We start from the raw sequence: 44,757 nt of genomic DNA, 5'->3' as shown, positions 1-44,757 counted from the left end.
TAGAGTAACAAAAACGCGAGCTATTTCTGAAGTAGCTCGCCGTTTTTGTTACTCTATATCGATTAATCCAGAATTTTCCATTTACCTAAGCCCCATTTCGAGAAGCGGTACAGTAATGACGTTCTCAATACGCCTAAACCGTATTTGGAACTCCGCATGAAGTTAATGGAAGAAGCTTCGTCAAAGTATTTTGTTGGACAGGTTACTTCTGCAATTTCGAATCCTTTCCAGAAAATCTGAGCGATCATTTCATTATCGAAAACGAAATCGTCGTCGCATTTTTCAAAGGGCACTTTTTCCAGTACCTCGCGTGAAAAAGCCCGGTAACCTGTATGATATTCAGATAATTTCTGATTCAACAGCACATTCTGCGTAAAGGTCAGGAAACGGTTGGCAATGTATTTGTACATCGGCATACCACCTTTCAACGCTCCTTTTCCTAAAATCCTTGAGCCAAACACTACCGGATATAAATCGTTACCAATGATGGAAATCATGGCCGTCAATAGGAGCGGCGTATATTGGTAATCGGGGTGTAGCATGATGACAATGTCACCACCTAATTCCAGGGCTTTTTTGTAACAGGTTTTCTGGTTACCGCCGTAGCCTTTGTTGATATCATGCCGAATGACATGCTTAATACCCAGTGCACGTGCCACTTCAACGGTATTATCAGGGCTATGGTCATCAACCAAAACCACTTCATCCACTAAATCAAAGGGAATTTCCCGATACGTACGTTCTACGGTAAGAGCGGCCCGGTAGGCGGGCATGACAACGATTACTTTTTTATTGTTGTACATAAGGTGAAAAAGACACTAACGACAGGTCTCAAATCAAGGCTGAATTTGGCAAACAGTGGGTCGCAAAGATGGTTTCAAACCTTGAAATTACATACCAATTTCGGAAGAGCCTAAGTTTGCATTATTTTATGAAAACCGAAAAAGAGCATTAGGGTTTTAGATAAGAATATAAATATCTGATTAATAGATAATTATTCTTGGTTTCTGTATTTTGTTACCAAATAATGAAAAAGCAGATAAACGAACCAGGATTTGGTTTTATTAAGGGAGGATGGTTCATTTACAGCCAGCCCATCAATTGCATATTTTACTCCTGAATTACTCTTTCATGAATTCGTTCTGGTCGAAAAATAGCTTACGAATTTTTCAGCGACGGCTGGTAAACTTGAGCCCAAGAAACCGTTCTTTAGTGCTTTTATCCCTGCCTAAAGAACAATTTCTGGATATTCATGAACTGGATTTCCTTTCTGGGTCTTCTTCGTTTCATCTTATCAAAGGGTGCATTGCCGGAAAGAGTAGTCTGCCGCTGTGCGAAGTGCTTGACCCGCGTGACCAGAAAGTCAACGACATCTCCCGCCGCCTGCGACTCATTGCCCGCACAGCCAGTTTCATTGAAGCTGAGCGAGGAACCGAAGATTTATACCTGGGCTGGCCCCTGGTTCAGGGGAAGTTCGCTGACGGAACCGTCGTTCGGGCTCCTCTGCTTTTCTGGCCAGTGGGCCTGCGAGTAAATCCTCAAAACCAGTGGGTGATGGATCGTCGGGATGAGCCGCTGGTGCTGAATCGCTCCCTAGCAATGGCTTACGCTCATTTCAATGGGCTGAAAGTACTGGAAGAAGTTTTTGAAAAAGACTTTGAAGATTTTCCCAAGGATTCACTGCATTTCCGTACGGAATTGTACGAATGGCTAAAAACAACACCACTTAAGCTTAATTACAACTCCGATTTATTTGAAGATCAACTGCAATTTTTTCCGAAACTACTGAAAAGTGATCTCGAAAGAACGGAACGATCTGGCGAGTTGCGGTTAGTACCGCATGCCATTATAGGCATTTTCCCACAGGCAGGTTCGTACCTCGTTCGTGATTATGAGAGCTTATTACAGCGGGTTGAGGCCGATAAATTTTCACCGTTTCAATCAGAAGTCACGGACCATCTTTCCAAAAAAATACGTGAGGCCGACATCTTAACGCCTTTCCCAATGGATGCTTCGCAGGAAGCGGCTTTTCGGCGGGTAAAAAAAGGGGAATCGCTGGTGGTACAGGGGCCGCCGGGCACGGGTAAATCCCAACTCATTTGTAACCTCATCGCAGATTTTACGGCCCAGGGAAAGCGAGTGCTGGTGGTGAGTCAGAAAAGAGCGGCTCTGGATACCGTCTATGACCGACTATCGCGAGCCCACTGGCAGGATTTTGCTGCAAACCTGCATGACTTTCAGCATGATCGAAAAAGTTTATATACCCAAATTACGGGCCAAATTGATCGCATTGACGAGTATAAACGATTGAATACCAGTTTGGATGCAATTTTATTGGATCGGGAATTTACTCAGCATTCCAATCAGATTGATCGCATTCAGGAAGAACTGGACGATTTCAAAAAAGCTCTCTTCGATACCAGTGCATGTGGCGTGTCAGCAAAAGAGCTTTACCTAACCTCCGATCCAGACAAACCCCGAATCGAGCTTCAGGATTTGTACCAGTCTTTTCCTTTACATTCGCTCGAAGAAACGACGCAAAAGTTAAAACGATACGAAAGTTATCAAAGTCGAATCGGTCAGAATCACCCCTGGCAGGATCGTCAGGATTTTAGCGTGTTTACGTTTCAGGACGTGCCAGCTATTAAGTCCACCGTGCTGGAAATCCCCGCGGCAATCGAACAGATTACGCAACAGATTCAGGCTTTTTTAGGAAGAAAAGTGAGTTGGGCAGAAGTACGAAGCCTGCAAAAAGAGGAAAGGGCGTTAGTACGGTTACTCAAAGAATTCACGCCAGAACGGGAAATTTGGGTTCGTCGGTTGCATTATCGCCAGATTTCTGACTGGAAAGAATGGCCCGTTCGTATGCAGATCGAACAATTGATTAACCAGGGAATAGCCAGCGAAAGTTTTAGAAGTTCAGAGTTACGCCCTTTTCTGGAAACCCTGGAAACCGCTATTCAGGCCCGTCCTTCTTTACTGAAATGGTTATTTTTCTCGGAAAAGGAAAGTTTACAAAAACAGGCTTCTCCGTATGGGTTGACGCTTGAACACACTGATCTACAAAAACTTAGACAAATAGTCCTGAATCGTTTGGAGGTAGAATGGTTAATGCAACAATGGGCAGAGCCGTTACACATTCGGGTTCAGCAGGAAGAATGGAGTCAGACCCGGCAGAACTGGGAGCGGGTAACTTCGCAGGTAGCGGAGGCTTCAACTCAGTATGAGCACATCCGAAAATCGCATTCACTAATTGGAGAGTTATACCGATTTCATTCCGAATCGAATCAGACCAATTTTGCTGATAAAGTGAGTCAGATTATTCAATTGCTTCAACAACTAGGGCAAAAACAGGAAAGCTGGAAAAGATACCTGACGGCTTCTCAAATGGATTGGATTACTCAGGCGACGCCTCAGCAAACCAGCCTTTTACTGGACTCATTAACCAACGATTTTGAACTATTGCAGGAATTTGATACCCTGCAAAACCAACTAAGTCCGGCGGAGAGCGAAGTGATTAAAAGAGGAGCAGGCCATGAGTTACTGGACACGTTTGTGAACTCCCTCAAACTCGCCTGGATTGAACATTTGGAATTGAAAATGCCCCTTTTGCGAAGTGTTTCCGGCCTGAAAATGCAGCAGATGGAGGAAGACTTGCAACAGGCTGTGCTGCGAAAACAGGAGCTGGCCGGAGAAATTGGCCGGAAACAGTTACGCGAGCAAACGTATCAATCGCTCGAAATGAACCGTCTGGGTAACGTGACAACTTACCGGGATTTACGGCATCAGGTTACTAAAAAACGTCTGATTTGGCCCGTTCGGCAGGTGTTAAGTCATTTCACGGATGAGGTATTAACGCTGGTACCCTGTTGGCTAGCTTCGCCCGAAACGGTTTCGGCCATATTTCCCTTAACGGAAGAGCCTTTTTTCGATCTGGTTATTTTTGATGAAGCTTCGCAATGCTTTGCTGAGCAGGGCTTACCCGCCATGTTTCGGGGAAAACAAGTGGTAATTGCAGGAGATAGCAAGCAATTGCAACCTTCTGATTTGTACCGCGTTCGACTAGACGAGGACACCGATGATATTCCTGAACTAGAAGTAACCAGCCTGCTGGATCTGATGGCTCGTTATTTGCCGCAGGTACTTTTACAAGGCCATTACCGCAGTCGTTCGCTGGATTTAATTGAATTTTCGAATCAGCATTTTTACGAAAATCGATTGAAGTTACTACCTGATTTCCAGGAAATGAACCGTAACTCAGGGGCTATTCACTATATAAAAGTAGAAGGCGAATGGAAAGATCAGCAAAATGAACCCGAAGCGGCGGCTGTGGTTATTCTGCTTCAGACCTTAACTCGCCAGGAGCCGGATTTATCAGTGGGGGTGGTTACGTTCAACTCACCCCAGCAGCGTTTACTGGAAGATAAACTGGACATTACTTCGGCTCAGGCAGAACCTTTATTTATCAAAAATCTGGAAAACGTACAGGGTGACGAACGAGATGTAATCATTTTCTCCATTGGTTATGCCCCTAATGAACAGGGTAAAGTGTCAGCCCACTTTGGGTCGCTGAACCAGATAGGAGGGGAAAACCGACTGAATGTAGCTATTACCAGGGCCCGTCAACGGATTTATGTGGTAACGAGTTTGTGGCCCGAGCAGTTGAAAGTAGAAGAGGCTATGAACGAAGGGCCCCGTTTGCTAAAAGCGTATTTAAACTTTGCCCGTAGCGTTTCTTCGGGAGAATACCTTCCCAAACCTTTAGCGGTGCAAGAGCTGAAGTCAAGCCAGTTGCTGAAAGATCAGCTTGAACGCATGCATCCTTCCTGGGTTAAAGAATTACCCTTCGCAGATTTAGTCAAGAAAGAGAAAACGGTTTATGAAGGATTGATTCTAACCGACGATGATCTGTATTATCAAAGTTTGAGTTCAAAAGAAGCACACGCTTATTTCCCAATGAGTCTGCAAAGAAAAGGCTGGCCTTACCGCCGCATCTGGAGTCGGCAATGGTGGAAAAACCGAGCTGCAGACTAACAAAAAAGAGCACGCTTCTAAACGTGCTCTTTTGGTTAGGCTTCGTATTTGACGGTAATGCCGTGATAACGTTCCTGTTCAGTGTAATCTTTCCGAAGCGGATGGCCTTCCCAGTCTTCGGGAAGTAAAATCCGACGTAAATCCGGGTGGCCTTCAAAGTGAATGCCCATCAGGTCATAGGCTTCGCGTTCGTGCCAGTTGGCCGTCCGCCAGATTTCACTGACGCTATTAACCGCAGGCGGTGTGCCTTCCTGACGAGGCAATTTTACTTTCAAACAAAGGGCGTGTTCGTAAGGAATGGAGAACAAATTATAAGCAACTTCAAAAGTATCCGTTCCGTTATCCAGTGCGGTAAGGCAGGATAACGAGTCGAAATACGTTCGTTCATCATTCCGTAGGAACTCACAAATAGGAACCAGTGATTCAGGGCGAACTGTTAAGTTAGGCATAAGTACCAACTCTTCTTCGCCAATCAAAGCTTCCGTCCCAAACTCATGCGTGAGCAGGGATTTAAGTTCTGAGAAAGTCATGCAAATGTTGGTTTTTCAAATTTTTCAACGAGGGATAACGCAGCAGTAGGTTCCTGCACACTTTCACCTCTGATTTTGTCCTGTAATTTCATAATGGCACCAATCAGAGCTTCGGGGCGGGGAGGGCATCCGGGCACGTACACATCCACGGGAATAATGCGATCAACGCCTTTTACCACATGGTAGCCGTGTTCCCAGTAAGGGCCACCGCAGTTCGAACAACTGCCCATCGAGATGACATAACGAGGTTCTGCCATTTGTTCGTATAAGCGGCGAATTCGGTCGGCCATTTTAAAGGTTACCGTTCCAGAAACGATCATTACGTCCGACTGACGGGGAGAAGGCCGGGGAAAAATTCCGAATCGTTCCAGGTCGTAGCTGGATGCGAAGGTTTGCATCATTTCAATAGCACAACAGGCTAGACCAAAACCCATAGGCCAGAGCGAGTTAAGACGAGCCCAGTTGAGCAAATCTTCCGCCGTGGTTAGAATCAGGCCGCCTTCGCCGGTTTTAAATCGGCTATCAAGAAAACTCTTCATTGATACTTCTTATTTACTTTTCCGTAAAGATCCATAGGTACTTTAGACTGAATGTAAGAAACTTTAGCTTGTGGACGTACCCAGTCAAGATGTCCTTTTCGCCAGGCATAAGCAAGACCTAAAGCGAGAATCCCTACGAAGAGAAACATCTCCAGTAAAGCAAACACACCCCAGCGACCATTCGTTTCCTGAATCAGAGATTCTTGTCCGAACACGGTAGCCCAGGGAAATAGAAAGACTAATTCAACGTCAAAAAGTAAAAAGATCAGAGCAACAATATAAAAACGGATATTAAACTGGACGTTAGCGTTTCCTTCCGGCTCTTCCCCTGACTCATAAGTACTGAGTTTCTCAGGATTCGGACGGTTTGGGCGAATCAGGCGAGCAATACCCAGCATAACGACCAGAAAAATTACTCCCGTTATAAAGAACAGAAGAATAGAACCAAAATCAGTAACCATAACCAAAAGGGATTATTGAACCTGTAACTTCGTACTGTCGGGGCGGGTTTGGGCGGATTTGCTGGAGTCGGCACGGGCCATTTTCTTCTCTCGCTCTTCCAGTACCGTTAAACTATCCACTACTGCTTTGTAGATATCTTTGAACTTATCGGGCTGAGCAATGTAGTAGCGGTAACTGGCCCGGTACGTTCCGGTATCAGCCTGATATTTTTCCAGAATATCTTTTTCCAAAACCTGAAAAGCGACCATAGAGGAGTCCTGCGAACCCAGACGTAACCGTATGATTCGTTGTTCTGCCAGGTGTACATCTTTAAGAATTTGTACCATTTTATCCTGCGGAATGAGGTTCTCTGGCGGAGACGGAGCATTCGAACAGGCCATGAGCAGAGCCAATAAAGGGAGAAGTAGACGCGTTTTCATGTTTAATAGTTGGGTAAAGTTAGGTAGTTTTGGCGGAAGGCAAGGGCTTTGGCGTTTGCAATCCAGTTTATTTACCAAAAAATCAAAATGAACGAGCTCCTTTCAAAACTTCGGAATTATGAAATCCGAATCCGAAAAGCGGTCGATTCGCAGATGCACGGCAACTTTAAGTCGGTGTTTAAAGGCTCGGGGCTGGAGTTTACGGATTTACGACAATACCAGTACGGCGATGACATCCGACTTATAGACTGGAACGCTTCATCGAAGGGGCATGGTCTGTTTTTAAAGATATTTAAGGAAGAAAAAGAACAGACGGTCTTTTTCATGGTGGACGTAAGTGCTTCGCAGGACATCGGTCGCGAAGAGCGTTCGAAGCTGGATACGACCAAAGAAATCTGTGGTGTGCTGGCTCTTTCGGCCATGCACGAAGCTAGCCACGTAGGCTTATACTGTTTTTCAGATCAGAAGGAAAAATACATTCGCCCGGCTAATAGTATGAAGCATGGGTATCAGATGATTTTGGAATTATTTCGACTCAAACCCGAATCACTCAAAACCAATGTATCGGATGCCATTCTTTTTGCTCTGAATATTCTTCACCGGAAAAGTGTAGTGATCCTGATTTCTGACTTTATCGATACCGATTACGAACAGAATTTAAAAGCTCTGGCTAAAAAGCACGATCTGGTGGTGATTCACTTGTATGATGACCGGGAAGTAAACATGCCCAGGCTGGGAATTATTCCGGTTTATGATAAAGAAAGTCGCCGCATGATGTGGGTAAATACGTCATCTGCCCAGTTTCGAAAAACGACGCGTATCGTTTTCGAAGAAAATCAACAACGGCTGGAGAAGCTTTGCAAGCAGTACAAAGCCAATTATTTATCCGTCGATACGCAGGAAGATTATACTCCTAAACTAATCAAACTATTTCGAGTCAAGTAACTCTATTACCACTGTGCGAAACGGATTGTTTCTTCTTATCATTTTCTCTCTCTCTCTAGTATCTCCGGTGCTTGCTCAACCAGAGGGAAAATTTCTGTCGAAAGAAATTAAGGTAGGTAAGCCCGTGCAGTACGCGTTAAGTTATCGGCATGATCCTAGACTGGATGTCTTTTTTCCTGATTCTACCTATGATTTTACGCCCTTTCAATTTCTAAAAAGAGACTACTATTCCACCAGAACCAATGCCTCGGGTAGTTTGGATAGTGTCGTATATACACTGGTATCGTTTGAAGTGGATTCCATGCAGTATTTGAAGCTGCCGGTGTATGTAATGAATCAAAAAGATTGTACAGCTCTGTACTCGGGCTTGCAATCCATTCCACTTCGATCTTTATTAAATCTGAAATCAAAAAAGGCGGGTTTGCAATCCAATACCGCTCTGGTTTTACTGGACGATCAGATTAACTATCCATTATATTTTATTATTCTCATTTTCGCAGGTATTCTTGGCGGATTAATCTATTGGCTTTTCGGAGCCAGAATTCGGCGACGCTGGCGGCAGTTTCAATTATGGCGTAGGCACCTGGAGTTTCGCGGAAATTTTCAAAGGCATCTGAGAGGTGCTACCGATTCCCGACAGGCGGTTATCAATGTAGAGCGAGCGGTGGTACTTTGGAAAAGATACCTGGAACGACTGGAAGGAAAGCCTTATACTACGTTTACGACCAAAGAAACGGTCGAACAATTTTCACAATCCCGGCAGTTAGAACAGGCTCTGAGGGAAACGGATGCCGTCGTATATGGGGGAGTGACCTCCCCCCAGACCCAGGAGTCCCTTCGGATCTTGCGGGATCTGGCGGTACGAACATATATTAAGCAGCGTGAGGTTATTCTGGAAAAAAAGTCATAAGTTATTAACCGTTTTGAATCGTCGGGATTAAGGATTTTATGGATAAGTGGTATTCGTTCAAATGGCTTTCATTCAATACGTTAACCAGTTTTCACTGGGCCGAACCTTATTTTTTGTATGGAATAATTGCCGTACCTCTTCTCTTCTTCTTAAGAAGAATTTTTCATGGAAAAGCCCGTCAGCGGCTTAATGTTGCTTTTCTACCCAAAGAAGTCAAGACAAGCTGGGTTCAATACCTAAGGCATCTGCCGGGGTTATTCATTGGGTTAGGTATTAGCTTTCTATTAGTCTCCCTGGCCCGACCACAGATCATTACTGAAACGGAAGAACGCCTCGCTGAAGGCATTGAAATCGTACTGGCTCTGGATGTGTCAGATTCCATGCTCATGAAGGATTTATTACCAAACCGCATGGAATCGGCTAAAAAAGTTGCTACTGAATTCGTTAATGGCCGATTTCGGGATAAAATCGGAGTGGTAGTATTTGCCGGACAATCCTTCTTTCTTTGCCCACTCACGACCGATTATGAATTAGTAAAACAGCAAATAGCTTCGATAAAACCCGATATCATTAGCACCGCAGGAACGGCCATCGGCTCAGCCTTGGCTAATAGTATAAATCTGATGCGGGATACTGAGTCGAAAAGTAAGGTCGCTATTTTACTCAGTGATGGAGATAATACCGCCGGAAACCTGGACCCGGTTACGGCAGCTCAATTAGCTAATGCTTACGGCATTCGGGTCTATACCATTGGCATTGGCCGTGAAAATGCTACCATTGAACAAGATACCACAGGCATGTCTATGGAAACACTGGACATTGGGGTGCTTAAAGAAATTGCAGCCCAGAGCAAGGGGAAATTTTTTCAGGTGGAGGATGCAGAGGCCCTTCGAAAAGTTTTTAAACAGATCAATCAGTTAGAAAAAGTAGACATCAAGTCTTCTTATTATCAGGATATTAAAGACTTTTATCATATTTATCTGAAGTGGGCAATAAGCTTCCTATTGCTGGGCCTACTGGCAAAATCTACCTTCATTGGAAATATCTTGGAAGATTAATATAGTAAAATTCAAATAATCCTGCTTTATTCGCTTTACGCTTTAGTTTTTTGAGAGCCAAAGACCCACTGAAAGTCAGTTTATTGGCAGAAAAAATAATTTTTTTAGTAAAAAAATGTATTATGATTACGAAGTTTATGATAGTATTGTTGAATATTTAGCTGTTTATACATTAGTTTTAGACCCACTTTTCGAACCAACGCATAGAATTCATGTTAAAGTCATTCTATCATTTGGGGAGCGTTGAGGCAGGACTTGATGAAGTAGGACGGGGGTGTTTAGCAGGGCCAGTGGTTGCCGCTGCGGTGATTCTACCGAAAGATTATAGTAATGAGTTTTTAAACGATTCCAAGCAGTTAAAACGGGCCCAGCGGGAACGGTTACGACTAGAAATTGAAAAAGAAGCAATAGCCTGGGTAATTGCGGAAGCAAGTGTCGCTGAAATTGACCAGTTTAACATTGCCAAGGCAAGTTATTTAGCCATGCATCGGGCCGTGGAGCAACTTAAAGCCCAGCCCGAGCATCTACTAGTCGACGGAAACCGATTTACGCCTTATCCCATGATTCCGCATACCTGTATCGTCAAAGGTGACGGAATTTATGCGTCAATTGCCGCCGCTTCGGTTCTGGCAAAGACCTATCGGGATGCGTTCATGGAAAAGCTATCTCTGGAGTATCCAATGTACGGCTGGGAGCAGAATGTAGGCTATCCTACAGCGAAGCATTTGAAGGGGTTATTAGAGTTTGGAGTAACCGATTGGCACCGAAAGACGTTTGGTCCAGTAAAAAATGTGTTAAACTCACAGAATTTGTCGTCTCAGAAAAATACTGATTTGGTCGATTTATCACTGTGATATTCTTTAATTAATACAATTTTATTAAAAACTCATAAAATTTTTCACAAAACCTTAACGTCGGGATTGAGAAAAAAAACAGTAGATTTGCTGAATCATTACTCGGTTTTGAGGAACAAAAACAAAATTATCTTTCGTAGTTGCGTAGAACATCAAATTTTATTTTTCTTTACACCAACAAACCAAAGTTTCACTAAACCCTAAAATTACCAAACTAATGAGTAACACTACCAAGACCCCTACTCCCGCTGCCAAGCCTGCTGCTGCTCCGAAGAAGAAGTCGGGGGGCATTTCGTCTGGTTTAATTATCCTGATTCTGTTTATTGTTGCTGAAGCTTTCTATCACCTGTACTTAGGCGATGGTAGCCACTTTGAAGGAGGAGATCATAACAATGAGCCACTGCCAGGCGATTTCTTCGGTATCGTTTACAAAGGGGGTTTTATCGTACCCATTCTGTTTACTTGTTTCTTAACTTCTTTAACTTTCACAATTGAGCGTCTTTTCACGCTTAGCAAAGCGAAAGGAACTAGCAGCATCGATGAGTTCGTTCGTAAAGTACAAGTTCTGTTGAACCAAAATGACATCAACGGAGCATTGAAAGAGTGTGACAAACAAAAAGGTTCTATTGGTAACGTAGTAAACGCTGCTCTGAAAAAATATCAGCAACTGACTACTGACACTGAATTAGACAAAGAACAAAAACTGGTTGCTCTGAGCAAAGAAATCGAAGAAGCTACAAGCTTAGAAATGCCTTCTTTAGAGAAAAACCTGACGATCATTGCAACGCTTGCTTCGGTAGCAACGCTGATCGGTCTGCTCGGAACGGTATTAGGTATGCTTCGTTCATTCGCTGCCATGGGTCAGTCAGGTAGTGCGGATTCAGCGGCTCTGGCTGCTGGTATCTCTGAGGCTCTTGTAAACACAGCTTTAGGTATCGGTACTTCTGCTATCTGCTTGATCGCTTATAACTACTTCACCAGCATCATCGACGGTATCACTTACAACATCGATGAAATTGGTCTGAGCATCACTAACAACTACGCTGCTCATTACTAGGCGTTGTTAAAGAAGTTTGAGCTTCTTTAAAATTTGTCAGAGTTATGAAGTTTTTCTCAGAAGAACCAATAATTTTGATCAACGAAACGTTTAGTTATAAAATAAAAACAGTGTAGCGATGGCAAAGGTTAAAGTAAAACGTCATGGAGTATCAATGGACATGACTGCCATGTGTGACGTAGCTTTCTTGCTGTTAACATTCTTCATCTTAACAGCGAAGATGCGTCCTCAGGAGGCTGTTCAGGTTACTACTCCTAACTCCGTAGCCCAGGAGCCCTTAGCCGCAATCGATGTGATTACGGTTCTGGTTTCGGCTGATGGAAAGATTTTCATGGGGGTTGATAACCACCAGGTACGTCTGGGTATGCTGGAACAAATGTCTAAGCGTTATAATGTGGCCTTCACGGATCCCGAAAAAGAAGCTTTCCGTTTATCAGAAAACTTCGGTGCTCCAATGGCTAACATGAAACAGATCTTGGATATGGATCCTGCTGAGCGTAACAAGCCCGGCGTACAGCCAGGTATTCCTAGTGATTCCGTTCGTAACGAACTTTTCTACTGGGTTGCAACCGCTCGTCAGTATTTCGGCAGCCAGGGTGCTAAGTATAAAGTGTTGATTAAAGCAGATCAGAATGCTCCCTATAAAGTTGTGAAGCAAGTAATTGCTACTATGCAGGAGCAGGATGTGAACAACTTTAATTTGATCACAGGTCAGGAAACTAAACCCACTTCCATGTAGAACTTGAAAGTTCGCTTTCAAATTCTTTAAACTAACAACGCAATGGCAGAGATAGCACAAGGTGGTGGGAATGACAAAGGTGGTAAAGTCCGCAGTAAAAAGGTATCTACTCGTGTAGATATGACCCCCATGGTAGACTTGGGCTTTTTATTAATTACTTTCTTCCTTCTGACTACTACCTTACAAAAACCGGTGACCATGTTCTTGGGTATGCCGGCTAAAGACAAGGAAAAAGAAAAAGTAGAAACATCTCCGATCAAGGAATCCGAAGCAATCACCGTATTGTTGGCGAAAAAAGATGGCGAAGATACAGTGTATTGGTATCAGGGAACGGGTAAAGATGTAGCAACAACCCAGGTTGAGAAGACATCTTTTGCTGCTAGCGGAGGTCTCCGTGACGTTCTTCGTCGTAAAAAGGCTGAAATTGGAGACAAATTTTTCGTAGTTATCAAATCTAAAGATGAGGCTTCGTACAAATCTTTAGTAGATGTACTCGACGAAATGGCGATCTCTGAAATCGACAAATACGGTATTACCGATATCAATTTGAACGATATTAAAATTATCGACAAAGCAGAAGCAGGTAAGTAATCAAATAAAACTAATAAAATAGTTGTAAAACTAAATTATTAGTTTTAACTTTGAGTCAATATCTTAGAACTTTAAACAATTTGCCTAATTATCATGGCAGGAATAATCAAAATAACCAACGATACCACCTTAGAGGATCTGATTTTTGCAGATCGTAATAAGGAGTATGGTGCATACGACCTCCGTCGCCGGACGTCTCGTAATGCCCTGATCGCCACTGGTATTGCTCTTTTGATTGTTGCGGCCTTCCTTGCTGCTCGTTTGCTTGCTGCAACGATTGCAGGTGAAGAAAAAGAGGTAGAAGTAAAGCTGGCTGAAATGTCAGAGCTTCCTCCTCCGCCAGAACAAGAAAATCAGCCACCACCACCACCACCGCCACCACCACCACCACCAGAAGTTCCGGTGATGAGTACAACGGCGTTCTTGCCTCCCGAAATTAAGGAGGATACCGAAGTTCCACCCGATGTTGAGCCTCCTAAGCAAACGGAGCTGGTTGATGCTCAGGCTGGTAAGGAAACAGTAGTAGGGGATCCTAACGCTGTGGAAATTGTAGCCATCGAGGAAGGAACTGGTAAGAAGAAAGAAGAAGTAATTGAGGTGAAGCCTGCTGCTAAAGAAGAAGTCTTTACAGTAGTAGAGCAACAAGCTCAATTCCCTGGTGGAGAATCTGAAATGTATAAGTTCTTAAGTAAAAACATCAAGTACCCCGCAGCCGCTCAGCGTGCTAACGTACAGGGAAAAGTGTTCTTAAGCTTCATCGTTTCTCCTGATGGAAGTATTTCTGATATCCAGGTACAAAAAGGCTTAGGCTTTGGTTGTGATGAGGAAGCTATGCGTGTAGTTAAGTCTATGCCACGCTGGAAGCCAGGTCGTCAATCAGGTCGTGCTGTGAAATCTCGCTTTAACCTGCCGATTTCATTCGTACTTGAGTAGTAGACAATAGTTACTTTATTATAATAATGGGTCAGCATCTTTTGGATCTGACCCATTTTTTCTAGAAAGCGATGCCTAGACCAGCTAATGAACAGATTAATGATTTGATTGGCTTTATTATTCCCCTAGGATACGGTGCAATGGGCTTCTATTTGATTGACTCAGCACCTACTTTTGCCGCTAGCGGAATTTTATCGGAACCAGTCGCCCAGCTTTTAGGAGGATTATTCATTGGGTATAGTCTTTTGAAGATTTATTGGGCTTATCGCCGATGGCTAAGAAATCAAAAAGAACAATAGTATACTTAATCGTCATGAAAACTGTGAAGTCTTATCTTGCTCAAAGCCTCTTATTAATGACTGTGGCTTTGACGGCCTGCCAGTCTGGAGATAAACAATCAGAAGAAACTGTTTCCAGAGGAGAAATTACGATTTCAGTTGATGAATCTTTGAAGCCTATCATTCAGGCGGAAAAAGAAGCCTTCGAGGCAAAGACCAAGTACGCAAAGGTTAATACAGTCTACGTACCTGAGCTAGCTGCCATTCAGTTAATGTTAAAGGATTCCACTCGATTGGCTGTGGTTACCCGCCATTTAAAGCCGGACGAAAAAGAAGTCTTTGAAAAAGCAAACCTGAAGTATAGAGCTTTGCACATGGCTACGGATGCCATTGCTTTCATTACCCATGGTTCATCCAAAGATACTCTAATTTCAGTCGAAGAGCTGAAAGAGGTAATGCATGGAAAGATTACGAAATGGAATCAGCTTAAATACGGTAAAAGCAATAGTAAAATTACGCTGGTGCTGGATAACGATAATTCTAGTAACCTTCAATATTTACTAGATACGTTACAAATTGCGGATAAAAAACAGTCTCCTTTGTTCGCAGTGAAATCCAATAAGGAAGTAATTGAGTATGTACAGAAAACACCCGGAGCCGTTGGCGTGATAGGAGTTAACTGGATCAGTGATATTGATGATCCCGAACACCCCACCTTTACCAAGGGAATTAAAGTAATGGGAGTTGCTCCAAAGTATTCGGCAAATCTGGAAGACTATATTCAGCCTTACCAGTATGCCATTGCATTGAAGAAGTACCCCCTAAGTAGAAATATTTATCTGATCACAAAAGAAGCCAAAAGAGGCTTGGGTACAGGTTTCATCAACTACGTACTCTCTGATCCCGGACAACGGATTGTACTAAAAAGTGGACTTTTACCTGCCACCCAAGTGATTAGACTCATTGAGACCCGTAATTTTAGCATTCAGGCTGAAGACCTAAATGCTAGGAGAATTAAAAATTAATCTTTTTTAATAAAAAATGTAACTATTTTTTTAGTTTATTCGTTAGAATAGTAATTACATTTGGCAACGTAAGTGTTGTAACTAAAGATTATTATTTAATTTTTTTCAGAATCACTGTATATTGCAGTAATTTCGAATTGTTTATTTTAAATTGTTTAACGTAAGGTATCACCTTCCCAAAACCCAATTTTCTTCTACGATGAGAGTGAAATTCAAATCGCTGTTACTGGTAGCCGGGATGCTGGCCTTGGGTGTAACGAGCTCTTTTGCCCAATCTCCCGAAGTTGCAGGAGCTCTAAAAGCACTAGAAGGAGACCGTCTTGGTTCAGCCCGCGAGGCTCTTGAAAAGGCGGCGACTTCTTCTCCCTCTGCTGAAAATCAGTTTTATTTAGGTTACTACTACTTAAGACTGGCTAGTGCCGAAGAGGAAGGCAGTCCAAAAATTGCTGAGTACCTAGACAAAGCTAAAGCTGCTTTTGACAAAGGAGTAGCCGATGATCCAAAGGGCAAGTTTGCACTTAACAAGGTAGGACAAGCTGGCGTTTTATTAGGTCAGGGTAAATTACCAGAAGCTACGGCTCTGATTGATCAGGCTCTGGCGGAGACAAAAAGTCGTGATGAGGACGTTCTGTGGCGTGCTGCTGAAATGTATACCTTGTTCACTAAAAAAGGACAAGCTAACGACCCTGGTAAGGCAATAACTTACATCGATCAGATTGCTGCTTTGAAGAAGCACAAAGATCGTCCTGAGTATCAATTGGTAAAAGGAGATGCGTTCCTGATTAAAAACGAAGGTGGTCCTGCTATCTCTGCTTTCGAAGAAGCTCTTCGTTTGCAAACAGATCCCCAAATGGCTGCTCTGGCCAATACTCGTATGGGACGTGTTTGGAAGCGTGGTAAAAACTACGCTAATACCCAAACCTCTTTTAACGATGCCATTAAAGCTGACGAAAAATTCGCTCCTGTCTATTGGGAGTTCGCTGAGCTTTGGTTATTTGCTGGTAATTACAAGAATGCGGCAGAAAACTTAGATAAGTATATTCAGTATTCAGAAGAGTCGCCAGACGTGACGCTTCGTTACGTGAAATTTGCTTTCCTTGCCCAGCAATATCAGAAAGTGGTAGACGCTTTGACTAAAATTGAAGGTAAAGTAAATGATCCCGATCTGCCTCGTATCAAAGGTTGGTCTTTGACGGAGCTTGGCCAATACCAGGATGGTGCTAACAACCTGGAGACGCTTCTGAAATCTAATCCTAAGAAGGTGTATCCAGATGATCACCGTTACTTAGGAATTGATTACCGTGAGCTGAAGCAAGATTCATTAGCCGTTTTAAATTTTGAAAAAGCTGCTGCTTTAGGTGATACTGTTTTCAATAACTACGAAGAGATTGCGAAGATTCGTCAAGCTCAGAAGCGTTATGGTGATGCAGTGAAAGCTTACGAGCAATCAATTGCTTGGAAAGAAAGTCGTCCTGATCGTAAGCCTACTTATGCGGATTACTACCGTGAAGGAATAGCTTACTACTACTACATTTCGACGTCGAAAGATTCAACTGTGATTCCTCAGGCAGTTGCTACCTTTGACAAAATGGGTAGATTAGCTGATAGTACGGTTAAGAGCAATACGCAGTTAACGGAAGATCAGAAAGAGGCTATTCAGGCCATTGCTAACTCTACACCGTTATGGCAAGCACGTGCCAATGTCATCTTAAGTGACAGAAGCATTGCGTTACCTTATTACGAAAAGTATCTTACGCAAGCTGATAGCGTGAAGAATAAGCGTGAGATGGTTGAAGCTAACCGTTATATCGCTCTTTATCACTTCCTTGTAACGAAGGATAATGACAAAGGAAAAGAGTACATGAGAAAGATTCTTGAACTTGATCCTGAGAACGCGGAAGCTAACCGTATCCTGAATCCTCCCGCTCCTGCGACGAAGCCTAAGGCTACGGCAAAACCAAAAGCTGGTGCTAAAGCATCTACAGCTCCTGCTAAGAACTAATACTTAGGCAGTTTTATAAATAGAAGCAGCTCATCGAAAGATGAGCTGCTTCTGTTTTAACGAGCTAATAAACGAATGACGCAAAGAAGAAACAAAAGCTGACCCTCAAAGATGACTTATAACCAGTATAGTACTGCATGAATATCAGTTACCAATTACGTCACGATAGTATTAACATCAATATTCACAGTTCCGCTATGAACCACTCGAATATGTAATTAGCAAGGTATATAGTTGGAGTAGGAGATGGATAGCATGAAAAATACACAAGGTCAAGAGTTAACGATAGGCAAAGACCAGTTTCTGTTCCGCTAGATTAATAGGCTGGGCATAAAAAAACCGGACGTTACTAGCGTCCGGTTTTTCGTAAAGTACTATTTCTAAGGTACTATTGTCAAACGCTTACTTCTTTCAAAGCCGTCGGCCTTTAATCGTATAATGTAAATACCTGGTAAGCGTCCTAGATCGATGAATTTACGTTCGTTGAACTCATTGATCCGGCCATTATAAATTACAGTTCCTGACATCGTTGTAACGCTTACCTCAGCCCCTTGCCAGTTTTCTTTCGTTTCGAGTGTGAATGCTCCAGTTGGGCTCGGGTTTGGATAAACCACAAATCCATCCTGATTAGCATCGTAAGCATAAGTAAATGCTGCTGAGGTGGCCGAAGTACATTCGAATTTACCGACGGGAGCAATGTTATATTCAATCACGCTTTTTACCCGGTAAGTTCCTTCTTTTAAAGGTTTGAAATACACGGAATTAAATGTACTGGTATCAGAACCAGTAATCCATGAATTTCGGGTTCCGGGCACATTAGCCTGAGCCTGTAAAGTGTAAGGACCTACCTGAGCAATTTTAGGAACGTCTGGGTTTGGACGAACCGATACCGTTACCTTATCAGAACGGTTTTTACAGCCATTGGCATCCGTAGCCTGAGCGTAATAGTCACCACTAATTTTAGCCGTAACCAAAGCCGTAGATGACACCGTTTGTTCCGCCAATATCCAGGAAGGAGTTTGAGTGGTATTTGCTCGGAGTGTTACGGTACCGCCTTCACAAAAAGCTAAAACGCCTGAAACTACAGTAGCTGTTGGTTTGGCTGGTAATGCGTTGACTTTTACCAACACAGGATCAGAGCTAGGCGAGGGGCAATTTGCCGTGCTAATGGTCTGAACCTGGTAAGAACGAGCGGTGTTGGTCGTAATACTGGAAGTAGTAGCATTATTGTAATTCCATAGATAAGTTCCTTCAGAAGTGCTGGAGGTTAACTCTACGGTTTCGTTAGCACAGATCGTTACTGTACGGGTGCCATCGATAGTTCTATTAGCCTGAATAGTAGGTTTCGCCGGAATGGGATTAACTGTAATCTGAATGCCGGCAGAGGCAACCGAGCGGCACTGATTCGCATCAATGATTTGTACGGAATAGGTACTGCTAGTCTGGGGTTTAATGCTCTTGGTATTGGCCCCATTACTCCAGATATAACCCGCCGCATCCTGCGTCGTTGTAAGCGTGCGATCTGTTCCCGCACAATAACTGAGAGCTCCATCAGCCGTGATGCTGGGTTGGGATGGTCTTGGGCGTTGTCCCAGGGTAATGGATTCAGAAGTATAAGTACAGCCTAGAACATCTTTATACGTAAGCGTATACGTTTCTCCAGTCGCTCCAGTGATGCTCTGAGTAGTTGCTCCAGTACTCCAGGTATTACCCATGTTATAGTTAGACGCCAGGGTTGGCGTTACTCCTTCGCAATAATAAACACTTGAGCCGTCTTGCAAGATATTACCTCCAATAGCCGGACGATCGGGCACCTTATAGGGGAAAGAAAAAATAGTAGTGTTACCGTTTTTGATCTTGGCCATATAAGCATTTCCGGAACCGACGGTAATACTAGCTCCTGCTTGTCCGTTACTCCAGCTATATGGATTTTGATTGGGGACGCTGAGCGTAAGCGAGTTATTAGAAGCACAGGTAGCCGTTATGTTCACCAGAGGGTTAGCCAGCTTGGGAGTAGAGTTGGTAAGTACGTTAGACGTTAGAAGGGAGTTAACCCAAACCTCTGCTGCTGATGGTAGACCATTGGTCGTAAAATGTACATCATTTGGAGGTCCCAGACGTGGAATATCAACATTATCCGTACTGGGACCTGCGTATACATTAGCTACTGAAGAAATAATCTGATTCTGGGCGTTAATGACAGGCTGCCAGGTTAATCCAGAGTTATAGCTTACCCTGGCTACTACCCAACTAAGCTGGTTGTAACCCATATCAGCTCTACTTTTCTGAATAACTGAAGTCAAATCACTGACGTATTGAGCAGTAGAAGTTTGGAGAGTTGCATCGTCAGCTTCACCCTGATGCCAGAGTACGGAACGTACACCCGTTAACGAAACGTAATAATTCAGCGTGTTTTTAAGATTGTTATAGGGATAGCCCGCCGGGAAATAACCAGCTTCACCGCAAGTGGTACAATAACGGTTTTGAGTACGATTTCCTTCAGAGGACTCTCGCCAGTTCTTAACAGTGGTAGAAGCGAAGGCTGCATTATAAAAAAGGATGGGTACATTCAGCCTTTGAGCTAACGCGTCTCCTACTTTTCCCCAGTACCAGGCCGTTAGTCCTACCGGAGCAACACGATCGTTGGCTGATAGCTTTTTATACCTAGGCATTTGGGGGTAACTTGAAGAAGCCGCAGTATTACTATTGTATAAATAAAAATTAGGTTCAGTACTGCTAGAGCCATTTGCGTAGTTGGAAGCATCGGCAATAGTAACCCGGTCATCGTTTGGTTCAGATGGGGTAACGCGGGAGTCAGTGATCCCCTGAGCATTGGATTGTCCAGCGATAACGAAAACTTCGCCTACGCCCACTCGCTCAACTGCCTGAGCATTCACAATTGTACTGCCGCTCACGCCCCTAACTTCAAGTTTATACCAGCCGCCTGTCACCGAAACGGAGCCTGAAAAAAAGCCATTGGAAACCTGTGACATGGTAGTCCAATCAATGGCAGTTCCCCCATTAACGGGTGTAAGCTTTGCCTCAATTCGATCAACAGATTGGTAATAGTTACCGGAAATCTGAACGGTAGCTTTGTTGGAATTATCTCGCTGAAAAACGATTCGTTCCATTGGGAAAGTAATAACTACCTGAGCTTCAGAAGCAAAGGGAATGAATAAGTAACCCAGAAGAAAAATAAAAGTATAGAGAAAAGACCTCATGAGTTAAAGGTTTTCAAAAAAAAGAGAGTAACCAGTTTTGGCAGCCCTCACTAACAAAATTATGAATAACCATTAGGAAATAGAATCCGCTTACTAGCTATTCAGTTTCCTGGCATTCCATGATTACCATTGAGTATAAACGAATAAAATTCATTCACAGATGGTCAACGTTCGAAATTCTTTACCTGAACCCACCCTAAATCTCTTTAACGCTGATTTGACTATTAATGTTTGAGATCTGGTATTTGGTGGGATGAACGAGCTTTTTATGACCTTCAATAGTGACAATATAGATATCATAGACCTGATCTGGTGAAAGATAAGCCGCTGAAAAACTACCTGTAAATCCGTTTGCGTAGTACTTATTACCCATTGAAAATAAGTAAGACTTCAAGGAGAAACGCTTCTGACGACCTGGAATAATATGATTCTGAGTTGCACTTTTTAGGACAATGTAAGCCCCATCGTTTTTTCCCGTGTTCCTCGTATAGGTCTCGTTATGGAAGGAAAGTATCGAATCATTGTAATCCACATTTAAAGGAAAACGACTTGAATCGACTTGATAGGGTTGATCGAAAAAATAAGGTTCTGGCAATTGATAAATTCCTGAAGCTATGGCTTGTTCAGTAATCGTATCAACGGCAGACTTTAGACTCACATAAATGGGCGAACTAGGCAATGCCCGATTGTGCTGCCAACCATATATATCTGTATTCCTTTCTTTGTAATAAAAGTCCAGTGGGGCGAGGTATTCAAAATAACTGAAGCCAAAAATACAGAGGCTGATCCCCAGCCAAATTTTACTTCCTAGCTGTATATAGTTAGATTTAAGATGGGTAAATATCAGAATAGAAATAAGGATTAACCAGATAAATCCAATGTGTTTGTAGCGGCTGATTAAGACTGCATCCGGACCGTCCATCGCTCTACCTACAGCAAAAGCAATAATGATAATGCTTAGGTGAATAATGCTTCCCCAAAGGGTAATTTTCCAGCGAGGGAAAACATAAATATCGTGCGAGAAGAAGCTGTTTTTATTAATAAAAAGACATAATAGAACAGCACTCCCCAAAGGATCATCCCCGTAAACAGGATGAGGGTTACCCGGTTGGTATGGGCAAATAAAGTGTTGGCATCGGCTGAGATACCGCTGAACGCTAGAAAGTTATAGATAATTAATTTGGGATGAGCAAGGTTATCAGATAACTTGGGCCGATAAGCCGGAATTTCTAGATTGTGATAATAAAGCCAGATCATGGCACCCATAGCTATCACCCAGATGGCAACGTACTTCCACTGTCTTTGTAGAGTCAGAACGGCGATGCCAGCGGGTAAAACAAAGGTTCCACTTACATCACTGAAAATGGCAAGTATTCCCATCAGGACAGCGGTAATGATTCGAACGGGCGTGGGGGAATACAGGTTATAAAAAGTACCAATCGCAAAAAAATAAACGATGATATGCTGAAGGGGAATCATTCCCCAGAAAATGGCTTCGTAATACTGAATATGAAATAATAATAAAGCACCGCAAAGGAGGAGAATAGCAGGCAACTGGGCTCCTTTAATAATCGTATAAAAGAAGTATAATAACCCAATAATGGAAAGCAAACCCACGAACATTTGAATGCGTAAATCCAGACTTCCATGAACGGCATAAATAAGTAAAGCAATAACCCGATCCAGTACAATTCTACGCTCGTCGTCCTGAGTCCAGATTATTTTTACAAACTCATTCCAGGAAAAATGAGGCATATTTTTAAAAGCCGTAACGGGTTCTAATAAGGCATCATAATCGTCCTGAAAAGGTATATTGCTAACGTAACTAAAAAAAGTATAAAAAAATAGTAATATAGGAATAATGCTTAATACTATAACCCATTTAAAACTGTTAGTATCTTTCGATATAGCAAGCATTTGATTGAAGGCTAATGATTGTTGAGGCTGAACGAATGAATAGATCCTGATAAATAATCAGGATCTATAAAAACTAGATACTAGCAGGAGAAGCGTTTAACGTCTCCCAGATTAAGTCCAGTAGAGGACGTAACCCTTCGCGAGTGACTGCCGAGAAGTACAAATGAGGTATTCCGGCAGGTATTTGTTTCTCGATATCTTTTTTCTCTTCCTCGGTAATTAAGTCCATTTTTGAAATGGCTAATAGTCGCTGTTTATCGAGTAATTCCGGGTTGTATTCCCTTAATTCATTCAATAATACTTCGTATTCCTCGCCTACATTTTCAGAAGTGGAAGGAATAACAAACAGAAGGATAGAGTTGCGTTCAATGTGTCGCAGGAAGCGTAGCCCCAGCCCTTTACCCTGAGAGGCCCCTTCAATAATCCCCGGAATGTCAGCCATGACAAACGAACGGAAATCGCGATAGGGCACTACACCCAGATTGGGGACAATGGTCGTAAAGGGATAATCAGCAATTTCAGGTTTTGCTGCCGATACTACCGATAACAAGGTTGATTTACCCGCATTAGGGAATCCTACCAGACCTACATCAGCCAACACTTTCAGCTCCAGAATGAACCAGATTTCCTGCCCTTCTTCACCGGGTTGTGAGGTATGCGGAGCCTGATTCGTAGAGGTTTTGAAGTGGCTGTTGCCCAGGCCACCGCGACCGCCTTCCAGCAGAATCACTTCCTGGCCATCTTCGGTAATTTCGAATAAAACCTCTCCCGTTTCCGCGTCTTTAGCTACGGTTCCCAGCGGTACTTCCAGAAACACATCTTCCCCCCGGGCTCCCGTGCGACGACCGCCTTCACCGGGTTGACCTTTAGTGGCAATAACGTGTTTCCGATATTTAAGGTGTAATAAAGTCCAGACCTGCGTGCTGCCACGAAGAATTATATGTCCGCCACGTCCGCCATCGCCACCGTCTGGGCCACCCAGCGGGACGTGTTTTTCCCGACGAAAGTGGGAAGATCCAGCTCCTCCAGGACCTGAACGGCAACAGATTTTTACGTAATCAATAAAGTTAGTAGTCACAGCCTCGTTAAGTACTCATATCCGGTTATTCTGACACCGATATGAAGATTATGGTTGCTTTGCAATGAAATTTTGCACAAAGATACAGGATTATCCCTCAGCTACCGCGATAGCTGCTTGGTGCGGTCTTTCTATTGAAAAGGTGATTAGGCGGTTTTGGCAAGTTAATTACCTTTAAAACCTACCTGATGATTAAAATGTTTTGAATGAAATAGGCTGTTTCGGAAGTAAATTTCCCGAAACAGCCTACGATGCACAGCCTTTTAGATGAACTAAATGGTAGCTTTTTCTATGGCCGTGCAGATTTTCTCAAAAATAGCTTCGATGGCTCCGATTCCGTAGATGGAAGAGTATTTGCCCTGATTCTGGTAGTAATTCGCTACCGGAAGGGTTTTATCATTATACTCCTGAACCCGCTTGCGGATCAGTTCTTCATTCTGATCGTCGGGACGGCCAGACGTTTTACCACGTTCCAGTAAACGGCGGGTTAACTCTTCCGCTTCTACTTCCAGAGCTACCATGGCTGAAATGGCCGTGCCATTTTCTTCCAAAAGGGTATCTAAAGCTTCTGCCTGTTTTACCGTACGGGGAAACCCGTCGAAAATAAAACCAGCGGCTTCTTTGTTCTCTTTCAGCTTGTTGTCGATCATGCCAATCACTACTTCATCAGGAACGAGTAATCCTTGATCCATCAGTGATTTGGCCCTTAGACCCAGTTCGGTACCTGCTTTGATTTCAGAGCGAAGCAGATCGCCGGTGGATAAATGGACGAGCTTGTATTTGTCAATCAATTTTTCGCTCTGGGTTCCTTTCCCGGCTCCCGGAGGGCCAAAGAGTACCAAATTAAGCATGAGACTTGTTGATATTCAGAATGAAACGATTTTTTCAGGGCAGCAAAGGTACAACACAGCCTGAAAACAGAAAGCATTCGGACAATTTTTCCTGTAAGGTACTGTCCGGTTAGGAGTTGAACAGATGCGTAAGCTTGTTCAAATCTTCAGGAGTGTCGATACAGGGAGAATCGTAAGTGGTTTCAACGACCTGAATTTTATAGCCTGCTTCCAGCCAGCGAAGTTGTTCCAGAGATTCCGCTTTTTCGAGAGGAGAAGGAGCTAGTTTCGTGATCTCAGCCAGAATATCCTTGCGATAGGCATACATGCCTACGTGACGGTAATAGGTATGGTGTAAATGCCACTCGGCAGGATCGACATTTCGCAGGTAAGGGATGGCCTGACGGCTAAAGAGAATCACTTCTCCCTGGGCATTCAGTACGATTTTAGCTTCACCCGGATCGAAAAGAGTTTCGGCATTCGTTACTTTCAGCATTTGGGTGCCTAATTCTACATTACCATCCAGAGCCGCAATCAGTTCATTAATCTGAATGGGGTTAATGAAAGGCTCATCTCCCTGAACATTAACTACGTATTGAATCTCGGTATCGCCTGTATGGTGAGTTTCCAGATAGATAGTCAGAGCTTCCGCACAGCGATCCGTACCACTGACGTGATCGTCCCGGGTAATGACGGCTTTTCCGCCAAAAGCCTGCACGTGTTCGGCGATGCGAATATCATCAGTAGCCACAATGACATCAATGAAATTAGCGGCTTTCGTGGCTTCATAGACGCGTTGAATCATGCTCTTCCCGTGAATATCAATCAGGGGTTTACCCGGAAAGCGGGTAGAGGCATAACGGGCGGGGATAATTCCGAGTACCATAGTTTTGGAAAATCGTAACGGATGAGGTAATGACAAAATTGCCTCCTTTCTGGCATAAATCCGAAAGGAGGCAATTGCTTTATCGAACTAAAAATATTTAGTCGTTTTTCAGATCCTGAATATCCAGCATACCTACAGGTTTACCGTTTTCAGTCACCAGAATGGTATCAACGCTGGTTTTCTTGAAAATAGCCGCAGCCGCATCCAGTAACTGTGTACTTTCAATAGAAATCGGCGTTCCGTATTCGAAATCACCCATGGTTTTTGAAAGAATATCACGACCGAATTCAGCCAGTTTACGACGAAGGTCACCATCCGTGAATACGCCTTTCAGGTTACCTGCGGCGTCTACTACGGTTACGCAACCAAAACCAAATTCCGTCATTTTAACGATGGCTTCCGTTACCGATAAATCTTCTGTAACGATAGGATTGATGCTATTAATAGCCTGTCCTACGGTCACCGTAATCAGACGGGTATGCTCAATGAACTGGTTCGTTCCGATGGCCGTGAAGTTATTTTCAGTCAGGGCTTTCATCAGTTTCCAGGGCACAGTAATGGTGTGACATCCCAGATCGATGGCGTTACGAACGTGCTCGGTGTTACGAACCGACGAGAACATTACTTTCGAATCGAAACCGTAAGCGTCTACCAGTTCCACTACGTCTCCGATCAGCGTCAGGGCATCGTACCCCTGATCCTGCATCCGTCCGGCCAGTACGCAGATGTACGTTGCTCCGGCAACGGCTGCCATATACGCCTGTTGAATGGTATAAACGAGGTGAACGTTTACTTTCAAACCCCGATCAACCAACATACGGCAGGCTTTTACACCTTCCAGCGATACTGGAATTTTGAAAACCGTACGCTGAGGGTCTAAGCCTAAAGCCAGTTGACGATCTGCGTCCGCTACGATGGCTTCTGCTGTTTCACCTAAAGCTTCGATTTGAAGAACAGGAACAATTTTAGAAAGCTCCACGATGGTCGCGTCGAGATCACGAACACCTTCGCGGTGCATAAAAGTAGGGGTAGTGGTAAGGCCGGTCAGGAAACCGAGTTGAAAAGCCTCTTTAATTTCTTTTAAATCAGCAGAATCAAGATACAACTCCATGTGTGTAGTAGCATTAGGTAGTTTCCAAGTCGGATTATCTCGCTGGATAACCGAGTGTGCAGGAAAACCTTTTTAATGAATAGGATCAAACTTGTTTTCAGGCAAAGTAAATCGCCAGAGAAGCGGCTGCAAAGTTGGTGATTTTAAAGCAAAATCTGACGAGAAATGGGATTCGTTTTTAAGAAGACGTTATTCTTATCAAGTAACAAGACCAGAACGCCCGGAAAATAGACTTACCATTCCTGTTCTTTGAACCATCCAGCGTACATGACGTAGTTATTAGCGGTACGGTCAAAAACCTCGGCGGCGGCTTCGGAGACAGGTTTTAGCAGTTTGGCGGGGTTCCCCGCGTAGATACTTCCGGGAGGAACAATCGTGTTTTGGGTAACGATGGCTCCAGCGGCGATGATACTTCCGGTACCAATCACAGCTCCGTCCATCACGATGGCCCCCATGCCAATCAGCACGCGGTCTTCGATGGTGGAGCCGTGTACGACGGCATTATGTGCAATGCTGACGTAATCGCCAATGATGGTTTGACTTTTCTGATACGTACAGTGAATCACAGCTCCGTCCTGAATATTACTGCGGTTACCGATGCGAATAGCATTCACGTCTCCCCGAATGACGGCGTTGAACCAAACGGTGCAGTCTTCACCCATGATCACGTCTCCAACGATGGTAGCATTAGGGGCTAGCCAGCAATTTTGCCCGAATTCGGGTTTATGATTCTGAACGGGAAGAATTAAGGCCATGACGATGAGGGATTAAATTGCAAAACAAAGCTGCCAGCTTTTCTGCTGGCAGCGGAGAATCTGCTATCAAATTAGGCTAATAGCTGTTCAATCGCGGCGTGCACTTGCTCGAAGCCAAAGCCTTGCAATTGAGCGTTCATTAGCTCCGTGATTTGTTCATTAGCAGGGTTACCGATACTTCCTAAATGGCTATGTTTCAGATCGCGGGAAGCGGTATAACTGCCATCGCCGATTTCTTTTCCTACCTGACGATAGGCATCCCGGAAAGGAACACCTTCAATCACCAGCTCATTCACACGTTCGACGCTGAAGAGTAAGTCGTATTTTTCGTCTTTTAGCAATTCCGTTTTTACCTGAATATTTTCCAGCATATAGGCCGTAATGTCCAGGCAATCCAAGATATCTTCGATGGCGGGCATCAGGATTTCTTTCAGTAACTGCATGTCGCGGTGATACCCCGAAGGCAGGTTACTCAGCACCAACGTTACCTCCATCGGCAGAGCTTTCAGTCGATTGGTTTTACCGCGTAATAACTCCGCCACGTCGGGGTTTTTCTTGTGCGGCATGATGCTGCTGCCCGTTGTTAATCCATCGGGTAGCGTCAGGAAGGCGAAGTTTTGGGAGTTGTATAAACAAACATCCATCGCCAGTCGCGAAAGCGTTTGGGCGAGGTTCGCAATGGCAGTTAAAGCCATCCATTCCGTTTTTCCCCGGCTCATCTGGGCGTAAACGACGTTATAGTGCAGGCCTTCAAAACCCAGTAAATCTGTCGTTTGTTGACGATCCAGCGGGAAGGAAGAGCCATAACCCGCTCCGCTTCCCAGGGGGTTACGGTTGGCGAAGTGGTAAGCCGTTTGTAGTAAAGCCACGTCATCCACCAGTGATTCCGCGTAAGCTCCAAACCACAAGCCGAAAGACGAAGGCATGGCGATTTGTAAGTGCGTATAACCGGGTAACAAATCGTTTTTGTGCTGTTCTGAACGCTTCATCAGCGTGTCAAATACACGTTTGGTTTCCTGGGTAATCTGCTCCAGGCGATCCCGGGTGAAAAGTTTCAGATCGACTAAAACCTGATCGTTACGACTGCGACCGGAGTGAATTTTCTTGCCAATGTCGCCTAGTTTGCGGGTTAACATCAGTTCTACCTGTGAGTGAACGTCTTCGATGCCGTCTTCAATCTCAAAATTCCCCGCCTGAATCTGTTGATAGATTTCCTTCAGTTCACGTTCCAGATCGCCCAGTTCGGCTGCTTCCAGCAAACCTACGGAGGTGAGCATGCGGGCGTGAGCGAGGTTACCCAGTACGTCGAAGGGAGCCAGGTATAAATCCATTTCACGATCCCGACCGACGGTAAATTTTTCTATTTTTTCAGAAGTCGAAACGCCTTCTTTTTGCCACAATTTCATTCTTAAACGTTGAGAGTTTAGCGTTTGCAGGAAAAGCTGAAACGGGTAATCCACTAATCGAATCGCAAAAAACCGAAAAAGGAGCGAGCAATAAAAGAAAAACCCCGCAGACCTGTGGAGGATACGGGGTTTGGTACTAATGAATAAGAACGTAACCTAGAAGTGACGCTCTCCTTTTTCACGCTTTCCAATGATAATTGCCCCGACCATAGCAATGAAAAACAGGACGGTAACTAATTCAAAAGGAAGCAGATAATCCCGGAATAACAGATCACCCAGGGTTTCGACATAACCCGTTTTAATATTGAACTGCTCGCTTGGAGGCATGGGGTATTGCAGGCGGCGAATCGAAGCGATAATGGCTCCCAGAATCGCCAGACCCATGACGAAGGCTCCAATTTTGGTCAGGTTATTTTTCGTTTCTTCCCGGTATTCCCGCAAGTTTAGGAACATCACGACGAAGAGGAAAAGTACCATGATCGCCCCGGCGTAAACAATCATGTTTACTACGCCGAGGAATTGTGCATTAAGTAAAAAGTAATGACAGGAAAGCAGGAAAAACGTAAGGACCAGCGAAAGAACGCTATACATCGGATTTCTGACCAGAATGACTGCTAATGCGGAGATTAGAGTCAGAGCCGTCAGAATATACCAGATTTTATCGGCAGTGATAGGCATAAACTAATAAAGGTCAGTTTTGAAAAAGCAAATCTGGATTCATTACTTCCAGCCTTCGCGGAGGTAACGTTTATCCATGTTTTCTACGAGCTTGTCCTTGCCGTAAATCACCTCTCACGTGACATGAAAACGGGGACAAACTCATCGTGGCGAAGGTAAATGGCCTGTTTGGGGCAGGCTTCTTCGCAGAAACCGCAGAAGATACAACGCAGCATGTTAATCTCATACACAGCGGCGTATTTCTCTTCCCGATACAGATGCTCTTCCCCTGATTTACGTTCGGCAGCTACCATCGAAATAGCTTCAGCTGGGCAGGCTACGGCACAAAGTCCGCAGGCGGTACAGCGTTCCCGACCGGCTTCATCTTTTTTCAGAATATGATGTCCGCGAAAAACGGGGCCGAGGTAACGCTTTTGCTCGGGGTAGTTAATCGTCGGTTTTTTCTTGAAAAAGTGCTTGAGCGTAATAGCCATCCCACTGGCAATCGCCGGAAGATACATCCGCTCCGCCAGCGACATCTCGCTCTTGTCAATTTTCTTGGATCTATTGGTTAATTGCATTGGAGTTTTGAGTTTTGAGTTTAGGGTTTTGAGTTGGATTTCAGAGTACAAAACTTAAAACCCTAAACCCAAAACGCTAAACTCATCTTATCTTACGGGAGCGGCTTCGAGGATGCCTCGGGCGGCTTTGGGTTTCAGGGCAGCCTGAACAAGGGCTACGCCAACAATTAAAATAACGGCCACCCAGCTAAACCAGCGGATTTCGAACATAAGCCCGATGCCGGTAACAACGATGTTTAGAATCGCTAAGGGAATCAAACTCTTCCAGCCCAGATTCATTAACTGATCGTAACGGAAACGGGGCAGGGTCCAGCGAACCCACATGAAGAAGAAAACGAAGAACAGAGCTTTGGCAAAGAACACGCCGAAGCCAATGGCGGTGGCAATGTTATGCCCTGTAGCATCAGTACCTAAAGCTTCCGCTACTTTGTCCATGAAGGGATAATTAAATCCGCCAAAGTAAAGGGCTGAAACCACGCAGGAGGACACGAACATGTTGATGTATTCGGCGAAAAGGTAGAATCCTAGTTTCATCGACGAATATTCGGTGTGATACCCCCCAATCAATTCGGCCTCGCATTCGGGTAAGTCGAAGGGCGTACGGTTACATTCCGCAAAGGCACAGGTCAGGAAAATGATGAAGCCCAGTGGCTGATACAACAAATTCCAGGAACCGCCGTGCTGGGTATTGATAATGTCACGCACCGACAGACTGCCCGTCATCATGATGATTGCAATGAGGGACAAACCCATAGCCAACTCATAGCTAATGTTTTGAGAAGCCGCACGAATGGCACCAAGCAGGGAGAATTTGTTATTGGAAGCCCAGCCTCCGACCATTACGCCGTAAACGCCCAGCGAAACGATTCCGAAAACCCAGAGAATTCCAATATTAACCTCAATGCCCTGCACCTGTACTTCGTCTGAACCCACGATGATGGTATCGCCAAAGGGAACAACGGCAGAAGATAATAAAGCCGTGAGCATCGCCAGACAGGGGCCAGCGATGAAAAGCCATTTATTGGCCTGAGCGGGAATGAAGTCTTCTTTGAAGAACATTTTTCCAGCATCGGCCAGCGGTTGTAATAAGCCGCCCCATCCAGCTCGGTTCGGACCGGGCCGATCCTGCATATACCCGGCTACTTTCCGTTCGGCCCAGGTAGAGTACATCGCCACCACGAGCGAAAGCCCAAAGATGACTAGAACAATAATTGCTTTAATCCAGAATATGTCCATCAGTATTTAGGTTTGGAGTTTAGAGTTTTTAGTTTGGAGTTTTGCGTTTATTCAGTTGTGAAATGCTACTGGTAACTCAAAACCCTAAACTCTCAACTCAAAACATCTTACTTGTCTTCTGCCCAGTTTTGGATAGAACGGATGCCTGCTACGGCTGATTCGCCGGCGGGTGGAATGAGTTGCTTGAACCGTTCTTCGGGTAACTGTTTGATCGTTAATTGACTGGTGTCCCGACCTTCGTGTACGTCTTTATACTGCGAGGCGGCCAGTCGGCGGGCAAACTCGGGAACAATCTTATTCGCTCCGTATTTATTCGCTGATATGACCGAATGACGGGCTACTTTGGTTGGACCTTCAATGGTCCAGTCCGCTGTATTTTTACGTTCAAAGCGGCAGGTGTTGCAGATAAAGTCCAGTACTTCACCCCACTGATTCTTCCGAGCCGTTACCCGGATTACTTCGTCACCGCGATACCAGAGCGTGACTTTACCCGAGCATTTCTCGCAATCGCAGTGAGCATCCACGGGTTTAGTAAACCAGACCCGATTTTTGAAGCGATACGTTTTATCAGTTAAGGCACCTACCGGACAAACGTCAATAACATTCCCCGAAAAATCATTATCAATGGCTTTTTCGATATACGTTGAAATCTCTGCGTGATCGCCCCGGTTTAGTACGCCATGAACGCGTTTGCCCGTAATCTGATCGGCCGTAAACACACAACGGTAGCAAAGGATGCACCGGGTCATGTGTAACTGAATATTCGGACCTAGATCCTGTTTTTCGAACGTGCGGCGTTCCTCTTCGTAACGGGTTTGCTGTACCCCATGCTGGAAGGAAAAATCCTGCAAATGGCATTCGCCCGCTTGATCGCAAATGGGGCAATCGAGCGGGTGGTTAAGCAACAGGAACTCAACAATTCCTTTACGAGTCTCCAGCACCTGTTCGTTAACCGTATTTTCAACGATCATACCATCCTGAACCTGCGTGATACAGGAAGGAACCAGCTTGGGCATCGGACGAGGGTCTTTTTCAGAACCCGCCGTGACCTTCACCAGACAGGCCCGGCATTTACCTCCCGAAGCTTTCAAGGGCTCGTAATAACACATGGCAGGCGGGGCTACCTCCGGGCCAATTTTACGAGCTGCCTGAAGAATGGTAGTTCCAGGTTCAACCTCAATCGTAATATTATCAATCGTAACTTTCATGTCTATTACAATTTTGAATGAGTGAATGATAGAATGAGTGAATCTAAATCACCAGTCAAGTTCTATATATTCATCATTATTAGATTGAGATAGAATGAGTTATTCAATCATTCTATCATTCAAAATTCACTCATTAAACCAGTTCCATGTGTCCTTTATAGATGCCTCCGGGGCGAGTGGCTTCCTGGGGATGGGTAATGTGCCATTCGAACTCATCCCGGAAGTGGCGAATCGCCGAGGCTACGGGCCAGGCTGCCGCATCCCCTAAGGGACAAATGGTATTTCCTTCTATTTTTTTAGCTACGTCGACCAGCAAGTCAATGTCGTGCATGGAGCCGTGACCGTGTTCGATGCGGTGTAATACTTTCTCCATCCAGCCAGTTCCTTCACGGCAGGGGGAACATTGTCCGCAGGATTCGTGGTGATAGAAGCGGGAGAAATTCCAGGTATTTTTTACGATACATGCCGTTTCGTCCATGGCAATGAATCCGCCCGAACCCATCATGGTACCCGTGGCAAATCCACCATCCGAAAGCGATTCATAAGACATGAGTCGATCTTCGCCGTTGGCCGTTTTTAATAACATGGCCGCAGGAAGAATAGGGACGGAAGAACCTCCGGCCACGACGGCTTTCAAATGATGACCATCCCGAATGCCGCCACACCATTCGTCCGAGTAGATGAATTCCTGAACGGGTAAGCCCAAAGGAATTTCATAAACGCCGGGTTTTTTCAGGTGACCGGACGCAGAAATTAGTTTTGTTCCCGTTGATCGGCCAATACCGATGGCTGCGTAGGCATCGCCCCCGTTGTTGACAATCCAGGAAGTTGTAGAAATTGACTCTACGTTATTTACTACCGTTGGGCATTGGTATAAACCCTTGACGGCAGGGAAAGGAGGTTTATTACGGGGATTCCCGCGTTTTCCTTCCAACGATTCCAGTAGAGCAGTTTCTTCGCCACAGATGTAAGCTCCGCCACCGGGTTGTACGTACAACTCCAGATCGTAGCCGGAACCAAGGATGTTTTTACCCAGAAAGCCGGCTGCTTTTGCTTCCGCAATGGCTTGTTCCAAAATACGAACTACGTACATTAACTCCCCGCGAACGTAGATGTAACTCGTATTGGCACCCAGAGCATAACTGGAAACGATCATTCCTTCGATTAACAAGTGAGGAATGGTTTTCATTAACCAGTGATCCTTGAACGTGCCGGGTTCGGATTCGTCACCGTTACAAACCAGGTAACGGGGAACGCCTTCGGGTTTGGCCAGGAATGACCACTTCATCCCCATCGGGAACCCTGCCCCTCCGCGACCGCGAACGCCCGATTTTTTCACCTCTTCCACCACTTCGTCGGGGGTCATGGTTTTCAGGGCTTTTTCCACGGCGGTATACCCACCGTTTTTGCGGTATACGTCAAAGGTCTCAATTCCCGGAATATGGGTTTTATCCGTAAGTATTTTAGGACGCTCGCTAGTCATATTTCATAGTTTCCAGTTTTCGGTTTTCAGTTGTTAGTTATATCAGTATGCACTGAAAACAGACAACTGAAGACTGAAAACTACTTTCTGAGTTCATCAATGATTTCGTCTACTTTTTCGATGGTCAGGTGCGTGTAGTATTTTTCACGAATCTGAAAGCAGGGGCCCCAGCCGCAAGCCGCCAAACATTCGACGGGCTTAATGGTGAAAAGTTGATCCGCCGATGTTTCACCGTCCTGAGCACCGATTTTCTGTTTGAGGTGAGCGTAGACTTCCTCGCCTCCCATGAGCATACACGGCCCCGTCCGGCAGTATTCAATGACATGCTTACCGACGGGGTCGAGGTGATACATGGTATAGAAAGTGGCTACCTCGTATACTTCAATGGGTTGAATACCCAGAAATTCAGCGATGTAGTCCATGCCTTCGGTGGGTGTCCAGCCTTCTTGCTCCTGTAACAAATGGAGTAGGGGAAGTAAGGCCGATTTCTGACGACCTTCAGGGTAATGCGTAAGGAGTTCCTTCGCCCGTTCCAGACGCTCGGGGGTAAATTCTATGCGAGGTTTATCGGAGGTTTCAATCATAATCTTACGCGTCTAATTCACCAGCAATAACGTTCATACTACTCATGATGATAATGGCATCGGAAAGGGTCACTCCCTTACACATCTCGGGGTAGGCCTGATAAAAAATGAAACAGGGACGTCTCATTTTCAGTCGATACGGGCTACGGCCACCGTCCGAAATCAGGTGAAAACCTAACTCACCATTACCGCCTTCTACCGCATGGTATACCTCGCCGACCGGAATTGGGATTTCACCCATCACAATTTTGAAGTGATAAATGAGGGCTTCCATGTTTCGATATACTTCCTGCTTGGGAGGTAAGTAAAACTCGGGAGCATCGGCGTGGAAGGGGCCTTCTGGTAAATTCTCGATGGCCTGTTTAATAATCTTGAAGCTTTCCCAGATTTCACCGTTACGCACCATGAAACGGTCATACGTATCGCCGGTATAACCTACGGGGATATCAAACTCAAAATCCTGATACGAAGAGTAGGGGTTCATGACCCGAACATCATAATCAATACCGGCAGCCCGAAGATTAGGACCACTGAAGCCGTATTGCAAAGCCATTTCCTGTGAAACAGGACCAACGCCTACGGTACGATCAATGAAAATCCGGTTCCGGTTCAGCATTTTTTCAAACTCCTGCATCACGGGTGGGAAGGATTGAATGAACTCCCGGATTTTACGAATGGCTTCTTTCGAAAGGTCACGCTCCATGCCCCCAAAACGACCCATGTTTGTCGTGAGACGGGCCCCGCACATTTCTTCGTAGATCTCGTAAATCTCCTCGCGTTTCTGCATGACGTAAAGGAAACCCGTGAAGGCCCCTGAGTCTACACCCAGAATGGAGTTACAGATCAGGTGATCGGCAATGCGGGCGAGTTCCATCATAATTACCCGGATGTACTGAGCCCGTTTGGGCACTTCAATGCCGAGTAACTTCTCGACCGTCATGTGCCAGCCCATGTTATTAATTGGGCTGGAGCAGTAATTCATCCGGTCCGTCAGCGTCGTAATCTGATACAGCGGACGGCGTTCGGCAATTTTCTCAAACGCCCGGTGGATATAGCCAATCGTTGGCACGCCTGAAACGATCTTTTCCCCATCCATGGTCAGGATGTTCTGGAAAATACCGTGGGTGGAGGGGTGCGTCGGGCCGAGGTTCAGCGTCGTTAATTCGCGACCATCTTCCGAAACAATGGGTACTCCGTCTTTCAGGGCTAGGTTACCGACCTGCGGTCCCATCACAGCCGTCTGGTTACGTTGGGTAAGCGTATTTTGAGTGGTGATATCTTCGCTCATCTGTCTCTGAACATTATCTGCCGAAAAGGGCATCGATTTTATCCTGCCGGGTAGCATCTTCCAGCGGGTATTCTTTACGCATCGGGAAATAATCCATTTCCTCAATGTTCAAAATTCGAATCAGGTTAGGGTGGCCCACGAAATTGATTCCGAAGAAATCATAGGCTTCGCGTTCCATCCAGTTAGCTGATTTATAAACGTCAACGAGGGTTGGTACGTCGGGAGCATCGATGGGGACGAAGATTCGAACCATCAGACGGTGGTTATTCGTCCAGCTATGAACGTGATAAACCACACTTAATTCGCCGCCCTTGTTATCAGGGTAATGAATGCCCGCCAAATCCGTCAGGTACTGAAACTGAAAGGTCGGGTGTTTATAAAGATACTCAATCATGGGTTTGGCCGTCTCTACCGTAGTAAAGACACTCATGATTTCGTGGTGCTCTTCAAATCCAGCAATCTTATCTCCAAACTGCGAAAGCAGATCGTCGGCTATTTCCTGATTAGTCAGCATATCAAAAAGAATGAAAGAAAGAGGAACGGATTCCTACCTTTCGTTTACTTGATAATTCCGTAAGATTCCAGCAAAGCCTGGTATTCGGGCGAATCCCGCCGACGCAGCGGCTCGTTTTTTACGATCTCCTGTAACTGCATCACGCCATCCAGAATTTGCTCGGGGCGGGGCGGGCAACCCGGCACGTATACGTCCACCGGAACCACTCGATCAATACCCTGAAGTACGGAATAGGTATCAAAAATACCACCTGAAGAAGCACAGGCTCCTACCGCAATAACCCAGCGAGGCTCAGCCATCTGGATATACGTTTGCCGAACAATGGGAGCCATTTTCTTGGCAATGGTACCCATCACCAGCAGCATATCCGACTGACGGGGTGAAAAGCTGGGACGTTCTGAACCAAAACGGGCCAGATCGTACGTAGCTCCCATCGTTGCCATGAACTCAATTCCGCAGCAGGAAGTAGCAAAGGGAAGCGGCCAGAGTGAGTTACTACGGGCCAGGGCAATTACTTTTTCAAAAGAGGTGGCAAAGAAACCCGATCCGCCGTAGCCGTCAGGAGCATCCACCAGTTTAATATTATTCGGTCTTTCGCTCATGATTTTCCATGTGGATTAAAGTAAATCTAAGGATGCAGGTTAGTCCTGATCCCACTTTAATACCCCTTTTTTAATTACGTAATAAAAGCCCGCCAGCAGAAGTAACATGAAGACAATCATTTCTCCAAACACCAGCATGCCCATTCCCTGGGATTTGAACTTAAGGAAATTCACTGCCCACGGATACATGAAAATGATCTCTACATCAAAGAGAACAAAGAGAATAGCGGTAAGAAAATATTTTACAGAAATGGGCGTTCGGGCATCGCCATACACAGGGATACCGCACTCCCAGGGATCTTCTTTTCGAGCTGTACTGGTAGTCTTCCGACGCCCCGTCAGGAGGTGCGTAGCTACCATCGTCATGCCAATAAAGCCGGCTGCGGCGAGGAATTGCACCAAAACGGGTGCGAAGTCTGAGGGTAGGGAAGCCAATAACATAAGTAAATCCGATACGAGGTTAATACATCATGTGAGTCAATTACATGATATTAGAATTGTACTTTCTTTACTTACAAAAATCGCATTTTTGCCTGCTTCACCAAAAAATCATACTATTTTAGAATTATTCTAATTAATATATAAATATTACCTTAGTCCTTTCTTAATTTTATATTAAATCACAGTTTAATTAAAATTTTTCGCCCCGTCTCGACGAAGTAGCTTCCTGTGTTAGGACCAAACCAATTCATGGCCACGCTCTCGTAGGTATCGCGAGTCCAGTATTTGTCGGGTGTGATATAACCGATGTAATTTCCATTGAAACTGGTTACTACCACGTGAAGATTTTTAGTTAATCCGGCGGATTCAAGTTCGGGAACCAGTTCACCCGAGAAATCACAAGGCATTCCTAAGAAGGCAATATTTCCTACTCGCAGGGCTTTAATATCCGCGTCTGCCAGTCCGAACAGCATATCCCAGGCCCATTGCCGTACTTTCCAGCCTTTGGCAATCTGAAGCTGAGGCTTCCGCAAACTTACGGGCACGGTTACAAACTCCAGGGTTTGTTCAGGTCTGGTAACTATAGCATCGTATTGTTTCTGAATGTCACGGTGTAGGGCTAGGGCCTGATTATTCAACTCTTCATCGTCGTCTTTTCCTTCGGCTACGGGTCGCATGGAACCAACGGCCCCGGCCATGTAAGCGGCAAAGGTAACCGTACTTTTCTCCAGCGAATCCACTAACACACCGGGGTAATCCCTCGAAATGACCATATTATCTCCGTTCAGAAGTGTCGCGTGAGCAGCATAAGTTACCAGCAAAGCCGTTTCACCTGACTGTTTTTTCATCTTCATCAAACGAATGTATGGATCGACGGTACCTTCATTCCCTACTAAGCGGTTTTCGAGTCGGGTGGGTTCGTTGATCTGAGCATAACCAATTTCGGTGGGAGCTAACTGTTGCGTGGCATGGGTAAGGGCCGTAATGATCTGTTTGGCAAGGAACTGAACCATCTGCGGGTCATATTTTCCCGCAATTAACTCACTACCTACGCCTCCCTGCCAGCCGCCTTCACTGTTATGGCTGTGAATGGCTCCGTAATAAATATGATCGGCAGGGAAACCCAGGTTCTTGGGCCAGTTTGCTTGCACCGCGGCCACAATGGTTGGGGGAATAATCAATAAATCAGAAGCAACCATCGCCACGCGGGAGACTCCATTGTCAAACACAAAGGCTCGTACCCAAAGGGAGTCCCGAACACCAGTAGACACTTTACCCCGGCGATTTCCATAGCCTGCCAGCGGTGTCGCATGATCGGGGGTAATGTTCACCTTGGCCCATCCTACTTGTAAATTCTTCTGTTTTTTAGTCGAATCCTGCCGTTGCAGGGCCAGTTGCTGATCGATCTGCTCCAGCGATTGCTGCGTTTGCTGATAAGCCTCGGTCTGCGTATAGGGCGTTTCGTCAACGGTAGTGAGTGTAGCTAATAGAAGTACTAAAATCAGTATAATAAGAGCAAGAGAAACCTTGGTAATGATGCGTAAAAACTTCATAAGACCTGCGTTATGAACAAAAGAAAACCCCACCGAAAGGGGTGGGGTAAAGATACTAAGGAATGCTCTGGATTATTCGCCCTGATAAATTTCAGCGTTTTCCAGAATATAGTTAAGCTCGTAAATATCGTTGGCGTTCAGCTTGAGGGTTCCCTTGAAGGTTTGTACTTCATCTACTTTAAAACGACGATTTTTCTTCATTTTCAGAGCCATAATCGTTTCAGGACCCGTACCTGTACAGAAGAAACACATCGAGTTCGGGTAAGCCGAAAGCACGAAGGTATTAGAAGTGATGTCCACTGGAACCAAGTAACCTTTGATGATTACTTCTTTATTATTCAATTTCTGTACACCGGGACCGAAATTGGGGTAGAGAATATACATCTTCTCTTCGGGATACCACTTTTTCTGAAATTTCACATCCTTCAGATTCTCCCAGCTAATCTTTGAAGGATCTGCCGCAGTGGCAACCTTTGTATCGGTCGTTGCCGCTACGAAGAGTCCAACAGCGACAAACAGAGAGAAAATCTTTAAAATATTCATGATATGGAAATGTTTTTCAGCTTCTTAAATCGTAACGCAAATTCTGCAAACAAAGTTACCTGAAAGAATAAATTTTTCAACACTGTTGCAGAAGGAACCGTAAAATCCTATTCTTCCGCCAGAGTTCTTGATAAATTCAGACGATACACATTTAAAGAAGGAAGAGCAGCGGCCAGCAGTCCAAGTACTAACACACCTCCTAATAGAATTCCTTCCAGAGGTGAGATGGCCAGCACTTCAAAGCTATAATGGAAACTCTGATCGGCTCCAGCGGAAAGAACGGCCAGCCCAACACGGCTCATGATGATTCCGAAGATGTACCCCAGAATACTAATAATCATCCCTTCCAGTAATAACATCAAAAACAGCTTGCTGCGGGTGGCTCCCATGGCGAGCATCAAAGCCATTTCGTATTTACGTTCTTTCAGGGAATTATAAAGGGATACAAAAACGCTGATTCCCGCAATGACAATGATGACCAGAGCCATCCAGCGAATGGTATCCACACCAACGCCCAATAAATCCAGCATTCGGGTGATCTCCAGAGCGGGTGACGCCGCCTGAAGTTTACTATTTTCATTGATAATCCGGGGAAGAATGACGTTCCCCATCGGATTCCGAAATTTGATCAGCAGGGAAGTGATTTCGTGGCTGGGCTCGTTGTCGGCGGTTGAGTCGCTGCCGGGACTACTAATCATTTCACTGATCACTTCGTTACCCTGACTTCCTTCCTGCCCTTCATGTACTTGCCAGATACTTTCGTACGGCGTCAGAATAATATTGTCAACTACCGAATTATTAGGAGCTGCAATACCCACTACTTTATATTTGGCATCACCGTGGACGTGTCCTTCTTCGTCAAAGCCGTGAGCACCAGCGAAAGTATCGCCCAATTTCAGACCCGTTTGCCGGGCTACTTTTGCTCCAATGACTGCCTCCATAGGCTTCTCAAACAGACGCCCTTCGGTTAGTTTTGCTTCAAAATGTGAAAAGTATTTAGAATTTGTTCCAACAATTCGGAACAATTTATAGTTATCACCCATAGCCAGTGGAATGGCTTCCTTAACCATGGGGTTACGCCCCAACATCATAGCATCCGAAAGCGGGATATTGCCCGTGGGTGAATCAATTTGATAAATCGAAGAAAGGATAATTTGGAGTGGACTGCCTTTCGCACCCACCACTAAATCAATTCCTTTTAGATTACGAGTGAATTTATCTTCTAATTGCTGACTGATTAGAAGTAGTAAAGAAATCAGGCCAACTCCGAGGGCCATCAATAGAGTACTTAGAAATGTACTCAGCGGTTTATCCCGCAAATTAGCCAGTGAAATCTTGATTACGTTCATGCTACAAAGTTGCAAAAAAACGGATACAGTGCTTGAAGTGATTTTATTTTTATCATAGATCAACTAAAAAGCCGAGTACATGGTAGAGTCATTGCAACTGTTTATCGATAAAATCCAATCCTTTGTATATATTCAGTAAAATGTTAGGAGTATTGTTAAATAATTTTAAGCTCACAAGTAATTTTCTGGAGAGAAAGACTGTAAGAGAATTAGTATTATTCTTATGTAGAAATCAGGTTGATAAAGTGGAGGTAGGTTTAATTAAAATAGGATTAGTAATAGTATAAAATCAATAAATGGTACGGATAATACTTTTCACAAGGTATATAATTTGAGAAGAAATTATCTTAGTAACTAATAGGTGTGTGTATGAAAAAGGAAGCAAGTTCAATTGATTCTCGTATTCGAACTGCTGCCTTGTTGGAAGGTCAGGAAGAGGAAAGAAAACGTTTAGCTCAGGAACTTCATGATGGAGTCGGGCAATTATTAACTGGAATTAGGTTACAGATAGAGTTATTACAAAATGCCTCGTATACGGATAAAGAAAAAATCAGCTATCAGGTACTTAAAGAATTAGTTTTAGAAACCATAGAAACGGTTAGGCAGATTTCTTATGATTTGATGCCTAGCGTACTAACGGATTTTGGATTGGTTTCAGCTCTACGTTTACTGAGTGAAAAGATCACTAAAATTAGTGGGATAAAAGTCAGATTTAACTCAGGGGAATTCCCCATTCGCTTGTCTTCTGCAATTGAAGTAAACCTGTATAGGATCGTTCAGGAAGCGATAAATAATAGTCTGAAATATGCAAAGGCCAGCGTAATTGATATTACGCTGACGGAAAAAAAGGGAAAATAAATTTACGTATACAAGATGACGGCATAGGTTTCAATCCTGAAGAATTAGCGAAAAAGGCAATCGCACATTCAGGTTTAGGAAACATGAAATTGAGAGCTGAATCCATCGGATCAACTTTCGAGATTAGTTCTATAATAGGTAAAGGGACTACTATTAAAATAGAATTAAAGGTTTAAATCTCACTATTTTAAAATAAAAGAAGTAGATAGTACTATTCAAAGTAAACTGTTTTGTTACTTTGGGGTATAATCCACCTATTGTCCACCCGCGAGATTACTTAAGGTGTTCGTTCCATAAAATCGTAAATTAAACTAATGGCAAAAATAAGGGTACTTGTAGCAGATGATCATACGGTAGTTCGGAAAGGCCTGATAATGCTTTTGGCTGATGAAGATTCAGTTGAAATCGTTGGTGAGGCCTCCGACGGCCAGGAAGTTTTGGATAAAATTTCTGAAACTAAGCCCGACGTCGTTATACTGGATATCAGTATGCCCAAAATATCTGGCATCGAAGCTGCTAAAGCCATCGCCCAGCAATATTCAACGGTTAAATCGCTGATGTTTAGCATGCATAATAATCAGGATTACATTTTAAAATCAGTTGAAAGTGGAGCTTCTGGCTATTTGTTAAAAGACACAGATAAGGAAGAAATCATGCTGGCTTTGCAGAAAGTATCGCAGGGAGATAAGTATTTTCCTCCCACGATTTCTTCAGTTTTTGTGGATGCTTTGTTAGGTCGTAGCCGTGGCCGATCTTCCAGCAGAGGTAACGATGATACTCCTTTGAGCAAGCTTTCTCGTAAAGAAAGACAAATTCTGACGATGATTGCTGAAGGATTAAATAGTCGGGAAATCGCTGATAAACTGGGCCTTAGTATTCGTACCGTAACTAATCACCGGGCGAATATGCTTCGTAAAACGAAAGTGAAAAACACGGTTGAACTCGTAAGAATTGCCGTTGAAGAGAAAAAGTCTTAAGCTAATTCTTGGTACTTCTCGAAAGTTCTCGGACTTTCGGGAAGTTTTTAACCGAAGAATAGCTATGATTCAGACGCAGAATTTGACTTTTGCTTACAGTCCAGCCAAACAATTCAGTTTTCCGGATATTACTTGTCCCGATCACGACACGCTGTTGATTCTAGGACGCTCTGGCCGCGGAAAAACTACCCTTCTTCACCTTCTGGCACTGTTATTATCCCCAAAGGCTGGCCAAATTCGCATTGGCAATCAGGATATCTCGAACTTATCTGCTTCGGAAGCCGCTACTTTTCGTGCTAAACACGTAGGCCTGATTTATCAACGGCCCCACTTTGTGAGATCTCTTTCCGTACTGGATAATTTATTACTGGCCAATTACCTGGCCGGTGAAAAAAGCAACCCGGACAAAGCCCGAGAACTAGCCGAGCGTTTGGGTTTTGCCGATCACTTATTCAAGAAAACCAATCAGTTAAGTCTGGGAGAATTGCAGCGGGTAGGTATTGCCCGGGCCTTAATGAACGACCCTCAGGTAATTCTGGCTGATGAACCCACGTCCAGTTTAGACGATGAAAATTGTTATCTGGTGGTAGAGTTACTGAAGAAACAGTCTGCTCAGTTGGGGGCAAGTCTGGTCGTAGTAACGCACGATGGCCGATTAAAAGATATTTTTCCCAAACGGGTTGAATTATAATCCTACCTGGTAACGGAAAAGAGCTTGAGTGCCTTTGGTAATCAGGCTCTTTTTTCGTGGATAATGCGGTGAATAGTCGCTTTCAGGCTGGGAATAATATCCTGCTCAAACCATTCATTTTTCCGTAACCAGAACTGGTTTCTGGGGGACGGGTGGGGTAATGGCCAGAAATTTGGCAGGAAAAGATCCGTCATCCGAACATTTTCAGTCAGGCTTTTGGCATCAGGCAAGTAATAGTGCTGGGCGTACTGACCTATTAAAAGCGTTAATTGCAACTGGGGTAATTGTTGCAGGAGCTTGGCATGCCACTGTGGAGCACATTCGGGGCGGGGAGGTAAGTCACCCGAAGTGCCTTTGCCGGGGTAACAAAATCCCATAGGCATAATAGCCACCCGAGAAGAATCGTAAAATGTCGCGGTGTCGAGACCGAGCCAATTTCGGAGCCGATTGCCACTGGCATCGTTCCAGGGTATTCCCGAAGCGTGAGCTTTTTGCCCGGGAGCCTGACCAATAATAAGTAAACGGGCCGTAGGATGGGCCTGGATAATGGGTTTAGGGTAATAAGGGAGATGAGACTCACATAAGCGGCAATTTCGAACCTGAGCAATCAAATCTTTCATGATTACTCAACCCTTACTTCTCGTAATTAATTCATGAATCGGAGGGATCTTCTTTATTGACCAGGCTTTCAGTGAGCTTGTTGAGCTGCGTTATTTTCGATTGAAAATCTCCTTTCATCCGATCCCGAATCACCACCAGATTATCTAAAAGTAACTGGATATCGTTGGGAATGACTTCCGTCAGCAATTCCCGAAGTCTTTTGGCCAGAGTTGGCGATTTACCATTGGTAGATATGGCAATTTTGAGATCGCCTTTCTGAACAATACTGCCCAGGTAAAAGTCGCATAGGTTGGGTGTATCAGCTACGTTGGTAAGGATTCTACGTTGACGCGTCACTTCTTTAATAGACACGTGCAAGCTGGGGTTATCAGTTGCCAGAATAACCAGGTCTTTATTTTCCAGATCAGCTTCCTGATAGGGCCTTTCCAGCAACTGAACTTGTGGATGTAACTGGGCAAGGGTACGAAGTTCTTCGCGAATGTAAGTAGCCACAACCGTTACTGCACATCGAGGGCTATTCGCCAGTATGGCACTCAGCTTTTCGAGGCCTACGTTTCCTCCGCCAACCAGTAATACATCGAGATGGTCTAATTTCAGAAAAACCGGAAAGAGAGGATTCATACGTTCTTATCTATTATGGGGTAAAAATAGAAGTTCTGTCTATTAATAAATAAGGAACGAGGCATAAATGCATACAGCCCCCATTAACTGAATAATGAGGGCTGTATGATTGTATGATTACTATTAAGGCAGAGCCACTTTAACGGCCTGGTTTTTGCTGGGGTTTTCCAGTCGGATGAGGTACAGCCCCGAACCCAGCGAAGACGTCTGGAATTCGACGGCATTGAGCCCTTTCACCAGCTCAAGTTGTTGGGTACTCAGCGTGCGACCTGATAAGTCCAGCAGACTCACCCGGGCGGCTTTGGCCAGCTCCTCATCGCCATAATTCACCACCGCTTTGACGGTGCGATCACTCTGGGTAGCCGCCCAC

At 44.6% G+C, this 44,757-nt stretch carries 44 protein-coding genes and 1 pseudogene; 15 read left to right on the top strand and 30 right to left on the bottom strand.

All coding sequences use genetic code 11. The features are described from left to right. Nucleotides 1–62: 62 nt before the first annotated feature. The gene (locus BWI96_RS21330; protein WP_106638519.1) at nucleotides 63–803 is read right to left on the bottom strand and encodes a glycosyltransferase family 2 protein; all 741 of its coding nucleotides are present in this window, start codon (nucleotides 801–803) and stop codon (nucleotides 63–65) included. A 409-nt stretch (nucleotides 804–1,212) separates the two neighbouring features. On the opposite strand from BWI96_RS21330, the gene BWI96_RS21325 reads away from it, so the two are divergent. Further along, nucleotides 1,213–5,034: an AAA domain-containing protein gene (locus tag BWI96_RS21325; RefSeq protein ID WP_232793862.1), complete on the top strand. Its 3,822-nt coding sequence runs from the start codon at nucleotides 1,213–1,215 to the stop codon at nucleotides 5,032–5,034. A 35-nt stretch (nucleotides 5,035–5,069) separates the two neighbouring features. Here the strand turns inward: BWI96_RS21325 and BWI96_RS21320 are convergent, their stop codons facing one another. From BWI96_RS21320 to BWI96_RS21305, 4 genes are read right to left on the bottom strand one after another with little or no spacing between them, the layout of a single operon-like run. Next, nucleotides 5,070–5,564, bottom strand: a complete 495-nt coding sequence (locus BWI96_RS21320) for an NADH-quinone oxidoreductase subunit C (protein ID WP_106638518.1) — start codon at nucleotides 5,562–5,564, stop codon at nucleotides 5,070–5,072. Further along, nucleotides 5,561–6,103, bottom strand: a complete 543-nt coding sequence (locus BWI96_RS21315; RefSeq protein WP_106638517.1) for an NADH-quinone oxidoreductase subunit B — start codon at nucleotides 6,101–6,103, stop codon at nucleotides 5,561–5,563. The genes BWI96_RS21320 and BWI96_RS21315 overlap by 4 nt, the downstream gene beginning before the upstream one ends. Then, nucleotides 6,100–6,564 (bottom strand): NADH-quinone oxidoreductase subunit A, encoded by a 465-nt coding sequence (locus tag BWI96_RS21310; protein WP_106638516.1) that lies wholly within the window; start codon nucleotides 6,562–6,564, stop codon nucleotides 6,100–6,102. Before BWI96_RS21310 ends, BWI96_RS21315 begins: the two co-directional genes overlap by 4 nt. Nucleotides 6,565–6,576: 12 nt before the next feature. Beyond that, nucleotides 6,577–6,984 carry a DUF4296 domain-containing protein gene (locus tag BWI96_RS21305; protein WP_106638515.1) on the bottom strand — a complete coding sequence of 136 codons (408 nt, stop codon included), beginning with the start codon at nucleotides 6,982–6,984 and terminating at the stop codon, nucleotides 6,577–6,579. A gap of 87 nt (nucleotides 6,985–7,071) precedes the next feature. Between BWI96_RS21305 and BWI96_RS21300 the strand changes: the two genes are divergently transcribed. The 11 genes from BWI96_RS21300 (at nucleotide 7,072) to BWI96_RS21250 (ending at nucleotide 17,376) form a co-directional block, all read left to right on the top strand. Beyond that, entirely contained in the window at nucleotides 7,072–7,929 is an 858-nt protein-coding gene (locus BWI96_RS21300; protein WP_106638514.1) for a DUF58 domain-containing protein, read from the top strand. Nucleotides 7,930–7,954: 25 nt separating this feature from the next. Then, nucleotides 7,955–8,839 (top strand): LapA family protein, encoded by an 885-nt coding sequence (locus BWI96_RS21295; RefSeq protein WP_198555337.1) that lies wholly within the window; start codon nucleotides 7,955–7,957, stop codon nucleotides 8,837–8,839. 38 nt (nucleotides 8,840–8,877) lie between these two features. Next, on the top strand, nucleotides 8,878–9,897 hold the full coding sequence (locus BWI96_RS21290) for a VWA domain-containing protein (RefSeq protein WP_106638512.1): 1,020 nt from the start codon (nucleotides 8,878–8,880) through the stop codon (nucleotides 9,895–9,897). Nucleotides 9,898–10,109: 212 nt separating this feature from the next. Beyond that, nucleotides 10,110–10,751 carry a ribonuclease HII gene (locus tag BWI96_RS21285; protein ID WP_106638511.1) on the top strand — a complete coding sequence of 214 codons (642 nt, stop codon included), beginning with the start codon at nucleotides 10,110–10,112 and terminating at the stop codon, nucleotides 10,749–10,751. A 217-nt stretch (nucleotides 10,752–10,968) separates the two neighbouring features. Then, entirely contained in the window at nucleotides 10,969–11,808 is an 840-nt protein-coding gene (locus tag BWI96_RS21280) for a MotA/TolQ/ExbB proton channel family protein (protein WP_106638510.1), read from the top strand. A gap of 118 nt (nucleotides 11,809–11,926) precedes the next feature. Beyond that, nucleotides 11,927–12,547 carry a biopolymer transporter ExbD gene (locus BWI96_RS21275; protein WP_106638509.1) on the top strand — a complete coding sequence of 207 codons (621 nt, stop codon included), beginning with the start codon at nucleotides 11,927–11,929 and terminating at the stop codon, nucleotides 12,545–12,547. Nucleotides 12,548–12,589: 42 nt separating this feature from the next. Further along, nucleotides 12,590–13,138, top strand: a complete 549-nt coding sequence (locus BWI96_RS21270) for a biopolymer transporter ExbD (protein ID WP_106638508.1) — start codon at nucleotides 12,590–12,592, stop codon at nucleotides 13,136–13,138. A gap of 93 nt (nucleotides 13,139–13,231) precedes the next feature. Next, on the top strand, nucleotides 13,232–14,071 hold the full coding sequence (locus BWI96_RS21265) for an energy transducer TonB (RefSeq protein WP_307142253.1): 840 nt from the start codon (nucleotides 13,232–13,234) through the stop codon (nucleotides 14,069–14,071). A 71-nt stretch (nucleotides 14,072–14,142) separates the two neighbouring features. Next, entirely contained in the window at nucleotides 14,143–14,370 is a 228-nt protein-coding gene (locus BWI96_RS21260) for a hypothetical protein (RefSeq protein WP_106638507.1), read from the top strand. 23 nt (nucleotides 14,371–14,393) lie between these two features. After that, on the top strand, nucleotides 14,394–15,374 hold the full coding sequence (locus BWI96_RS21255; RefSeq protein ID WP_157830485.1) for a PstS family phosphate ABC transporter substrate-binding protein: 981 nt from the start codon (nucleotides 14,394–14,396) through the stop codon (nucleotides 15,372–15,374). A gap of 238 nt (nucleotides 15,375–15,612) precedes the next feature. Next, nucleotides 15,613–17,376, top strand: coding sequence for a tetratricopeptide repeat protein (locus BWI96_RS21250; RefSeq protein WP_157830484.1), 1,764 nt, complete (start codon nucleotides 15,613–15,615; stop codon nucleotides 17,374–17,376). A gap of 380 nt (nucleotides 17,377–17,756) precedes the next feature. Here the strand turns inward: BWI96_RS21250 and BWI96_RS21245 are convergent, their stop codons facing one another. The 22 genes and pseudogenes from BWI96_RS21245 to BWI96_RS21140 form a co-directional block, all read right to left on the bottom strand. Continuing rightward, nucleotides 17,757–20,597, bottom strand: coding sequence for a sialate O-acetylesterase (locus BWI96_RS21245; protein WP_106638504.1), 2,841 nt, complete (start codon nucleotides 20,595–20,597; stop codon nucleotides 17,757–17,759). 196 nt (nucleotides 20,598–20,793) lie between these two features. After that, nucleotides 20,794–21,519: a hypothetical protein gene (locus BWI96_RS21240; protein ID WP_106638503.1), complete on the bottom strand. Its 726-nt coding sequence runs from the start codon at nucleotides 21,517–21,519 to the stop codon at nucleotides 20,794–20,796. A gap of 35 nt (nucleotides 21,520–21,554) precedes the next feature. Further along, entirely contained in the window at nucleotides 21,555–22,352 is a 798-nt protein-coding gene (locus BWI96_RS21235) for a hypothetical protein (RefSeq protein ID WP_198555336.1), read from the bottom strand. Nucleotides 22,353–22,587: 235 nt separating this feature from the next. Then, nucleotides 22,588–23,592: a GTPase ObgE gene (gene obgE / locus BWI96_RS21230; RefSeq protein ID WP_106638501.1), complete on the bottom strand. Its 1,005-nt coding sequence runs from the start codon at nucleotides 23,590–23,592 to the stop codon at nucleotides 22,588–22,590. A gap of 272 nt (nucleotides 23,593–23,864) precedes the next feature. Further along, nucleotides 23,865–24,443 (bottom strand): adenylate kinase, encoded by a 579-nt coding sequence (locus BWI96_RS21225; RefSeq protein WP_106638500.1) that lies wholly within the window; start codon nucleotides 24,441–24,443, stop codon nucleotides 23,865–23,867. Nucleotides 24,444–24,552: 109 nt separating this feature from the next. Then, entirely contained in the window at nucleotides 24,553–25,308 is a 756-nt protein-coding gene (gene kdsB / locus BWI96_RS21220; protein ID WP_106638499.1) for a 3-deoxy-manno-octulosonate cytidylyltransferase, read from the bottom strand. 97 nt (nucleotides 25,309–25,405) lie between these two features. Beyond that, nucleotides 25,406–26,419 (bottom strand): transaldolase family protein, encoded by a 1,014-nt coding sequence (locus tag BWI96_RS21215; RefSeq protein ID WP_106638498.1) that lies wholly within the window; start codon nucleotides 26,417–26,419, stop codon nucleotides 25,406–25,408. Between the two features lie 233 nt (nucleotides 26,420–26,652). After that, a complete protein-coding gene (locus tag BWI96_RS21210) occupies nucleotides 26,653–27,174 on the bottom strand; it encodes a gamma carbonic anhydrase family protein (RefSeq protein ID WP_106638497.1) in 522 nt (173 codons plus the stop codon). A gap of 71 nt (nucleotides 27,175–27,245) precedes the next feature. Beyond that, nucleotides 27,246–28,580, bottom strand: coding sequence for an argininosuccinate lyase (argH, locus tag BWI96_RS21205; RefSeq protein WP_106638496.1), 1,335 nt, complete (start codon nucleotides 28,578–28,580; stop codon nucleotides 27,246–27,248). Nucleotides 28,581–28,736: 156 nt separating this feature from the next. Then, entirely contained in the window at nucleotides 28,737–29,258 is a 522-nt protein-coding gene (locus tag BWI96_RS21200) for an NADH-quinone oxidoreductase subunit J (protein WP_106638495.1), read from the bottom strand. Between the two features lie 42 nt (nucleotides 29,259–29,300). Next, nucleotides 29,301–29,818: pseudogene (locus tag BWI96_RS21195) on the bottom strand (NADH-quinone oxidoreductase subunit I). A gap of 87 nt (nucleotides 29,819–29,905) precedes the next feature. Beyond that, nucleotides 29,906–31,054 (bottom strand): NADH-quinone oxidoreductase subunit NuoH, encoded by a 1,149-nt coding sequence (gene nuoH, locus BWI96_RS21190; RefSeq protein WP_106638494.1) that lies wholly within the window; start codon nucleotides 31,052–31,054, stop codon nucleotides 29,906–29,908. 107 nt (nucleotides 31,055–31,161) lie between these two features. Then, nucleotides 31,162–32,262 (bottom strand): 2Fe-2S iron-sulfur cluster-binding protein, encoded by a 1,101-nt coding sequence (locus tag BWI96_RS21185; protein WP_106638493.1) that lies wholly within the window; start codon nucleotides 32,260–32,262, stop codon nucleotides 31,162–31,164. Between the two features lie 133 nt (nucleotides 32,263–32,395). Beyond that, nucleotides 32,396–33,745: an NADH-quinone oxidoreductase subunit NuoF gene (nuoF, locus tag BWI96_RS21180; RefSeq protein ID WP_106638492.1), complete on the bottom strand. Its 1,350-nt coding sequence runs from the start codon at nucleotides 33,743–33,745 to the stop codon at nucleotides 32,396–32,398. 80 nt (nucleotides 33,746–33,825) lie between these two features. Further along, on the bottom strand, nucleotides 33,826–34,329 hold the full coding sequence (gene nuoE, locus BWI96_RS21175) for an NAD(P)H-dependent oxidoreductase subunit E (protein ID WP_106638491.1): 504 nt from the start codon (nucleotides 34,327–34,329) through the stop codon (nucleotides 33,826–33,828). A gap of 4 nt (nucleotides 34,330–34,333) precedes the next feature. Beyond that, the gene (gene nuoD, locus BWI96_RS21170; protein WP_232793861.1) at nucleotides 34,334–35,617 is read right to left on the bottom strand and encodes an NADH dehydrogenase (quinone) subunit D; all 1,284 of its coding nucleotides are present in this window, start codon (nucleotides 35,615–35,617) and stop codon (nucleotides 34,334–34,336) included. Between the two features lie 13 nt (nucleotides 35,618–35,630). Further along, complete coding sequence (locus BWI96_RS21165) at nucleotides 35,631–36,131, bottom strand: NADH-quinone oxidoreductase subunit C (protein WP_106638490.1); 501 nt, start codon at nucleotides 36,129–36,131, stop codon at nucleotides 35,631–35,633. A gap of 44 nt (nucleotides 36,132–36,175) precedes the next feature. Beyond that, nucleotides 36,176–36,733 (bottom strand): NADH-quinone oxidoreductase subunit B, encoded by a 558-nt coding sequence (locus tag BWI96_RS21160; RefSeq protein WP_106638489.1) that lies wholly within the window; start codon nucleotides 36,731–36,733, stop codon nucleotides 36,176–36,178. 39 nt (nucleotides 36,734–36,772) lie between these two features. Continuing rightward, on the bottom strand, nucleotides 36,773–37,174 hold the full coding sequence (locus tag BWI96_RS21155) for an NADH-quinone oxidoreductase subunit A (protein WP_106638488.1): 402 nt from the start codon (nucleotides 37,172–37,174) through the stop codon (nucleotides 36,773–36,775). 179 nt (nucleotides 37,175–37,353) lie between these two features. Then, nucleotides 37,354–38,727, bottom strand: a complete 1,374-nt coding sequence (locus BWI96_RS21150) for a neutral/alkaline non-lysosomal ceramidase N-terminal domain-containing protein (protein WP_106638487.1) — start codon at nucleotides 38,725–38,727, stop codon at nucleotides 37,354–37,356. A 72-nt stretch (nucleotides 38,728–38,799) separates the two neighbouring features. Next, nucleotides 38,800–39,270: a DUF3299 domain-containing protein gene (locus tag BWI96_RS21145; protein WP_106638486.1), complete on the bottom strand. Its 471-nt coding sequence runs from the start codon at nucleotides 39,268–39,270 to the stop codon at nucleotides 38,800–38,802. Between the two features lie 107 nt (nucleotides 39,271–39,377). Beyond that, nucleotides 39,378–40,619 (bottom strand): ABC transporter permease, encoded by a 1,242-nt coding sequence (locus BWI96_RS21140; protein WP_106638485.1) that lies wholly within the window; start codon nucleotides 40,617–40,619, stop codon nucleotides 39,378–39,380. Between the two features lie 369 nt (nucleotides 40,620–40,988). Here BWI96_RS21140 and BWI96_RS21135 point away from each other — a divergent pair, with 369 nt between their 5' ends. From BWI96_RS21135 to BWI96_RS21125, 3 genes are all read left to right on the top strand, one after another. Continuing rightward, complete coding sequence (locus BWI96_RS21135; RefSeq protein ID WP_106638484.1) at nucleotides 40,989–41,477, top strand: sensor histidine kinase; 489 nt, start codon at nucleotides 40,989–40,991, stop codon at nucleotides 41,475–41,477. A gap of 314 nt (nucleotides 41,478–41,791) precedes the next feature. After that, nucleotides 41,792–42,454, top strand: coding sequence for a response regulator transcription factor (locus BWI96_RS21130; protein WP_106638483.1), 663 nt, complete (start codon nucleotides 41,792–41,794; stop codon nucleotides 42,452–42,454). Between the two features lie 64 nt (nucleotides 42,455–42,518). Then, a complete protein-coding gene (locus tag BWI96_RS21125) occupies nucleotides 42,519–43,145 on the top strand; it encodes an ABC transporter ATP-binding protein (RefSeq protein WP_106638482.1) in 627 nt (208 codons plus the stop codon). Nucleotides 43,146–43,186: 41 nt separating this feature from the next. Here the strand turns inward: BWI96_RS21125 and BWI96_RS21120 are convergent, their stop codons facing one another. The 3 genes from BWI96_RS21120 to BWI96_RS21110 all read right to left on the bottom strand — a co-directional run. Continuing rightward, nucleotides 43,187–43,765 (bottom strand): uracil-DNA glycosylase family protein, encoded by a 579-nt coding sequence (locus BWI96_RS21120; RefSeq protein ID WP_198555335.1) that lies wholly within the window; start codon nucleotides 43,763–43,765, stop codon nucleotides 43,187–43,189. A gap of 31 nt (nucleotides 43,766–43,796) precedes the next feature. Beyond that, on the bottom strand, nucleotides 43,797–44,387 hold the full coding sequence (locus BWI96_RS21115; RefSeq protein WP_106638480.1) for a bifunctional precorrin-2 dehydrogenase/sirohydrochlorin ferrochelatase: 591 nt from the start codon (nucleotides 44,385–44,387) through the stop codon (nucleotides 43,797–43,799). Between the two features lie 123 nt (nucleotides 44,388–44,510). Beyond that, on the bottom strand, nucleotides 44,511–44,757 hold a 247-nt coding region (locus tag BWI96_RS21110), incomplete at its 5' end, for a T9SS type A sorting domain-containing protein (RefSeq protein WP_157830483.1).

This window comes from Siphonobacter sp. SORGH_AS_0500 (assembly GCF_002838835.1).
Taxonomy (GTDB): Bacteria; Bacteroidota; Bacteroidia; order Cytophagales; family Spirosomataceae; genus Siphonobacter.
This window is presented reverse-complemented; position numbering and strand designations above follow the sequence as displayed.

Bases quoted from the DNA above. Each gene is read 5' to 3' on its own strand.
- BWI96_RS21330 (WP_106638519.1), bottom strand. From the start codon at position 803: ATGTACAACAATAAAAAAGTAATCGTTGTCATGCCCGCCTACCGGGCC.
- BWI96_RS21320 (WP_106638518.1), bottom strand. From the start codon at position 5,564: ATGACTTTCTCAGAACTTAAATCCCTGCTCACGCATGAGTTTGGGACG.
- BWI96_RS21315 (WP_106638517.1), bottom strand. From the start codon at position 6,103: ATGAAGAGTTTTCTTGATAGCCGATTTAAAACCGGCGAAGGCGGCCTG.
- BWI96_RS21310 (WP_106638516.1), bottom strand. From the start codon at position 6,564: ATGGTTACTGATTTTGGTTCTATTCTTCTGTTCTTTATAACGGGAGTA.
- BWI96_RS21305 (WP_106638515.1), bottom strand. From the start codon at position 6,984: ATGAAAACGCGTCTACTTCTCCCTTTATTGGCTCTGCTCATGGCCTGT.
- BWI96_RS21300 (WP_106638514.1), top strand. From the start codon at position 7,072: ATGAACGAGCTCCTTTCAAAACTTCGGAATTATGAAATCCGAATCCGA.
- BWI96_RS21290 (WP_106638512.1), top strand. From the start codon at position 8,878: ATGGATAAGTGGTATTCGTTCAAATGGCTTTCATTCAATACGTTAACC.
- BWI96_RS21285 (WP_106638511.1), top strand. From the start codon at position 10,110: ATGTTAAAGTCATTCTATCATTTGGGGAGCGTTGAGGCAGGACTTGAT.
- BWI96_RS21280 (WP_106638510.1), top strand. From the start codon at position 10,969: ATGAGTAACACTACCAAGACCCCTACTCCCGCTGCCAAGCCTGCTGCT.
- BWI96_RS21275 (WP_106638509.1), top strand. From the start codon at position 11,927: ATGGCAAAGGTTAAAGTAAAACGTCATGGAGTATCAATGGACATGACT.
- BWI96_RS21270 (WP_106638508.1), top strand. From the start codon at position 12,590: ATGGCAGAGATAGCACAAGGTGGTGGGAATGACAAAGGTGGTAAAGTC.
- BWI96_RS21265 (WP_307142253.1), top strand. From the start codon at position 13,232: ATGGCAGGAATAATCAAAATAACCAACGATACCACCTTAGAGGATCTG.
- BWI96_RS21260 (WP_106638507.1), top strand. From the start codon at position 14,143: ATGCCTAGACCAGCTAATGAACAGATTAATGATTTGATTGGCTTTATT.
- BWI96_RS21250 (WP_157830484.1), top strand. From the start codon at position 15,613: ATGCTGGCCTTGGGTGTAACGAGCTCTTTTGCCCAATCTCCCGAAGTT.
- BWI96_RS21245 (WP_106638504.1), bottom strand. From the start codon at position 20,597: ATGAGGTCTTTTCTCTATACTTTTATTTTTCTTCTGGGTTACTTATTC.
- BWI96_RS21240 (WP_106638503.1), bottom strand. From the start codon at position 21,519: ATGGACGGTCCGGATGCAGTCTTAATCAGCCGCTACAAACACATTGGA.
- BWI96_RS21235 (WP_198555336.1), bottom strand. From the start codon at position 22,352: ATGCCTCATTTTTCCTGGAATGAGTTTGTAAAAATAATCTGGACTCAG.
- BWI96_RS21225 (WP_106638500.1), bottom strand. From the start codon at position 24,443: ATGCTTAATTTGGTACTCTTTGGCCCTCCGGGAGCCGGGAAAGGAACC.
- kdsB (WP_106638499.1), bottom strand. From the start codon at position 25,308: ATGGTACTCGGAATTATCCCCGCCCGTTATGCCTCTACCCGCTTTCCG.
- BWI96_RS21215 (WP_106638498.1), bottom strand. From the start codon at position 26,419: ATGGAGTTGTATCTTGATTCTGCTGATTTAAAAGAAATTAAAGAGGCT.
- BWI96_RS21210 (WP_106638497.1), bottom strand. From the start codon at position 27,174: ATGGCCTTAATTCTTCCCGTTCAGAATCATAAACCCGAATTCGGGCAA.
- argH (WP_106638496.1), bottom strand. From the start codon at position 28,580: ATGAAATTGTGGCAAAAAGAAGGCGTTTCGACTTCTGAAAAAATAGAA.
- BWI96_RS21200 (WP_106638495.1), bottom strand. From the start codon at position 29,258: ATGCCTATCACTGCCGATAAAATCTGGTATATTCTGACGGCTCTGACT.
- nuoH (WP_106638494.1), bottom strand. From the start codon at position 31,054: ATGGACATATTCTGGATTAAAGCAATTATTGTTCTAGTCATCTTTGGG.
- BWI96_RS21185 (WP_106638493.1), bottom strand. From the start codon at position 32,262: ATGAAAGTTACGATTGATAATATTACGATTGAGGTTGAACCTGGAACT.
- nuoF (WP_106638492.1), bottom strand. From the start codon at position 33,745: ATGACTAGCGAGCGTCCTAAAATACTTACGGATAAAACCCATATTCCG.
- nuoE (WP_106638491.1), bottom strand. From the start codon at position 34,329: ATGATTGAAACCTCCGATAAACCTCGCATAGAATTTACCCCCGAGCGT.
- nuoD (WP_232793861.1), bottom strand. From the start codon at position 35,617: ATGAGCGAAGATATCACCACTCAAAATACGCTTACCCAACGTAACCAG.
- BWI96_RS21165 (WP_106638490.1), bottom strand. From the start codon at position 36,131: ATGCTGACTAATCAGGAAATAGCCGACGATCTGCTTTCGCAGTTTGGA.
- BWI96_RS21160 (WP_106638489.1), bottom strand. From the start codon at position 36,733: ATGAGCGAAAGACCGAATAATATTAAACTGGTGGATGCTCCTGACGGC.
- BWI96_RS21155 (WP_106638488.1), bottom strand. From the start codon at position 37,174: ATGTTATTGGCTTCCCTACCCTCAGACTTCGCACCCGTTTTGGTGCAA.
- BWI96_RS21150 (WP_106638487.1), bottom strand. From the start codon at position 38,727: ATGAAGTTTTTACGCATCATTACCAAGGTTTCTCTTGCTCTTATTATA.
- BWI96_RS21145 (WP_106638486.1), bottom strand. From the start codon at position 39,270: ATGAATATTTTAAAGATTTTCTCTCTGTTTGTCGCTGTTGGACTCTTC.
- BWI96_RS21140 (WP_106638485.1), bottom strand. From the start codon at position 40,619: ATGAACGTAATCAAGATTTCACTGGCTAATTTGCGGGATAAACCGCTG.
- BWI96_RS21135 (WP_106638484.1), top strand. From the start codon at position 40,989: ATGAAAAAGGAAGCAAGTTCAATTGATTCTCGTATTCGAACTGCTGCC.
- BWI96_RS21130 (WP_106638483.1), top strand. From the start codon at position 41,792: ATGGCAAAAATAAGGGTACTTGTAGCAGATGATCATACGGTAGTTCGG.
- BWI96_RS21125 (WP_106638482.1), top strand. From the start codon at position 42,519: ATGATTCAGACGCAGAATTTGACTTTTGCTTACAGTCCAGCCAAACAA.
- BWI96_RS21120 (WP_198555335.1), bottom strand. From the start codon at position 43,765: ATGAAAGATTTGATTGCTCAGGTTCGAAATTGCCGCTTATGTGAGTCT.
- BWI96_RS21115 (WP_106638480.1), bottom strand. From the start codon at position 44,387: ATGAATCCTCTCTTTCCGGTTTTTCTGAAATTAGACCATCTCGATGTA.